The 44,022-nt window shown below is 52.1% G+C and carries 41 protein-coding genes, 1 tRNA gene, 1 other RNA gene and 1 pseudogene; 39 read left to right on the forward strand and 5 right to left on the reverse strand.

Features of this window, described 5'->3' with window-relative positions; genetic code table 11:
* The first annotated feature begins 170 nt into the window (after positions 1-170).
* From J2S20_RS09965 to J2S20_RS10015, 11 genes are all read left to right on the forward strand, one after another.
* Positions 171-254, forward strand: a tRNA-Leu gene (locus J2S20_RS09965).
* A gap of 565 nt (positions 255-819) precedes the next feature.
* Positions 820-1,830 (forward strand): deoxyguanosinetriphosphate triphosphohydrolase, encoded by a 1,011-nt coding sequence (locus J2S20_RS09970; protein WP_106611828.1) that lies wholly within the window; start codon positions 820-822, stop codon positions 1,828-1,830.
* 24 nt (positions 1,831-1,854) lie between these two features.
* The gene (gene dnaG, locus J2S20_RS09975) at positions 1,855-3,654 is read left to right on the forward strand and encodes a DNA primase (protein WP_106611829.1); all 1,800 of its coding nucleotides are present in this window, start codon (positions 1,855-1,857) and stop codon (positions 3,652-3,654) included.
* 5 nt (positions 3,655-3,659) lie between these two features.
* Positions 3,660-4,811, forward strand: a complete 1,152-nt coding sequence (rpoD, locus tag J2S20_RS09980; RefSeq protein WP_106611830.1) for an RNA polymerase sigma factor RpoD — start codon at positions 3,660-3,662, stop codon at positions 4,809-4,811.
* An 8-nt stretch (positions 4,812-4,819) separates the two neighbouring features.
* Positions 4,820-5,611, forward strand: coding sequence for a tRNA (adenine(22)-N(1))-methyltransferase (locus tag J2S20_RS09985; RefSeq protein ID WP_307255255.1), 792 nt, complete (start codon positions 4,820-4,822; stop codon positions 5,609-5,611).
* A 46-nt stretch (positions 5,612-5,657) separates the two neighbouring features.
* Positions 5,658-7,325, forward strand: coding sequence for a nucleoside kinase (locus tag J2S20_RS09990; protein WP_307255256.1), 1,668 nt, complete (start codon positions 5,658-5,660; stop codon positions 7,323-7,325).
* Positions 7,326-7,397: 72 nt separating this feature from the next.
* An RNA gene (gene rnpB / locus J2S20_RS09995) (RNase P RNA component class A) lies at positions 7,398-7,765 on the forward strand.
* A 510-nt stretch (positions 7,766-8,275) separates the two neighbouring features.
* A complete protein-coding gene (gene glpK / locus J2S20_RS10000; protein ID WP_307255257.1) occupies positions 8,276-9,766 on the forward strand; it encodes a glycerol kinase GlpK in 1,491 nt (496 codons plus the stop codon).
* Between the two features lie 12 nt (positions 9,767-9,778).
* A complete protein-coding gene (locus tag J2S20_RS10005; protein WP_307255282.1) occupies positions 9,779-10,510 on the forward strand; it encodes an MIP/aquaporin family protein in 732 nt (243 codons plus the stop codon).
* Positions 10,511-10,652: 142 nt separating this feature from the next.
* Positions 10,653-10,844 (forward strand): hypothetical protein, encoded by a 192-nt coding sequence (locus tag J2S20_RS10010; protein WP_307255258.1) that lies wholly within the window; start codon positions 10,653-10,655, stop codon positions 10,842-10,844.
* A gap of 345 nt (positions 10,845-11,189) precedes the next feature.
* The gene (locus J2S20_RS10015; protein ID WP_307255259.1) at positions 11,190-12,740 is read left to right on the forward strand and encodes an AbgT family transporter; all 1,551 of its coding nucleotides are present in this window, start codon (positions 11,190-11,192) and stop codon (positions 12,738-12,740) included.
* 136 nt (positions 12,741-12,876) lie between these two features.
* Here the strand turns inward: J2S20_RS10015 and J2S20_RS10020 are convergent, their stop codons facing one another.
* Both J2S20_RS10020 and pyrB read right to left on the reverse strand, forming a co-directional pair.
* Entirely contained in the window at positions 12,877-13,317 is a 441-nt protein-coding gene (locus J2S20_RS10020; protein ID WP_106611836.1) for an aspartate carbamoyltransferase regulatory subunit, read from the reverse strand.
* On the reverse strand, positions 13,311-14,234 hold the full coding sequence (pyrB, locus tag J2S20_RS10025; protein WP_106611837.1) for an aspartate carbamoyltransferase: 924 nt from the start codon (positions 14,232-14,234) through the stop codon (positions 13,311-13,313). Before pyrB ends, J2S20_RS10020 begins: the two co-directional genes overlap by 7 nt.
* Positions 14,235-14,493: 259 nt before the next feature.
* On the opposite strand from pyrB, the gene J2S20_RS10030 reads away from it, so the two are divergent.
* Genes J2S20_RS10030 through galE form a run of 3 tightly spaced genes read left to right on the forward strand, consistent with a single transcriptional unit; the run spans position 14,494 to position 17,508 of the window.
* Entirely contained in the window at positions 14,494-15,261 is a 768-nt protein-coding gene (locus J2S20_RS10030) for an IMP cyclohydrolase (RefSeq protein WP_307255260.1), read from the forward strand.
* Entirely contained in the window at positions 15,258-16,436 is a 1,179-nt protein-coding gene (locus tag J2S20_RS10035; protein WP_307255261.1) for a phosphoribosylaminoimidazolecarboxamide formyltransferase, read from the forward strand. Before J2S20_RS10030 ends, J2S20_RS10035 begins: the two co-directional genes overlap by 4 nt.
* A 13-nt stretch (positions 16,437-16,449) precedes the next feature.
* Complete coding sequence (gene galE, locus J2S20_RS10040; protein ID WP_307255263.1) at positions 16,450-17,508, forward strand: UDP-glucose 4-epimerase GalE; 1,059 nt, start codon at positions 16,450-16,452, stop codon at positions 17,506-17,508.
* A gap of 13 nt (positions 17,509-17,521) precedes the next feature.
* On the opposite strand, the gene dprA is transcribed toward galE, so the two are convergent.
* Positions 17,522-18,682, reverse strand: coding sequence for a DNA-processing protein DprA (gene dprA / locus J2S20_RS10045; protein ID WP_307255264.1), 1,161 nt, complete (start codon positions 18,680-18,682; stop codon positions 17,522-17,524).
* Positions 18,673-20,277 (reverse strand): YifB family Mg chelatase-like AAA ATPase, encoded by a 1,605-nt coding sequence (locus J2S20_RS10050; protein ID WP_307255265.1) that lies wholly within the window; start codon positions 20,275-20,277, stop codon positions 18,673-18,675. Before J2S20_RS10050 ends, dprA begins: the two co-directional genes overlap by 10 nt.
* Positions 20,278-20,498: 221 nt before the next feature.
* Between J2S20_RS10050 and J2S20_RS10055 the strand changes: the two genes are divergently transcribed.
* Genes J2S20_RS10055 through J2S20_RS10095 form a run of 9 tightly spaced genes read left to right on the forward strand, consistent with a single transcriptional unit; the run spans position 20,499 to position 26,363 of the window.
* Positions 20,499-21,377: a YicC/YloC family endoribonuclease gene (locus tag J2S20_RS10055; protein ID WP_307255266.1), complete on the forward strand. Its 879-nt coding sequence runs from the start codon at positions 20,499-20,501 to the stop codon at positions 21,375-21,377.
* 15 nt (positions 21,378-21,392) lie between these two features.
* A complete protein-coding gene (gmk, locus tag J2S20_RS10060; RefSeq protein ID WP_106611844.1) occupies positions 21,393-22,034 on the forward strand; it encodes a guanylate kinase in 642 nt (213 codons plus the stop codon).
* On the forward strand, positions 22,034-22,309 hold the full coding sequence (rpoZ, locus tag J2S20_RS10065; protein WP_307255267.1) for a DNA-directed RNA polymerase subunit omega: 276 nt from the start codon (positions 22,034-22,036) through the stop codon (positions 22,307-22,309). Before gmk ends, rpoZ begins: the two co-directional genes overlap by 1 nt.
* The gene (gene rimO, locus J2S20_RS10070) at positions 22,306-23,628 is read left to right on the forward strand and encodes a 30S ribosomal protein S12 methylthiotransferase RimO (protein ID WP_307255268.1); all 1,323 of its coding nucleotides are present in this window, start codon (positions 22,306-22,308) and stop codon (positions 23,626-23,628) included. Before rpoZ ends, rimO begins: the two co-directional genes overlap by 4 nt.
* A complete protein-coding gene (gene pgsA / locus J2S20_RS10075; protein ID WP_307255270.1) occupies positions 23,625-24,176 on the forward strand; it encodes a CDP-diacylglycerol--glycerol-3-phosphate 3-phosphatidyltransferase in 552 nt (183 codons plus the stop codon). The genes rimO and pgsA overlap by 4 nt, the downstream gene beginning before the upstream one ends.
* Positions 24,177-24,183: 7 nt before the next feature.
* On the forward strand, positions 24,184-24,702 hold the full coding sequence (locus tag J2S20_RS10080) for a CinA family protein (RefSeq protein ID WP_106611848.1): 519 nt from the start codon (positions 24,184-24,186) through the stop codon (positions 24,700-24,702).
* 36 nt (positions 24,703-24,738) lie between these two features.
* The gene (locus tag J2S20_RS10085; RefSeq protein ID WP_106611849.1) at positions 24,739-25,056 is read left to right on the forward strand and encodes a hypothetical protein; all 318 of its coding nucleotides are present in this window, start codon (positions 24,739-24,741) and stop codon (positions 25,054-25,056) included.
* Complete coding sequence (locus J2S20_RS10090) at positions 25,028-25,978, forward strand: hypothetical protein (RefSeq protein ID WP_307255271.1); 951 nt, start codon at positions 25,028-25,030, stop codon at positions 25,976-25,978. The genes J2S20_RS10085 and J2S20_RS10090 overlap by 29 nt, the downstream gene beginning before the upstream one ends.
* On the forward strand, positions 25,971-26,363 hold the full coding sequence (locus J2S20_RS10095) for a GerW family sporulation protein (RefSeq protein WP_106611851.1): 393 nt from the start codon (positions 25,971-25,973) through the stop codon (positions 26,361-26,363). The genes J2S20_RS10090 and J2S20_RS10095 overlap by 8 nt, the downstream gene beginning before the upstream one ends.
* 164 nt (positions 26,364-26,527) lie before the next feature.
* On the opposite strand, the gene rpmB is transcribed toward J2S20_RS10095, so the two are convergent.
* Complete coding sequence (gene rpmB, locus J2S20_RS10100; RefSeq protein ID WP_106611852.1) at positions 26,528-26,713, reverse strand: 50S ribosomal protein L28; 186 nt, start codon at positions 26,711-26,713, stop codon at positions 26,528-26,530.
* A 198-nt stretch (positions 26,714-26,911) separates the two neighbouring features.
* On the opposite strand from rpmB, the gene J2S20_RS10105 reads away from it, so the two are divergent.
* The 16 genes and pseudogenes from J2S20_RS10105 (at position 26,912) to J2S20_RS10180 (ending at position 43,834) form a co-directional block, all read left to right on the forward strand.
* Positions 26,912-27,274, forward strand: coding sequence for an Asp23/Gls24 family envelope stress response protein (locus tag J2S20_RS10105; protein ID WP_106611853.1), 363 nt, complete (start codon positions 26,912-26,914; stop codon positions 27,272-27,274).
* Between the two features lie 16 nt (positions 27,275-27,290).
* A complete protein-coding gene (locus tag J2S20_RS10110) occupies positions 27,291-28,982 on the forward strand; it encodes a DAK2 domain-containing protein (RefSeq protein WP_307255273.1) in 1,692 nt (563 codons plus the stop codon).
* Between the two features lie 204 nt (positions 28,983-29,186).
* Positions 29,187-31,226, forward strand: coding sequence for an ATP-dependent DNA helicase RecG (gene recG, locus J2S20_RS10115; protein ID WP_307255274.1), 2,040 nt, complete (start codon positions 29,187-29,189; stop codon positions 31,224-31,226).
* A gap of 23 nt (positions 31,227-31,249) precedes the next feature.
* Complete coding sequence (locus tag J2S20_RS10120) at positions 31,250-33,244, forward strand: L,D-transpeptidase family protein (RefSeq protein WP_307255275.1); 1,995 nt, start codon at positions 31,250-31,252, stop codon at positions 33,242-33,244.
* Between the two features lie 11 nt (positions 33,245-33,255).
* On the forward strand, positions 33,256-33,813 hold the full coding sequence (rsmD, locus tag J2S20_RS10125; protein ID WP_307255276.1) for a 16S rRNA (guanine(966)-N(2))-methyltransferase RsmD: 558 nt from the start codon (positions 33,256-33,258) through the stop codon (positions 33,811-33,813).
* Positions 33,814-33,818: 5 nt separating this feature from the next.
* Positions 33,819-34,316, forward strand: a complete 498-nt coding sequence (gene coaD, locus J2S20_RS10130) for a pantetheine-phosphate adenylyltransferase (RefSeq protein WP_307255277.1) — start codon at positions 33,819-33,821, stop codon at positions 34,314-34,316.
* The gene (locus J2S20_RS10135) at positions 34,309-34,887 is read left to right on the forward strand and encodes a vacuolar family H+-ATPase subunit H (RefSeq protein ID WP_307255278.1); all 579 of its coding nucleotides are present in this window, start codon (positions 34,309-34,311) and stop codon (positions 34,885-34,887) included. The genes coaD and J2S20_RS10135 overlap by 8 nt, the downstream gene beginning before the upstream one ends.
* Positions 34,888-34,992: 105 nt before the next feature.
* A complete protein-coding gene (locus J2S20_RS10140; protein WP_307255279.1) occupies positions 34,993-36,348 on the forward strand; it encodes an RsmB/NOP family class I SAM-dependent RNA methyltransferase in 1,356 nt (451 codons plus the stop codon).
* Positions 36,348-37,010 (forward strand): annotated as a pseudogene (locus J2S20_RS12240) (pseudouridine synthase); the annotation flags it as partial. The gene J2S20_RS10140 and the pseudogene J2S20_RS12240, both read left to right, overlap by 1 nt.
* Positions 37,011-37,085: 75 nt before the next feature.
* A complete protein-coding gene (locus J2S20_RS12245) occupies positions 37,086-37,757 on the forward strand; it encodes an HAD family hydrolase (RefSeq protein WP_307255283.1) in 672 nt (223 codons plus the stop codon).
* Positions 37,754-38,515, forward strand: a complete 762-nt coding sequence (locus tag J2S20_RS10155; protein ID WP_106611861.1) for an SDR family NAD(P)-dependent oxidoreductase — start codon at positions 37,754-37,756, stop codon at positions 38,513-38,515. Before J2S20_RS12245 ends, J2S20_RS10155 begins: the two co-directional genes overlap by 4 nt.
* 21 nt (positions 38,516-38,536) lie before the next feature.
* Positions 38,537-39,613 carry an RluA family pseudouridine synthase gene (locus J2S20_RS10160; RefSeq protein ID WP_106611862.1) on the forward strand — a complete coding sequence of 359 codons (1,077 nt, stop codon included), beginning with the start codon at positions 38,537-38,539 and terminating at the stop codon, positions 39,611-39,613.
* Complete coding sequence (locus J2S20_RS10165) at positions 39,546-40,112, forward strand: Holliday junction resolvase RecU (RefSeq protein ID WP_307255280.1); 567 nt, start codon at positions 39,546-39,548, stop codon at positions 40,110-40,112. The genes J2S20_RS10160 and J2S20_RS10165 overlap by 68 nt, the downstream gene beginning before the upstream one ends.
* A 42-nt stretch (positions 40,113-40,154) precedes the next feature.
* Entirely contained in the window at positions 40,155-42,023 is a 1,869-nt protein-coding gene (locus J2S20_RS10170) for a TIGR03960 family B12-binding radical SAM protein (RefSeq protein ID WP_106611864.1), read from the forward strand.
* A complete protein-coding gene (locus J2S20_RS10175) occupies positions 42,007-42,795 on the forward strand; it encodes a TIGR03936 family radical SAM-associated protein (RefSeq protein ID WP_307255281.1) in 789 nt (262 codons plus the stop codon). Before J2S20_RS10170 ends, J2S20_RS10175 begins: the two co-directional genes overlap by 17 nt.
* Positions 42,788-43,834: a ribonuclease E/G gene (locus tag J2S20_RS10180; protein ID WP_211292174.1), complete on the forward strand. Its 1,047-nt coding sequence runs from the start codon at positions 42,788-42,790 to the stop codon at positions 43,832-43,834. Before J2S20_RS10175 ends, J2S20_RS10180 begins: the two co-directional genes overlap by 8 nt.
* The last annotated feature ends 188 nt before the right edge of the window (positions 43,835-44,022 follow it).

Raw genomic sequence — 44,022 nt, forward strand, 5'->3', positions numbered from 1 at the left:
AACCTCCTGGTGTTGTGTTGTGTGGTAGCTTCATCATACCACGAGTTCGTCATCGGCTCTTTTTTATTGTCCTAGTTCATCTTACAATCATCCGCAAAAAAGATGTAAAGAACTGTAAAAAAGAATTGACAGTTTGGCAACCTTCTGATATAGTACCCTTTGTTCGGTTCGCAGAGATGGCGGAATTGGCAGACGCGCACGGTTCAGGTCCGTGTGACAGCAATGTCATGAGGGTTCAAGTCCCTTTCTCTGCACTAACATTTTGACACCGGTTATCCGGTGTCTTTTTTATGCTCCAAAGCCTTTATTTATGCGGGTTTGCGGTACTTTCAACTATGCCGTCCTGCGTTGTCCTTTTTTATTCTAAAAACATGCGTTTTAAGGCAAAATGTAGTCAGAGATGTAGTCAAAATGTAGTCAGATTTTCGGGTCGCAAAAGCGCTGAAATACAGGAGGTCAAGAGCAGGGAGGAGAACCGAAGTGTAGTCAGTTTTTTGTGTATAGCACAAAATCGATCGACATATTATCCTAGACTATAAGCCTCTGTTTTTAGACGGTAGCTATGGCTACGTCCGTGGCAGAGTGCTGTTATAGCTGTCACGCCATTTTTATGGTAAAATAACGAGGAAAGACTCCATGCGCTTGCGCAAATGGAGTTTTGACGAGAAAACCCATCGAGCGGCAGCGAGATGGTAAAATAACGAGGAAAGACTCCATGCGCTTGCGCAAATGGAGTTTTGGCGAGAAAACCCATTAGTCAGCAGCGAGAGGGTAAAACAGTCATCGCAGTATATTTCTGTAATTGAGGTGCAGGACGATATGAGCATACGAGAAGAACTGGAAGAAGCCGAGCGTACCTTTCTCTCTCCCGGTGCAGCTTTGAGCTGCAATTCCCGCGGGCGGGATCGTGAGGAGCCGCAGGATGATCTCCGTCCGGTTTACCAGCGAGATCGGGATCGCATTCTGCACTGCAAGGCTTTTCGGCGTCTGAAACATAAGACGCAGGTATTTCTGGCGCCGGAGGGCGATCACTACCGCACCCGGCTCACACATACGCTTGAGGTATCACAGATCGCCAGAACCATCTCGAAATCTCTGCGCCTAAATGAAGATCTCACTGAAGCTATTGCACTGGGACATGATCTGGGGCATACGCCGTTTGGGCACGCCGGAGAACGCGTGCTAAACCGTATCTGTCCGGAGGGTTTTAAGCACAATGTACAGAGTGTGCGCACTGTGGAATTTCTGGAAAAGAGCGGAAGAGGTCTGAATCTCACGAAAGAGGTGCGGGACGGCATACTAAATCACGGCACTGCCGGACATCCCTCCACGCAGGAGGGTTGTGTGGTGCGAATTTCAGATAAAATCGCCTACATTAACCACGATATCGACGACTCGATTCGGGCGGGCATCTTTACGGAACAGGATCTTCCCGCGGAGTATACGGAGTTGCTTGGACACAGCGTCCGGGATCGGCTGAACACAATGATACGAAATGTGATCTCTCACAGTTTGGGACAGCAGTCTGTGCAGATGTCGGAGGGCATGTTCGAGAGCATGATGGGGCTCAGAGCCTGGCTCTTCCGCAATGTCTACAGCGACAGCGCACCGAAGGCAGAGGAAGCGAAGGCTCAGGAGATGATACGCCAGCTCTATGAGTATTTCTGTGCCCACCCATCTGCAATGCCGAGGGAGTATCAATATTTTATGACAGAGCTCAGACAGCCACTCGAGCGCACCGTCTGTGATTACATCGCAGGAATGAGCGATCAGTACGCAATTCACTGCTTTGAGGAGCTCTTTGTTCCCAAGTCCTGGTCCGTTTTCTGAAGAATTTCCGGAGAGGAGGAAGCCTTGTTCTATTCAGATGAAATCATCGAGGAGGTACGTGCCAGAAATGATATTCTGGATGTGATTTCTCCTTATGTCAGCCTGAAGAGGAAGGGGAGCAGCTATTTTGGTCTTTGTCCCTTTCACAATGAGAAGAGCGGCTCCTTTTCCGTATCCCCGTCGAAGCAGATGTACTATTGCTTTGGCTGCGGCGCTGGTGGAAATGTTATTTCCTTTGTCATGCAGTACGAAAACTTAAGCTTTCCGGAGGCGGTGCGTTTTCTCGCAAAGCGCTGCGGCATGAGTCTTCCGGAGCAGGAATATTCGGATGCGGATCGTAAGACTCATCAGCTGCGGGAACAGTTGCTGGAGATGCATAAGCTTGCCGCAACGCATTATTATCAGCTGCTGCACACAAGGGAGGGAGAGAGAGCTTATCAGTATCTGACCGGCAGAGGACTTTCTGAGGAGACCCTGCGCCGCTTTGGTCTGGGGTACTCCAGCAAACGTCCGGGAGAGCTCTATCACTTCTTAAAGAGCCGGGGCTATACAGACCCGGTACTGAAGGAGAGCGGACTCGTCACGATCGAGGAACGCGGGGCGCGGGATAAGTTCTGGAATCGGGCGATGTTTCCGATTCTCGATATCAACAGCCGCGTCATCGGCTTTGGCGGCCGGGTAATGGGAGAGGGAGAGCCGAAATACCTGAATTCCCCGGAGACGAAGCTCTTTGACAAGAGCCGAAATCTATACGGACTGAATTACGCAAGAAGTTCAAGGAAGGATTTTTTCCTTCTGTGCGAAGGTTATATGGACGTGATTTCTCTCCATCAGGCCGGCTTCACCAATGCGGTCGCCTCACTCGGAACGGCTCTGACAGCGCAGCACTGTCTGCTCCTGAAGCGCTATGTGAAGCAGGTGATTCTGACCTATGACTCAGACGGCGCGGGGCAGAATGCCGCCAAGCGCGCACTTCCGCTGCTGAGAAATGCCGGTATCAATGCGCGCGTCCTCTCCATGAAGCCCTACAAGGACCCGGATGAATTTATAAAGGCACTGGGAGCGGATGCCTATCAGGAGAGAATTGACGCAGCAAAGAACGCGTTTCTCTGGGAGATAGATCAGCTTGCAAAGCAGTACAACAGCACGGACCCTGCAGAAAAAACAGCCTTTTATCGGGAGTGCGCCGGAAAGTTGGCAGAATTTTCCGAACCATTGGAGCGGGAAAACTACCTGCAAGCGGTATCAAGAGAGCATATGATACCGGAAAGAGAGTTGCGGGAGCTTGTGAATCGGACTGGTGCCAGAGTGCAGCTGAAACAGAACTACGACAGGGAGCGCTATGCAGTGCCGAATCCCGGGGAAAAGGATTCTGGTTCGCGCAGAAGAAAGACGGCGGAGCAGGAGGATCCGGTTCTGAAAAGTCAGCGTCTGTTTCTCACTCTGCTTGCTGAAGAGCCGGAGCTCTTGAAGAAAACAGATCAGTGGGTTTCTCCGGAACATTTTACAGATTCTCTCTACCGTGAACTTGCGGAAAAACTCTTTCTCAGTATACATAAGGGCAATGTCAATCCGGGAGCGATTCTGAATGGGTATGCGGAGGATGAAGAAAAAGCCGGAAGGGCTGCAGCGGTCTTTCATGCAAAGCTCAGTGCAGCGCTGGATCAGGAGGAAAAGGAAAAGGCTCTGATTGATTGTATTCGAAACATTCGTATGGAATACCTGAATCAGGCATCTCGCAGCGCCACGACTGTTGCCGAGCTGCAAAAGATACTGAAGGAAAAAGCGGAACTGAAAAACACAAGGATTGAACTCGGGGGGTAGACTATATGTCACAGACAAATCTGGATGCTTCAGGTCTCGCAGATAAGCTACAGCGCATTGCTGCAGAAGCAGCGAAGAAAAAAGGGGTTATCAGCAACGAAGAGCTGATGGAGTGGTTCAAAAATGATCAGCTCACGACAGAACAGCTGGATCAAGTCTATGAGTATCTGGACAGCCATAAAATTGATATTCTGAACACAGAGGAAAATGACGAGGATATGACACCGTCTTTTCTGGACGATGATGATGAAAGTGCAGAAGATGTAGCGGAGGAAGAACTGACCGAGCTCAAGGAATTGGAGGTTCCGGAAGGGGTGGGCCTCGAGGATCCGGTCAGAATGTATCTGAAGGAAATCGGAAAGATTCCTCTGCTCTCAGCGGAACAGGAGCAAACTTTGGCCAGGGCCATGGTTGAAGGGAGCGTCGAAAGCAGAAATGCGGCCAAGCAAAAGCTCGCCGAATCAAATCTTCGTCTTGTTGTCAGCATAGCCAAGCGCTATGTAGGAAGAGGAATGCAGTTTCTCGACCTGATTCAGGAAGGCAATCTCGGTCTTCTGAAGGCCGTGGATAAATTTGATTATACGAAGGGATTTAAGTTCTCGACCTATGCCACCTGGTGGATACGCCAGTCCATCACCCGCTCCATCGCGGATCAGGCCCGCACAATACGCATTCCGGTGCACATGGTAGAGACGATCAATCGCCTTGTCCGTACACAGCGACAGATGGTACAGGAGCTTGGCAGAGAACCCTCCGCAGATGAGCTCGCAAAGAGGCTTGATACACCGGTTGAAAAGGTGCGGGATATCATACAGATCTCTCAGGAACCGGTCTCCTTTGAGACGCCGATTGGCGAAGAGGAGGACTCCCATCTCGGTGATTTTATTCAGGACGATAACAGCCAGGTTCCGGTGGATGCCGCTGCCGGCGTGCTGCTGCATGAGCAGCTGATGGGAGTTATCAATCAGCTTTCAGAGCGTGAGCAGAAGGTATTAAAGCTTCGTTTTGGCCTGATGGACGGAAAACCGAGAACACTCGAGGAAGTGGGCAGGGAATTCAACGTGACCCGGGAGCGCATCCGGCAGATTGAGGCAAAGGCGCTCAGAAAGCTGCGCCATCCCAGCCGGTCAAAGCAGCTGAAAGACTATCTTGACTGAGGAGCTTTATGGCAGAAAAAGAAACGACAGCGCATCCCAGACTTTCTGCGCGACTTTCCGCTCTTGCGAACATGGTGACGCCGGGACACCGGCTTGCAGACATCGGCACCGATCACGCACTGATTCCGGTGAGTCTGCTGCTTAAACAGCGTATCCCCTTTGCATATGCCTGTGACATCGGAGCAGGCCCGCTTGCCAGGGCGGAGGCGCACATCCACGCCTATGGTCTTGAAGCCCGAACTGCGCTCCGTCTCTCGGACGGTCTGAAGGGACTGCGCCCGGGGGAGGCAGATACAGTGCTGATCTCCGGCATGGGCGGAGAGCTGATGATACGAATACTTGAAGAGGGCGCTTTTAAGAGGAGCGGTTTTCCAAAGCTGCAGTCCCTCTATGACAGTGCAAATGAATGGATCTTCTCTCCACACACAGCCTGGGCGCTGTTCCGGGTATATCTGAAGACACATGGTTTTTGCATTCAGAGAGAGCAGCTGCTGTGTGAGGAGGATAAATACTATCTTATTTTAAAGGCGGTGCGCGGAAACGGGGAGAAACCCTATCTTGCAACCAGAAAATATGGAATTCCGGATGCTGTTGCAGAACGCTTCGGCCCTGTGCTTCTCGCCGAACGAGATCCGGTGCTGCTTCGCTTTATCACGCATGAGATCAAAAAAGAAAACACAATACTTACGCAGCTGGGAACTGCGTTTGGTCCAGCGGTGAGCCATAAACAAAAAAAACTCGTGCAGAGTATCACTGCTATGGAACGGCTTTCCACCTTTTTACAGATGGCTGAAGCTTAGCCCTCTGGAAAATACGAAGCAGACAGTAAACAGAAAGGAAGTATTAATGACAGGAGAACTTTGTACCGTAACAGTTGGAAAAGAGCAGATCTGCTGCCCGGCGGGCACGAAGTTTCAGGAGATTGCCGAGCAGATGCAGAAAAATTATTCTCACCGCATTCTGCTGGTAAAGTGTGGCCCTGCGCTGCGGGAGCTGAGTAAAACCGTTGAAGAGAGCTGTACGGTTGAAATGATCACAGCTGCGGATAAGCCGGGCCACCAGTGCTATGAGCGAAGCGCTGTGCTCCTGATGTTGAAGGCCTTCTACGATGTGGTCGGGAGAGAGCATATCGACGGACTGACGATTGATTACTCTGTGGGGCGTGCACTGTTCTGTCAGGCCCGGGGAGCTTTTACCCTGGACCAGGAGCTGATCAATAAAGTGAGTACAGGGATGCAGCGCCTTGTAGAGCTGGCTTTGCCGATTAAAAAAATGAATGTGCCAAAGGCGGAGGCCATACGCCTATTTAAAAAGAACGGAATGCGGGACAAGGAACGGCTGTTCCGCTTCCGCAGAAGCTCACGGGTCAATATCTACAGCCTTGCAGGCTTCACGGATTACTTCTACGGCTATATGGTTCCGGATAGCTCGTACATCCATTGCTTTGCGCTGGAGCTCTTCGGAGATGGTTTTGTACTGCGTCTTCCCACAATGGAGAATCCGGATGAACTTCCGATCTTTACTCCATCCAGGAAGGTGTTTCAGGAGATGCATAAAACCACGGAAAAGCTTGAGAAAACAGGATTGAATACGGTGGCTTCACTCAACGAGGCCATCGCTTCCGGAAAGACCAGAGAGCTCCTGCTCTGCGAGGAGGCCCTGATGGAGAAGCGAATCGGGGATATTGCGCAGCAGATTGCGGAGCGCAGGAATCTGCGTTTTGTTATGATCGCAGGTCCCTCATCTTCCGGTAAAACAACGTTTTCAAAGCGTCTGTCTACCCAACTCATGGCTCTGGGCCTGCGTCCGCACCCCATTGAAGTGGATAATTACTTTAAAAACCGGGAGGATACTCCGCGGGATGCCAATGGAGAATATGACTTTGAGAGTCTTGGCGCAATGGATGTAAAAAAATTCAATGAGGATATGTCCCGTCTCATGCAAGGCGAGAGAGTGGAACTGCCCCGCTTCAACTTCACCAGGGGACAGCGGGAATACTGTGGAGATTTTTTACAGTGCGGTCCAGAAGATATACTGGTCATAGAAGGGATTCATTGTCTGAATGATCTTCTTTCTGAGGCTATTCCGGCGGAGCGCAAATTTCGCATTTATATCAGCTGCCTGACACAGATGAATATCGATGAGCACAATCGCATTCCAACCACCGATGCGCGCCTGCTCCGCAGAATGACGCGCGACGCCAGAATCAGAGGTACAAGTGCGCAGGAGACTTTGCACAGATGGCCCTCTGTGGTCCGGGGGGAGCATCTAAACATCTTTCCTTTCCAGGATGGAGCAGATCTGATTTTCAATTCCGCTCTGATTTATGAGACCGCAGTGATTAAGCCCTATGCGGAAGCTCTGCTCTACGGAATTCCGGAAAATTCGCCGGAATATCCGGAAGCCAAGCGTCTCCTGAAATTTCTCGAGTATTTTTTAACTATTCCTTCAGATCATATTCCGGCGACCTCAATTATTCGTGAATTTGTCGGCGGCAGTTGTTACGGGATGTAAGCTCTGAGGAACGACTCATATTGCAGAAGCTTTTCATTGCGAAAACCACGAGACTGTGTTACAGTACAGTCCGGAGACGGACAGACGGTCGCGGCTGCAGAGACGAAAGGCTGCAGGTGAGGAAAGTCCGGGCTTCACAGGGCAGGATGCCGGATAACATCCGGTGGAGGTGACTCCCAGGATAGTGCAACAGAGATATACCGCCGGCCTTGGCCGGTAAGGGTGCAAAGGCGGTGTAAGAGACCACCGACCGCACGGTGACGTGCGGGGCTATGTAAACCCCATCCGAAGCAAGACCGAACAGGACAGATCGGTTGCCCGCCGATTTTCAGAGCAATCTGAAAATACTGTCTGGGTAGGTCGCTTGAGCCTGTCGGTAACGACAGGACTAGATAGATGACCGTTTGATACATAACCCGGCTTACAGTTCGTCTCTATAAGAAACAGAGTGATGAGTTTCGCTGAGTCTGCAAGGGCTTGGCGGAGCTCATTTTCAGTTTTACATAGCTTTTCAATGTCTGAAATAAAAGTTGAATATTTGTTTTTCGTATGAAGAGAACAGAATATATGCATAGATGATAGGAATAATAGATAGATTGATGATGAAATATAATAAAACTATTGCTGAATGTATAAAAAATAATAATTTTATAAAAATACTGTTGAATATCATTGTGCAAAATGTTAATATAAAATTAATTTAATACAGTTGCAGGAGACGATGGAGAGCAAACTGATAACAGCAGAAATGCTGCGTTATTTGTTTACTCTCTTTTTGTTTGACAGTCTCCTGTACTCCTGGAAAAATGTAGCACTTCCAGGGATTATTGCGATAGCTATGCGCTCATTTTTACCGCTGTTTTTCTGCGTCGGAGCATATTAATTTTTCTGTGAAAGCAGAAAAATTTAAAATATGAGAGCTGTCAATCAACGAGAAGGAGGAAGTAATTATGAGTAAGTACGTGATGGCATTGGATTCCGGAACTACAAGCAATCGTTGTATTCTCTTCAACGAGAAGGGAGAGATGTGCAGTGTCGCGCAAAAGGAATTTACTCAGTATTTCCCAAAACCGGGCTGGGTAGAGCACGATGCCGACGAAATCTGGTCGACACAGCTGGAAGTGGCGCAGGCGGCAATGGCAAAAATCGGCGTCACCTCAGCAGATATCGCAGCGATCGGGATCACCAACCAGCGAGAAACCACCATTGTCTGGGACAAGAACACCGGCGAGCCCATCTATCACGCAATCGTCTGGCAGTGCCGCAGAACCTCCGAATACTGCGACTCTCTGAAGGGAAAAGGTCTTACAGACAGCTTCCGCGAGAAGACAGGGCTTGTGATTGATGCCTACTTCTCCGGCACCAAGCTTCGCTGGATCTTGGAAAATGTCCCGGGCGCAAGAGCCAGAGCTGAAAAGGGTGAGCTGCTCTTTGGTACTGTAGAGACCTGGCTCATCTGGAAGCTGACAAAAGGAAAAGTCCATGTGACAGATTACTCCAACGCATCCAGAACCATGCTCTTTAATATTAAGACCCTGCAATGGGACGACAGTATCCTTGCAGAACTGAATATCCCGAAGTCCATGCTTCCGGAGGCAAAGCCATCCAGCTGCATCTACGGAGAGGCAGATCCGGGCTTCTTCGGAGGACCGATCCCAATCGGCGGTGCGGCGGGCGATCAGCAGGCGGCGCTGTTCGGACAGACCTGCTTCACGGCAGGCGAAGCAAAGAATACCTATGGCACCGGCTGCTTCATGCTCATGAATACAGGGGAGACCCCGGTATACTCCAAGAATGGCCTGGTTACAACCATCGCATGGGGACTGGATGGCAAGGTCAATTACGCTCTGGAGGGCTCTATCTTCGTTGCAGGAGCTGCAATCCAATGGCTGCGCGATGAGATGAGGCTCATCGATTCCTCTCCGGATTCTGAGTACATGGCAAAGAAGGTACCGGACACCAACGGCTGTTACGTTGTACCCGCATTTACCGGTCTTGGAGCGCCGCACTGGGATCAGTACGCAAGAGGAACTATCGTTGGTCTGACCCGCGGTGTCAATAAATATCATATTATCCGTGCGACGCTAGATTCCCTCTGCTATCAGACAAATGACGTTCTGAAAGCGATGGAGGCAGATTCCGGCATCAGGCTGACTGCACTGAAGGTGGACGGCGGCGCAAGCGCAAACAACTACCTCATGCAGACGCAGGCAGATATCATTGATGCGCCCGTAAAACGCCCGAGATGCGTAGAGACAACAGCGATGGGAGCCGCCTATCTCGCAGGCCTTGCAGTCGGCTACTGGGCGAGCAAGGAGGATGTGAAGCAGAACTGGGCGATCGACAGAACCTTTGATCCGGCAATCGACGATGCGGCGCGCAAGGAGAGAATCACAGGCTGGAACAAGGCAGTCAAGAACTCTTACGGCTGGGCAAAATAAAAACGAAACCGAATTCGAAAGGAGAAAAATATGCTGCCATATGTAGCTGAGTTTGTAGGTACCATGCTGCTGATCTTATTGGGCGACGGTGTCGTGGCCAATGTTACGCTTAACAAATCCGGAATGAAAGGCGCCGGTTCTATTCAGATCACCCTCGCCTGGGGCCTTGCGGTCATGCTTCCCGCTTTTATCTTCGGAGAGGCCTCCGGTGCGTCCTTTAACCCGGCGCTTACCATAGCGCTTGCAGTCAACGGAAGCTTTGCCTGGAGTATGGTTCCGGGATATATCGTTGCACAGATTGCCGGAGCCTTTGTGGGCGCCTGCCTGGTCTACATTCTCTTTAAGGAACAATTTGACGCGACTGAAAATCCAGCTGCGAAGCTGGGGGTTTTCTCCACAGGGCCCTCTGTTCCGAATACCGGACTGAATATTCTGAGTGAGGCGATCGGAACCTTCGTACTGATATTCGCAATTCTGGGACTTGCTCAGGTTCCAAATCTGGATGCAGGGCTGGCAAAGCTTCTGGTCTTCGGTATCATTGTATCTATCGGTATGTCTCTCGGCGGTCTGACCGGCTACGCGATCAATCCGGCAAGAGACCTCGGCCCAAGGCTTGCCCACGCAGTGCTTCCGATTAAGGGCAAGGGCTCCTCAAACTTTGCTTATGGCCTGATCGTTCCGATCATCGGACCTGTCCTCGGAGGACTAGTGGCTGTCGTTGTTTATGGAATGATTCCGTGGTAATATAAGTTTTGACAAGATGGGACTCCAGATAGGGGAGCCCCATCTTGTCCTGCAGCAAAGAGCGCGGAATACTTCTCGCGACGCTTGTGCATGCAGGCGTTTGCCTGCATTTTGTGGAGTGCTATCACGAAAGGAGATGAAGATGGAAAAGAAAGAATATACTCTGAATAATATGAATGCCTCCACCAATCAAGATGGCAAAACCTGCGGTATCAATGATATGAACTGCCTTGAAGCTGAGAAAGAAAAGAGCTGTGATATCAATAATATGAATTGTTTAAAGGAAGATGAAAAGAAGAGCTGCGGCATCAATAATATGAACTGCGAGGAATAAAAGACCCTGTTTATTTCTGATACTGCAATCCCCTGTCAGGCACTGTCTGACAGGGGATTGTTTTACTTTATAAAGGAGTTTGAGAAGAAATCATTTTACAAATATTAAAAAATGATAAAGTCATCCAGGAAGAGAAAGTTTGTCATCTTTCACATAAGGATTTCATTATGTATTGTATTTTTCTGCAAAAGTAATAAAAATATTTCTTTTTGAAGCCTCAAAAAATACAATGGTATTATCACGTTTTTTTAACTATTGACTAAAAATAAACTATAATTTATACTATGAAAGGCGCTGATTTGTATATTTTTAAAATCAGTAAATAAAATCTAGGAGGTAGTAGGTGTGAGTAATGACAAGAATCTTAAAAAAGACGGTCAGGAGATAAGCGGCTTTTTTAAGACAGTAGAGCGCGTGGGAAACGCCCTTCCGCATCCGGCGATCATCTTTTTCATTATGTCGGTGGCACTGGTCTTTATTGCGGAAATTCTTGCCAGACAGGGAGTATCTGTAGAGTATTTTGATGCAAAGAAGCAGGAACAGGTTGCCCTGACTGCTGTTTCTCTTCTCAACAGAGATGGAATCAATTATATCTTCAATTCGGCGGTTAAGAATTTCACGGGCTTTGCGCCGCTTGGAACCGTCCTGGTTGCCATGCTCGGTGTTGCTATGGCTGAGCATACGGGTCTCTTTGAGATTGGCCTGAAGAAGATGCTGCTCGGCGTCAACAGCAGAATTCTGACTGTCGCAGTTGTGTTTGCCGGGATTATGAGTAATATTGCATCCGATGCCGGCTATGTTGTAGTCATTCCACTGGGGGCCATGATCTTTGCAAGCGTAGGCAGACATCCGATTGCAGGTCTTGCAGCAGCCTTCGCAGGTGTCTCCGGAGGCTTCAGTGCTAATATGCTGATCGGAACCACAGATCCTCTGCTCACCGGTATTACGAATCAGGCGCTCGAAGCTGCGCACATAGATATGAAGCTGGATGCAACCTGCAACTGGTATTTCCTCTTCGCATCCACTTTCATTCTGACAATGATCGGTACACTCGTTACTGAAAAGATTGTAGAACCGAACCTTGGGAAATATACCGGAGAATATGTCCATGAGGAGAAGCCGGTCACGGCGCTTGAGCAGAAGGGCCTCAGATACGCCGGCATCGCAACGATAATTTATATTATCATCATGGGCCTGCTCATGTTTGGTCCCTTTGCAGTATTCAATGATCCGGAGCAGACCGGTATCGCAGCAATCAAGGGCTTCCTGCATGACGGACTGATGCTCGCAATTCTTCTCCTGTTCTTCATCCCGGGATTTATCTTCGGTAAGATTACCGGTAAAATCAAGAATTCCAACGACGTTGTGCACTGCATGACGCTCGGCATGAAGGGCATGGGCGGTTATCTGGTGCTCGCATTCTTCGCATCACAGTTTATCGCCTACTTCTCCAAGACGAATATCGGTGTTATTATTTCTGTTAGCGGTGCGAACTTCCTGAAGAGCATTGGCCTGACGGGAATCCCGTTGATCCTCCTCTTCATCCTGCTGAGTGCCTTCCTGAATCTCTTTATGGGTTCGGCATCCGCAAAGTGGGGCATTATGGCTCCGATCTTTGTCCCAATGCTGATGGCAATGAACATTCATCCAGCCCTGACTCAGGTGGCATACAGAATTGGAGACTCCTCCACAAATATTATCACTCCGCTGATGAGTTACTTTGCAATGATTGTTGTCTTTATGCAGAAGTACGACAAGGATAAGGGTCTCGGCACACTGGTATCCACGATGATGCCTTACTCCATCGCATTCCTGATTTTCTGGACCATCTTCATCGTGATCTGGATGCTGATCGGACTTCCGGTTGGACCGGGCGCTCCGCTCTACATCGCATAATTCCAGAAGGATAAGTATATAAAAGATAATGAAGGAGCAGGTCTTGGCCTGCTCCTTCATTATCTTTTACCAAATTTTAAAATCGCCACATACAAATATTGCGAACAGAGTATTCCTTATCCGCAACTGTTTTGACTCAAATATGTGTGGTGGGAGAGTAAGCTTCATCGCAGTATTTGCAGCGGTAAATTTCATTTTTTTCGTCAGCGAGGTAGAAAATATGCGGAAGCTCCTGCTCAATCGAAGTGATGCAGCGCGGATTTCTGCACTTCAGTATATTTGTAATCTGGTCCGGGCGGTCAAGTACACGCTTCTCCACTATGCGCTGGTCACGTATGATGTTAACCGTAATTTTATGGTCGATATAGCCAAGCACATTCAGATCAATCTGATTGAGCACATCCCCCTCGATCTTAATGATGTCCTTCCGTCCCATCTTTTTGCTGTGTGCGTTCTTTATAATGGCAATCTGGCAATCCAACTTGTCAAGCTTAAGCTGATAGTAGATATCTAGACTCTTGCCCGCCTTAATATGATCCAGAACAATTCCTTCATTCAATCCACTGATATTCAGCATGGTTTTTTCACCCCCAGCAAAGTCATAATCAGTGCCATACGGACATAGACACCGTATTGTGCCTGACGGAAATATGCCGCACGCGGATCATTGTCCACCTCAACCGCTATTTCATTGACACGCGGCAGCGGATGAAGCACATACATATCCTTCTTGGCCTGCTCCAGCTTTTTTTCTGTCAGTATATAGCTGTCTTTTAAGCGTATATAGTCCTCCTCGTTGAAAAAACGTTCCTTCTGTACACGCGTCATGTATAAAATATCGAGCTGCGGAATTGCTTCGTCCAGACGATCCACTTCCTCAAAGGGAATGTGATTGCCCTTCAGAACATCCTCGCGGATGTAGCCCGGCACACGGAGCTCCTGCGGTGAAATGAGAATGAGACGTATGCCCGGATAGCGAATCAGCGCATTGATGAGAGAATGCACGGTTCTGCCGAATTTGAGATCGCCGCAGAGTCCCACAGTCATATCTCCCAGCCTTCCTGTGAGGCTTCGTATCGTCAAAAGATCTGTGAGTGTCTGCGTGGGGTGCTGATGCCCTCCGTCTCCGGCATTGATAATAGGAACTCCGGAAAACTGACTCGCCACGAGCGGTGCGCCTTCCTTTGGGTGACGCATGGCAATAATATCGGCGTAGCAGGAGACGACGCGCACGGTATCTGCGACGCTCTCTCCCTTGACCGCGGAGCTTGCGTCAGCTGACTGAAAGCCGAGCACAGAACCGCCGAGATTCAGCATGGCAGCCTCAAAAGACAGGCGGGTGCGGGTGCTCGGCTCATAGAAGAGTGTTGCGAGTTTCTTTCCATTGCACACATGGGCGTAGGCCTCTCTGTTCGCCTCGATATCCCGCGCGAGATCCAACAATGCATCGATCTCCAAGACAGACAGATCCAGCGGTTTCAACAGATGTCTCATAATATTTGGAAGTCCTCCCTCCGAAAATCAGATTAACGGACAGCTTTACTTTTCTATAAACTATATATGAGCGCGGAATAAAAGTCTATCCAAAATATTTCGAAAAACTGACATCGGGCAGGTTCCGAGCTTTTCTTGAAGGAATTTCACGCCAATGCTATACTGACAAGGACATAGATATCACGCCCCGCAGATGGAAGTTCGGAAATACTTCCTATCGAGACGACAGAAATAATCCACAACAAGAGCAGGAGGAGCGATGAAGCAGAATCTGGTTTCCTATCTCAGACAAAACAGCTATCCCGGCAGAGGTATTATACTTGGAAAGAGCGGGGACGGAGCATGTGCTGTTATGGCTTATTTTATTATGGGACGCAGTACAAATTCCAGAAATCGTATTTTCAGGAGAATGGATGGGGGAATACGGACTGAAGCCAATGACCCCTCACAGATGCAGGATCCCTCCCTGATTATCTATGCGCCTGTCCGTACGCTCGAACAGCAGACTATTGTGACAAACGGAGACCAGACCGACACAATTTATGAGGGACTCAAGGCGGGCAAAAGCTTTCAGGAGGCGCTTAGGACAAGAAAATTTGAACCGGATGCTCCAAACTTTACGCCCCGCATCTCAGGGCTGCTCACTCTTAGGGATGGAAATTTCGATTATACCCTCAGTATTTTAAAGAGCAATGCGGGCGATGCTTCCGAGTGCCTGCGCTTCTTCTATGAATATGATGCGCCGCAGCCGGGAGAGGGACATCTGATCCATACTTATGAGAGAGATGCCTCACCGCTCCCAAGCTTCTGCGGGGAGCCTGTCTCTGTGGCACTTACGGGAGAGATACACCAATTCTCCGGAGATCTCTGGAAAGCTCTGGATGAGCAAAACCGCATCTCACTCTTTGTGCGTTATCTTAACTTAAAGAGCGGCGCACATGAGACTGTCATCATCAACAAAAATCGCGGAGACGAGCAGCTACACTACAGCTCCGCTCTAACTTCCGGAGAGGAGAAGAGATCATGAGCAAAGAGCTGTTGCTAAAATATGGCTGCAACCCAAATCAAAAGCCCTCCCGCATTTACATGGAAGAGGGGGAGCTCCCCGTAACTGTTCTGAACGGACACCCCGGCTATATTAATTTTCTGGATGCGCTGAATGGATGGCAGCTTGTCAGGGAACTGAAGGAGGCCACCGGTCTTCCCTCTGCCACCTCGTTTAAGCATGTGTCCCCTGCAGGAGCCGCCTGCGGAAGACCGCTCACCGAGGTGCTGAGAAGGATCTACTGGATCGAGGAGGGAGAAGAGCTCTCTCCACTCGCCTCTGCCTATGCGCGTGCGCGGGGAGCGGACAGAATGTCTAGTTTCGGAGATTTCATTGCCCTCTCTGATCCCTGTGATCTGGCAACTGCACTGCTCATAAAGCGAGAGGTTTCAGACGGCGTCATTGCACCGGGCTTTGCGCCTGAAGCGATGGAGATTCTGAAGAAAAAAAAGAACGGAAGCTATAATGTCATACAGATTGATCCGGAGTACCGACCGGCTCCGATCGAGCGAAAGCAGGTCTTTGGCGTGAGCTTTGAGCAGGGGCGGAATGAGCTTCCGATTACAGAAGAACTTCTTTCAAATATTGTGACAAAAGAGAAGCATATTCCGAAAACAGCCAGGACGGATCTTCTTATAGCTCTGATCACCTTGAAGTATACCCAGTCGAACTCCGTCTGCTATGCACTGGATGGTCAGGCGATTGGCATCGGCGCTGGGCAGCAGTCCCGCGTCCACTGCACAAGACTTGCCGGAAGAAAAGCGGACAACTGGTATCTGCGTCAGGCTCCAAAGGTGCTCTCCCTGCCCTTTAGGAAAGATATGCGGCGCCCGGACAGGGACAATGCGATTGATGTCTACATAGGGGATGCACCGGAGGAGATTCTATCCTCAGGCAACTGGGAGCGCATATTCACGGAGCGCCCGGAGCCCTTTACTCCTGCGGAAAAGCACGCCTGGCTCTCCGGACTTCAGGGAGTGTCTCTCGGAAGCGATGCTTTCTTCCCCTTTGGAGACAATGTAGAGCGTGCCTGCAAGAGCGGAGTACACTATATCGCCCAGCCGGGCGGATCAGTCCGGGACGATCTAGTCATAGAGAGCTGCAATCAACACGGGATCGCGATGGCATTTACTGGAGCCCGCCTGTTTCACCACTGAAAGGAGTAGTTAAATGGCAATTTTAGTGACCGGCGGTGCCGGATTTATCGGAAGTCATACCTGCGTGGAGCTTTTAAATGCAGGCTATGAGGTTGTCGTCGCTGACAATCTCGTAAACTCCAGCAGAGAGTCTCTGAACCGTGTCATGGAGATCACCGGGAAACGGATCAAATTTTATGAGTTGAATCTCCTTGACCGAAAAAAACTGGATCAGCTGTTTGTAAACGAGAAAATCGAAGCGGTTATCCATTTTGCAGGTCTCAAGGCAGTGGGAGAGTCCGTATATAAACCGCTGGAATATTACCACAACAACATTACCGGGACACTGGTGCTCTGTGACTGCATGCGGAAGCACGGCGTAAAAAATATCGTTTTTTCCTCCAGCGCCACAGTCTACGGAAATCCCGCCTTTGTCCCCATCACAGAGGACTGCCCAAAGGGAGAGGTCACAAATCCCTACGGCCGCACCAAATCCATGCTGGAGCAGATCCTCACAGATCTTCACACCGCAGATCCGGAGTGGAATGTGATGCTGCTCCGCTACTTTAACCCCATCGGTGCGCACAAATCCGGTCGCATGGGCGAGAATCCGAAGGGGATACCAAACAATCTTCTTCCCTATATCACACAGGTCGCGATCGGGAAGCTGGTCTGCCTGGGAGTCTTCGGAAACGATTATGAAACCAAGGACGGAACCTGTATCCGCGACTATATTCATGTCGTGGATCTGGCTCTTGGACACCTGAAGGCTCTGGAAAAGATGGTGAAGGAACCGCCGATGGTGCGCATCTATAACCTCGGAACCGGTATTGGCTATTCCGTGCTTGATGTCATCAACGCCTTTGAAAAGGCCAATGAGCTGAAAATCAATTATGTGATCAAGGAGCGCCGCGCGGGCGATGTTCCCGCCTGCTATGCAGACCCCTCAAAGGCAGAGCGAGAACTGAACTGGAAAGCGGAGCGCGGTCTTGAAGAAATGTGCCGTGATTCCTGGCGCTGGCAAAAAAACAATCCAAACGGCTATGAGGACACAGAGATCACCATAAGAAAAAAGGGAGAGCTCACACAGTGATTCCCCGCTGTACTTAAGGATGAAAGCGGGCACAGTAAAAATTACCTGAGGGTTGTTCTATAAAACCTTCAAGCTCAAGCTTTAACAGTGTGCTCATGACGCTGCCTGCAGGGAGCCCTGTCTTCTGGATAATATTCTCCAGAAAGCAGGGCTCCTCGCCCAGCATGTGAAAAATTCGTTTTTCTTCAGGAGAAAGTCCCGCAGAGCTGTGCTTTTTGGGAGGAAGTCTGCGACTTCTCTGAAGACCGATATAATCAAGGATATCGTTCGGCCCGCTTAGTATGGTCGCTCCGCTTTGTATGAGCGCATTGCAGCCCCGGCTCATTGGATCAGTGATGCGCCCCGGCACTGCAAACACCTCCTTGCCCTGATCCAGTGCATAGCCCACAGTGATCATGGAGCCAGAGCGAAAACCCCGGGCCTCAATGACTGCGAGGACATCTCCCAGAGCCGAGATGATGCGGTTTCGATCCGGAAAATGCCAGGCCTTTGACGGGGAATCCGGTGGGAATTCACTGATCACTCCACCACATTGTCCCCCGCAGAGAGCAGTAAAAAGCTCATAATTCTCTCTGGGATAGCAGATATTGACACCACAGCCGAGCACGCCGTAGCTCCGCCCCCCGGCCTGCAGCGCCGCGCACTGAGCGGCCCCATCGATTCCATCTGCCAGACCACTGACGATACCCACACCCTTTTTGGCCAGTTCGCCGGAAATAAATTCCGCCATGCGTTTTCCGTAGTTTGTGGCATTCCTGCTGCCAATCACAGCGACTGCTGGGAGTGCAGCTTCCGGAAGAGTTCCACGAAAATAGAGCCAGCGCGGAGGATCCGGCATATGTGAGAGACGCTCCGGCCACAGTCTGTCCTCCGGCGTGAGAAAGCGTATTCCGGCAGCAGACAAACGCTCAAGCTGTGCATCGACAGCATGCTCCACAGAAGCCAGACTGCAGAAATGTCCTGCTGTGTCGAGCGCTTTCAAAAGCGCTGTAAGCGGTTCGTAATGAAACAAATCCTCGAGCATCAGTTTCCTTCCGGGAGCCGGAAAGTCTTTCAGTGCCCTGCGGTGACAATTCAGCGAGGCGGAGAGAAAGAGGATGAGTCGTTTTTCCATCCGTATGTATTCCGAACAAAAAGTTTCATTTTTTTCGTCAAGTGGATTCGTCAGCTCCATACCGGCCTCCTTCTCCTCCTGTTTTTTTCAAGCTGCAAAGGCAGCTGTATTTTATTGCTTTCGCCGGATCTGCCGCCCCAGTATTTCTCATCGAGAGAGCGGTAGGCGACAGCCTCACAGACATGACGGTGGCAGATATCGCTTTCACCGTCAAAATCCGCTGCCGTGCGCGCGACACGCAGTATCTTGTGCAGTCCGCGTACAGACATGGAACCGCGCTCATAGAGCTGCTGAAGCAGGCGATCATCCTCCTCTGAGAGAGGACAGAACTCCTGCAGCATGGCCGCAGACATCTCACTGTTGAAGCGAATTCCGCTGTGGACAAAGCGACGCTCCTGCAATTCGCGCACGCGCTCCACCTCCAGACGCAGCTCTGCACTGCTCTGTTCCTTTCTTGTTTTCCGAAGTGCAGCATAGTCCACAGGACTGATCTCTACCGAAAGGTCGATTCTGTCCAGCAGAGGCTTGCTGATCTTTCCGATGTAAGAGCGCACGCTCTGCTCCCCGCAGCGGCAGCGGCTGCGATCCGGCCAGAAGCCGCACTTGCAGGGATTCATCGCGCAGACCAGCTGAAAATTGGCGGGAAAGCTGAAGCTTCCGTACACTCTTGAGATATGAACACAGCGCTCCTCCAGAGGCTGCCGAAGTATCTCCAGCGCTTCCGTACGAAACTCCGGCAGCTCATCGAGAAACAGGACGCCGTTGGAGGCCAGCGATATCTCTCCGGGCCGTGGACGCGCGCCGCCTCCTGCGAGTGCCTGTGCGCTGATGCTGTGGTGTGGACTGCGAAAGGGACGTTTTCGTATGAGGGGCTCCTTTGGATCCAGAAGTCCCGAGATGCTGTAGATGCGGGATAGCTCCAGCCGCTCCTCCATGCTCATCTCAGGCATGATGGATGGGAGACGTGAGGCGACCATGCTCTTTCCGCTTCCGGCCGGACCGATGTAGAGAATATTATGCCTTCCTCCGGCGGCGAGAAGCGTGGCGCGCTTTACGAGCTCCTGACCGCAAAGCTCAGAAAAATCCGGCATTGTGTCAGCATGATCCGCGTTCTCTTCATAGACAGCCGGAGCTGGCAGCGGACTCTCCCCGCGAAGGAGTGATAGCAGTTCCCGGAGAGAGAAGACACCGTAGCAATCAATGCCGGCAATGATGCTGCCTTCTCTGAGATTCTCTTCCGGCAGAAAACAGCGCTTTAGGCATGCCTCCTTCGCTGCCGAGACCATGGAGATCACACCGCGCACCGGAAGCAGCTCTCCGCCGAGGGACAGCTCTCCGGCAAAGAGAGAGTCTCGGAGCAGCGTATCGGGAATCAGCTCATAGGCCCGGAGAAGAGCGACTGCGACCGGAAGATCATAGGCGCAGCCCTCCTTCCGGAAATCAGCCGGAGACAGATTGACAGTGACGTGTTTCGGTTCCAGATAGATGCCGGAATTTGCAATCGCAGTGCGCACGCGGCCAGCGGATTCTCTCACTGAGGCGGAGAGTGAGCCGATAAAGGTGATCTGTGGAAAGCCGCTCTCCACATCTGCCTCACAGCAGACCGGAAAGCCATCGGTTCCGCGAATGCCGGCGCCAAAAACTTTACTGAGCATCAGAAAAAAGCTCCTTTCAATTCAGAGAGGCGCGCAGGATCTTTTCTTCAATTCATTCTATTGGGATATGTTTCGGAAAAACAAGAAAAGCAGAACAGCAGATTTCTGTGATTTTCATTATAACTGCGCTGTGCGGGCTTTTCAAGTGTTTGACTTGCTATTATCTTAGTTTTATAATACATTAGATTTGTATATCAGCCGATACGGAAGGATATGTAAATATGATCAGAAGTATGACCGGCTACGGGCGGTCAGAGAGCTCCAGCGAGCAATACAGGCTGGTGGTGGAGCTGAAGTCCGTAAACCACAGATATTTTGATTTAAATGTTCGTATGCCGAAGCTCTTCAACCGCTTCGAGGCATCGATACGTTCCATTTTAAAGCGCTATATGGAGCGTGGTAAGGTGGATCTCTACATCAGCTATGAGAGCTACGCGGGAGAGCAGAGCGGCCTTCGCTACAACCGGGAGATTGCCGCTGCGTATTTAAAGCACTGCCGGGAGATTGCCGCAGATTTTTCTGTTCAGGACGATATCAAAGCTTCTACCATCGCTCACTTCCCCGATGTGCTTTCAGTGGGGGAGGAGACGATAGATGAGGAGCAGCTTTGGGCTGCCCTTGAGCGGGGACTGAATGAAGCATGCACTGCCTTTGTCAGAGCACGGGAGACAGAGGGGGAGAACCTGAAGACCGATATCCTCGGGAAGCTCTCGGAAATGCGGGAAGCTCTCGCTGTGATTGAGGCGCGGGCTCCAAAGGTGCTGGCTGAATACCGCGAGACGCTCAGAGCAAAGGTATCCGAAGTGCTGTGCGACAGCTCAGTCGATGAAAACCGCATCGCGACAGAAGTCACCATTTATGCGGACAAAATCTGTGTGGATGAGGAGATGGTTCGGCTGCACAGCCACATAGATGCCACAGATAAGGAGCTGAGACGCGGTGGCGCAGTGGGACGTAAGCTCGACTTTATTGCACAGGAGATGAACCGAGAGGCCAATACGACACTCAGCAAGTCCTCGGATCTCACAGTTTCGGACAGCGCCATCTATCTGAAGACGACAATAGAAAAGATACGTGAACAGGTTCAGAATATTGAGTAGAAACGAGATTGCACTATGACAAAGAGAAAAGGACTGCTTGTCGTCATCTCCGGTTTTTCCGGGGCCGGCAAGGGAACCCTGGTAAAAAAGCTTCTCTCAGAGCACGAGAACTATCGCTTGTCTGTCTCAGCCACCACGAGAGCGCCCAGGCCAGGAGAAGTCGATGGCAAAGATTATTTTTTTGTGAGCAAATCCCGATTTGAGGAGATGATTATCAAGCAGGAGCTGATCGAGTACGCCTCCTACGTCGGAAATTACTACGGAACACCCAAGGCCTTTGTGAAGGAGGCCCTCGCGGCAGGAAGTGACGTACTGCTGGAAATTGAAATTCAGGGGGCTCTGAAGGTTCGTGAGCGCTTCCCGGAGGCCATACTGATCTTTGTGGCTCCCCCGGATGCGGAAACTCTGCGCAGCCGCCTTCTGGGGCGGGGAACAGAGACACCCGAGCAGGTTACGGCACGCTTAAGACGCGCCGCAGAGGAGAGTCAGTGGATGCCGGACTACGATTATCTGCTGATCAATGACGATCTGGAGCACGCCGCAGAGGAGCTGCATTTTATGATAGACAGTCAGCACAGCAGGATGAGCCAGAATCGCCGCTTTGCGGAGCGCATCCGTGATGATCTGAACAAGCACTTTCTTAAGGAGGACTTATAATGTTACATCCGTCTTATACTGAAATTATTGATGCTGTCAACAGCGACGTCGAGCCCGGCGAGCAGCCGGTTGTTCAGAGCCGCTATTCTATCGTGATTGCCACCTCCAAGCGGGCGCGGCAGCTGATCGCAGGTGAGGAGGCAAGCGTTCCCTCTTATGGAAAAAAACCGCTCTCCGTTGCGGTGGAGGAGCTCTACAAGGGACGCGTAAAGATCATGAATGATGAAGAGATCTCCGATGACGCTGTCAATGAAGGAGACAGGGCGCCCGAATGAAGCTGTGTATGATTTCCCTCGGCTGTGATAAGAACCTGGTGGATTCAGAAATGATGCTGGGTTTTTTGAACCGGGGGACTGTTTCTATTACAGATGATGCGGAGAGCGCAGATATCATTATTGTCAATACCTGCTGCTTTATTCTGGATGCGAAGGATGAAAGCATTCAGACCATACTGGATGCCGCAAGGCTGAAACAGGAGGGGAAGCTTAAGCTTCTCATCATGTCCGGCTGCATGGCAGAGCGCTATAAGGATGAAATTATGCGGGAGATCCCGGAGATCGATGCTGTGGTCGGGACTTCCTCCTATGATAAGATCGGAGAGGTGATAGAGCAGGCGCTTGCGGGCGAGAGGGTAGAGGAGTTTCAGGATCTGAACCGGCTTCCGGCCGTCTCTGAAAAGCGGCTTTTCTCCACCTTGCACGCCTATGCCTATCTGAAGATCGCGGAGGGTTGTGATAAACACTGCTCCTATTGCATTATCCCCTCTCTCAGGGGACATTTCCGCAGCTATCCTATGGAGACTCTGGTAGCACAGGCGGAACAGATGGCTGCGGCAGGCGTGAAGGAGCTGATCCTTGTCGCCCAGGAGACCACGGTCTACGGACAGGATATTTATAAGAAAAAAAAGCTGCCCTCACTGCTTAGAAAGCTATGTCGCATCAAAGGCATACGCTGGATACGCATACTTTACTGTTATCCGGAGGAAATTACGGATGAGCTGATCGCCTGTATGGCGAAGGAGAAAAAAATCTGCCGCTATCTGGATCTGCCGATTCAGCACGCCAGTGATCCCATTCTCCGCAGAATGGGGCGCCGAACAAGTCGACAGGACCTCCTGAATATCATAGAAAAGCTTCGCACTGCGATGCCGGACATCACCCTCCGAACCACGCTGATCAGCGGCTTCCCCGGAGAGACAGAGGAGGATCACCAGACTCTGATGGATTTTGTGTCCGAAGTGCGCTTTGACCGCCTCGGCGTATTTCCCTATTCAAGAGAAGAGGGCACCGCTGCAGCGAAATTTCCCGCACAGGTTCCTGCCCGCACAAAGAAAAAACGCCGCAACCAGCTCATGGCCCTTCAGCAGAAGATCTCAGCGGAGAAGCTTCAGATGCGGGTCGGAGAGTGCATGACAGCTCTGGTCGAGGGCTATCTTCCTGATGAAGGAGTCTACATCGGCCGCAGCTATATGGATGCACCGGACGTCGACGGCTACCTCTTTTTCAGCTCCGAACGGGAGCTGATATCCGGAGAGTTTGTAAGAGTTCGCATCACAGAGGCCTCAGAATATGATCTCAAAGGAGTAATGGTATGATCTGGAATCTTCCCAATAAGCTGACGATGACCCGTATGATACTCGTTCCCTTTTTCGCCGCGGCACTTCTGTGGCAGAACGGAGAGAACCATGCGCTGCGCATGCTCGCTCTGGTGCTCTTCCTGGTCGCGAGCTACACGGATCATCTGGATGGGGCGATCGCAAGAAAGTATCAGCTCATCACCAATTTTGGAAAATTTATGGATCCGCTTGCGGATAAGCTTCTGGTATGTTCCGCACTGATCTGCATGGTACAGCTCCGGCAGCTCTCGGCTTGGGTGGTGATAATTGTCGTCGCGAGAGAATTTATCATCAGCGGCTTTCGCCTGGTAGCCGCAGAGCAGGGCACTGTGATCGCCGCCAGTATGTGGGGAAAGGCAAAAACGGTGAGTCAGATGGCCTGCATTGTGATGCTGATCATCGCTCCGCAGCAGCAGACACTTCAGCTTCTGACGCAGGCACTCATCGCCCTGATGACTGCGCTGACCCTTATCTCTCTGCTGGATTATCTTTTTAAAAATCGTCAGGTCTTAACAGAAAGGAACTGAAACCTCTATGGAAGAAAGCTTGCATCCCGTACCGGCATCTGATGTTCTGGAGCTCGCAGAAGCCTGCGTGAATCTTCTGCGCCAACAGGAGCTCACTGTCACAACTGCAGAATCCTGTACCGGTGGTCTGCTGTCCTCTCATCTGGTAGATGTTCCCGGCGTCTCGGAGGTGTTTCAGGAGGGCTACATCACCTACTCCAACAAGGCAAAGCGCCGTCTGATCAATGTCAGCAAGGCCACTCTTAAAAAATACGGAGCTGTCAGCCGCCAGACCGCACGGGAGATGGCAATCGGAGCTGTCTTCGCGGCGAACGCAGATATTTCTGTTTCTGTGACCGGCATTGCCGGACCGGACGGCGGAAGCGAGGAGAAGCCGGTGGGACTTGTGTTCATAGGCTGCTATATGAACGATCAGGTCACGGTGGAGGAGCATCGCTTCAGCGGAAAGAGGGCTGAAATACGCATGCAGGCCGTTTATGCCGCACTGCGTCTCCTGTATGCAACTCTTCGGGAGAATCTGGAATAGATCTGTCAATGTAAGTACATGGAGAGTGAATAGAAAATGCGCTGGTACCCACATCTCTACGCAGGAAGCTACGCCGCGCTGCATCGCGCCTCGATACTGAAGGGGATACGTGAGGGCAGAGCCATGCCTTCCGTCTATGTCATCACCAGATCGCTGAGCGGAGACGGGCTTCTGGATATTTATAAAAACAGTGAGCTTCAGAAGGCAGCTGTGCGTGGGCGTGATCCCATGGTTATTGGGATCGCGCTCAGCAGAAGCGAAGCCTTTGAGCTCGCGCGCTGCATCGTTCACGATCTGTACCGGGAAAAGGGAGGCTTTGATATAGATGCTTTCTGTGATCCTGACAATCATTAAAATCATCGTCCTGCTTCTGCTCCTGCTCATCGCCCTGCTGCTTGTTCTTTTGCTGTTGGTGCTCTTCGTCCCGCTGCGTTACCGCGGCTCTGGACGGTACCTTGATACGGCGGAGGGTAAGCTGGAGTTGAGCTGGCTGCTGCGGATGCTGCGCGTGCAGCTGGAATATCAGGAAGGGCTGAATGGGAAGTTTTGTCTGCTTGGCCTCACACTGTGGCACACAGAAGCAGAACAGGAGAATACAACTCCGGAAGAGAGCGAAGCATCAGCTGTAAATGCAGAGACAGCTCTCACAGAGGGAGAGTCTGACAGAGAGACGGAATCATCTGCCCACGAAATTACAGACAGCATACCGGAAAAGACTGCGGAGGGAGAAGAAAAATTAAAATTTTCCCAGGCGGAATCCTTACAGTCAGACTACATCCAAAATGAGAAGAAAGAAAAGCGCCGCAAAAAGCGAAAAAAAGAGGGCGAAAGGACTGCGCTGAAAACTCGGCTCAGTCAGCTTGCAGCAAAAAAGGATGCGATTTTCAATAAAGCGGACGCATACCGGAAACTGCTCCTGGATCCACACACCGGAAGGCTGCTTGCGCTGCTGAAGAAAAAAGGTATGAGACTCTTAAAGGAGTTCCTTCCGCGGCATCTGGAGGGAGATCTCAGCTTTGGCTTTGAAGATCCCTTCGTCACAGGACAGTGCTGCGCTGCAGCGGCGCTCCTTTATCCGCTTTATCAGGACAATCTTTGCATAACAGCTCTCTTTGACAGAAAGGAGCTGTCCGGAGCGCTCCGCTTTCGGGGACGCGTGCGGCTCATCGTGCCGCTACTCGCTGCGCTGCAGCTCTGGTTCAACCGGGATTTTAAATTTGTTTACCGCTGGTTCAGAAGAAAAGAAAGAATAGCTACGGAGGACAATCATGGCTGATAACAGATTTTCCGCACAGGCAGAGGCATTATTTAAGGGGATGGAAAATTTTATCTCAACAAAAACTGTGGTGGGAGAGCCAAGGCAGGTCGGGGACGCGATCATCATCCCCCTTGTGGATGTATCCTGCGGCATGGCTGCGGGCTCCTTCGCCGGAAATAACAAGGACAATGGTGCGGGCGGAATGAATACGAAGATGTCCCCCGCAGCTGTACTGATCATACAAAATGGAGCGACAAAGCTTGTCACAGTCAAGAATCAGGATGCGCTCTCCCGCGTGATTGACATGGTCCCGGGCGTCATCAACCGCTTCAGCGCAGACAGTAGAATTTCTCCGGAGGCCCGGAAAGCGGCAGAAGAGCTTGCAAAAACAGAGCAGGAGTGAAGACAGAGAGCCTCATTGATTTCAAGCGAAGCTCTGAATATCAATGGGGCTCTTAAATAACAGACTTGATTTTTTGACTGTTTCCCGACAGGGTTCACAGATGAAAGAAGAGGCCGCTCTGCGCTCTGCGCAAAACCGCCTCCTCACAGGACTCTGTGCACGAATTAAGCTCTCTCAACCTTGCCGCTGCGAAGGCAGGAAGTGCAAACATACATCTTATGTACGCCGCTCTCCGTTTTGACCTTGACAGACTTAACGTTGGCCTTCCAAATGTGATTGCTTCTTCTATGAGAATGGCTCACATTATTGCCGAAGTGAGCAGCCTTTTCACAAATAGCACACTTTGCCATGATTAACACCTCCTATCTCATCGCTGGATTCTGCTTTCTCAAAATCCATAACATCGGTATTCTATCAGAAGCAGAATGCTTTTGCAAGTGTTTATTATTCAAGCTTTTATTTTTTCCTGAAATAAGGTATACTTTTTTCAGTAAAGTCTATGGTTCCACATATACTTACTCAGCTGTGCGAGCCAGGAAAGGACAGTTATGGTCAAAGGACGATTGGACAATGAAATGGGACAGATCGAGGTGAAGCCTGAGGTCATCGCCTCCTACGCCGGATCTGTAGCAGTAGAGTGCTTTGGAATTGTCGGTATGGCTTCCGTCAATATGAAAGATGGTCTGGTACGCCTTCTGAAGCGTGAAAATTTCAGCAAAGGCATTCAGGTGGCTGTCACTCCCGACAATGAGCTGCGCATCGCGTTCCACCTCATCGTTGCCTACGGCGTGAATATCAATGCGGTCGCAGACAACCTCGTGGAGCACGTCAAGTACAAGGTCGAAGCTTTTTCCGGCATGAAAATCGAAAAAATTAAAATCTACGTAGAAGGTGTCAGATCGATAGACTGACACGGGAGGAGTTGTTTTGGAAATTCACCATCTGAATGCTGCTCTGATTCAAAAGAGCTTCCTCGCCGGGGCCGCAGAACTGGACTCAAAGAAGGAATGGATCAATGAGCTGAATGTTTTTCCGGTTCCGGACGGCGATACCGGCACAAACATGACACTGACAATTATGACCGCAGCAAAGGAGGTTGCTGCCATGGAGGAGCCGGATCTTCCGGCACTCTGCAAGGCGATTTCCTCCGGCACTCTGCGTGGCGCCCGCGGAAATTCAGGCGTTATTCTGTCACAGCTGCTGCGCGGCTTTACAAAGGAGATCGAGTCTGCCCCCAACGGCGAAATCAGTATACCGCTGTTTGCGGCAGCACTGGTACGCGCATCAGAAACAGCCTATAAAGCTGTCATGAAGCCGAAGGAGGGAACCATACTCACAGTGGCTCGCGCCATGAGCGAGAAGGGCAGTGAGCTCGCAGCAGAGAGCACAGAACTGCTTCCCTTTATAGAAGCTGTCATCTCTGCCGGGGACGAGGCTCTCGAAAAAACTCCTGAGCTGCTTCCGGTCTTAAAGCAGGCCGGGGTTGTGGACTCCGGCGGGCAGGGCCTTATGACAGTTGTAAAGGGCGCGTTTCAGGGACTCATCGGCAAGAAGCCAGAATTCGACTTCCACGCGCCTCAACAGAGTTCCTCCGGTACTGCTCCCCGCAGCATCGACACTTCTGAGCTGGATACGGCAGATATCAGGTTTGGTTACTGCACAGAATTCATCGTGAATCTTGAAAAGGCTATTTCTCCCGATCAGGAACAGGAATTCAAGAGCTTTCTTGAGTCCATCGGAGATTCCATCGTCTGTGTTTCCTCTGACGAACTGATTAAAGTTCATGTGCACACAAACGATCCCGGCCTCGCAATTCAAAAGGGACTGAGCTATGGCCCGCTCTCGCGCATGAAGATAGACAACATGAGGGAGGAACACAATGAGCGGCTCATAAAAAATGCGTCTCAGATTGCTGCTGCGGAACAAGCGAAGGCAGAAGCTCCACAAAACACAGAGAAGAAAAAATATGGCTTTATCAGTGTCTCTGTCGGAGATGGGCTTGACAGCATTTTTTCGGATATCGGTGTGGATCTGATCATTTCCGGCGGTCAGACTATGAATCCCAGCACGGAGGATATCCTGAACGCGCTGGAGAAGGTGAATGCGGAGACGGTCTTTGTGCTTCCAAACAATAAAAACATTATTCTTGCGGCGGAGCAGGCGCGCGATCTGACAGAAGATAAGCAGGTGATCGTCGTCCCCACAAAGAATATCCCGCAGGGAATCACCGCTCTCATCAGCTTCATGCCGGATAACAGCGCGGAGGAGAATCTGAGCGCCATGACAGAAGCCTGTGCCCAGCTGAAGAGTGCGGAGATCACCTATGCTGTGCGCAATACCATGATCGACGGCTTTGAAATCCACGAGGGGGATTTCATGGCGATCGGTGACAGCGGAATGCTTGAGGTCAACAAAGAACTGCGCAGCACGGTATTCTCCGCGATAGAAAAAATGGCGGAGGACGATGCTGAGCTGATTACGCTGTACTATGGCTCCGAAGTACAGCGTGAGGATGCAGAGGAACTCGCGGAGGCAGTTGCTGCGCGCTTCCCGGATGCTGAGCTTGAGCTGAATTACGGCGGTCAGCCGGTATATTACTACTTCGTTTCCGTGGAATAAGACTTTTAAAATTTGCAGCCAGTGGGCGGAGAGCAGCATCTCCGCCCACTGCTTCGTTCTCATACAGGAAATTGCTCCGGATTCCCATATGAGAAGGTTTGTGGCAGATGCACTTTCTTAAAGCTTCATAGCAGAGAAGCCGAGCTCTGCTTGCGGATTTTTTACGGAGTTCATCATTATATATCAGAGAGAGAGGAGCTGTGTATGCAGCATCACAGTACAGGGACAGAAGAGAAGAGCTGCGCTGCATGCAGCGTGACTGTCTTAAAGGGCGTCGGCCCAAAGACTGAGGCCGCCATGGCGCGTCTCGGAATACGCACGCTCTCCCAGCTGATACGGCATTACCCTTTTCGCTTTGATTTTTATCCGGCAGTACAGGAGATTGCCGCCCTGGAGGAGGGACAGGCGGCTGTGCTTGCGACACCTGTATCACAGCTCTCCGTGATACGAAAAGGGCGCTTTGTCATGACTCAGGGAAAACTTGCGGATGAGAGCGGAAGCGTTTCCGTGCGCTGGTTTAATATGCCTTACTTAAAAAAGACCATACTGCCCGGCAGACAGCGCGTATTCTGCGGGAAACTCGTGCAGAAAGGAAAGAATCTTTTCATGGAGCAGCCCTCTGTCTTTTCTCCGGAGGAATATGAACAGCTGAAGGAGCGTCCGCTGCCGGTTTACTCTCTCACGGAGGGGCTCACAAACCGTGCGCTGACGCAGGCAATTGCCTCTGCTCTCGCTCTCGTACCGCCGCAGAGCGACTGGCTTCCGGATGCTGTTCGCGAGAAATATGCGCTGATGGAGGAGGACAGGGCCATACGTGAGATCCATGCCCCCCGCGATATGGAGCAGTTCGAGCATGCCCGGAAACGGATCGCCTTCAATGAGTTCTACTCATTTTTGCATATGGTACGGGAGATGAAGCTCCGCTCCGCCGGGATACGCTCTGTGTTTTGCATGCAGACAGAGGCGCCGCTGAAAGAGTACGCCGCCTTTCTGCCCTTTGATCTCACAGAGGCTCAGCAGCGCGTCGTGAGTGAATGTGCGAAGGACCTTGCTTCCGGCTGCGTCATGAACCGCCTGATCCAGGGGGACGTCGGCTCAGGCAAGACAGCCGTCGCCGCAGCGATGCTGTACACTGCATTTCGAAATGGCTGGCAGAGTGCGATCATGGTCCCCACAGAGGTTCTGGCAAGACAGCATGTGAAAACACTTCACACTCTCTTTGCAGCCGCGGGAAAAAAGCCCTCCATTCTGCTTCTCACCGGTTCTCTCAGTGCGGGAGAGAAGCATGCAGCGCAGGAGGCCATACGGACACATCAGGCAGATATCATCATTGGTACACATGCCCTCATACAGGAAAGCGTAGATTTTCACAGTCTCTCCCTGGTCATCACAGACGAGCAGCACCGCTTCGGTGTGCGGCAGAGAGAGCAGCTTGCAGCCAAGGGATCACATCCACACATGCTTGTTATGAGTGCAACGCCAATCCCGCGCACTCTGGCCGTGATACTCTACGGGGATCTGGACATCTCCACAATCGACACGCGCCCTGCCGGAAGACTACCGGTCAAAAATGCGCTCATCACAAGACGTGAACGCCCGAAGGCCTTCCTGCACATCAAAAGAGAGCTTGCAGAGGGACATCAGGCCTATATCATCTGTCCGCTTGTGGAGGAGAGTGAGCTCTGTGACGCGGAAAATGTTCTGGACTACAGCAGGAAGCTCTCTGTGCTCTTTCAAGGAATCGGCAGAGTCGGGTGCCTTCACGGGCGCATGAAGGAGAGCGAAAAGACTGCGATCATGGAGGCCTTCGCGGAGCGCAAGATACAGATACTGGTCGCCACTACGGTCGTGGAGGTCGGGGTTGATGTCCCAAATGCCACTGTAATGATGATCGAAAATGCGGAGCGCTTCGGCCTCGCATCTCTCCATCAGCTTCGCGGACGCGTGGGGCGCGGAGAGAGTCAGTCCTACTGTATTTTTGTGCAGGGCAGGCAGTCTGCGCGCGCAAAAAAGCGTCTGGAAATTCTGGGTCAGTCGAACGATGGCTTCGAAATCGCCGCAGCAGATCTGAAGCTGCGTGGCCCGGGAGAGCTCTTCGGAGCAGAGCAGAGCGGAGAGTTGACATTCAGTCTCGGCGACATTTATAATGACTACTTGATACTTCAGACTGCACAGGAAGTGCTGGAGCAATATGCGCTTCCCTTCGGAGTGAACAAAGCATTTCAGCGAGAAGTGATTCTTTAAATGAAACAGGAAAACAGACAGGCATGGAAAATAAATTAAATCAGGAGGACTCCGAAAAAGAGTTCTTTATAGAGGAGCTCGACGATCTGGGGGAGGAAGAAAGCGTTTCTCCTGCGGATGAGAGCGAGTGTTCAGAGTCATACACAGCTGCAGAAGCAGCCTCGTCTCCGGATGCTGACGTGAGGGATGACAGGAAAGAAGCTGTGACAGAAAGCACAGCTTTAGAGACGGCTGTCGTCGCAGATTCAGAGACGCTCACAGAGGAGGAACTCACAGACGGAGACCGCTCGCAGGAGCATCGACATCATCCGCTTCGCCGCATTGCGGCAGTATCAGCGGCAGCGGCAGTGCTCGCTGTCGCAGTGTATACGCTGAAGGCGCAGTCCTATCACAGTGTCTTCTTTCCCCGGAGCAGCATCAATGGAATTGATGTCTCCGGCCGGAGCGCGCGGGAGGCGGAGCAGCTTCTGAATGAGCAGGTGAAAAACTATGAGCTGCGTATTCTTGCGAGAGAGACGGAGCCCGTCGCAATTCACGGCGAAGAGATAGGGCTTCGCTGTATTTTTGATGACAGTTTTGACAGACTGATTGCGGCGCAGTCGCCGATGCAGTGGGGGCTGAAGCTGGCACAGGCAACGGACTATCAGATAGATACTATCACAGCGATCGATGAGACACTGTTCGATGAGACCCTGCGTGCACTTCCCTTTCTTGACAGTTCACGCTTTCTGTACCCGATTGACGCCGGGGTATCCTACAGCGCGGGCGGCTATAGCATAAGCCCGGAGCAGAAAGGGACCGCGCTGGACATACCAACGACAAAAAAGGCCATAGGGAATGCGGTTGCATCCCTGTCCCCGGAACTAAAGCTGGAGGACGCCGGGGTCTATGAGGAACCAAGGCTTCATGCCGGAGATGCCTCCGTCATTGCTGCCTGTGAGAATATGAACCGCTACGCCGGCGCGGAGATCAATTACAGCGACAAGGGAATAAGCCTAAGTGGCAGCACCATCAAAAACTGGCTCTCTCTGGATGCAGATGGAAATGCCGTCATCGATGAGACCGCGCTCACAGCCTTTGTGCACAGCCTGGCAGAGCAATACGACAGCTACAATAAGCCCCGACCCTTTAAGACCAGCTGGGGAGCAACCATCACCATTCAGAACGGGAGTTATGGCTGGCAGATGGATCAGGCCGCAGAAAGCGCATGGCTTAAATCCGCAATAGAGAACGGAGAGAGAGTCCAGCGGACTCCGGAATTTTCAAAAAAAGCCGCCTCTCACGGAGCTGCAGACTTCGGAGACAGCTATATTGAGGTGAATCTCACCGCACAGCATCTCTATTATTATAAAAATGGAAAACAGCTGCTCTCGACAGATTTGGTTTCCGGTAATGTCTCAAGAGGGACGGTCACACATACTGGCATCTATCAAATCAACTACAAACAGCGAAATGCAACGCTCCGCGGAGCAAATTATGCGACTCCCGTCAGTTACTGGATGCCCTTTCACAACGGGGAGGGACTTCATGACGCAGGCTGGAGAAGCAGCTTTGGCGGTTCTATTTACAAAACCGGAGGTTCCCACGGCTGTCTGAATCTCCCGCCGGGCGCAGCAAAGCAGCTTTTTGAGACGGTCAGCACCGGTACCCCTGTCATTATCTACACACTTGCCGGCACGGAGAGCAAGGGCAGCGGTACACAGCCTGCTGCGACAAAAGAGAGCAGTGCGGCGGAGAGCAGTGCAGCTCCGACAGAAACCGCTCCCCAGGCCACACAGCCCACCGAGCAGCGCGGTCCCGGAGATGTAATCCGGGAATCCCAGGAGGCGGAGAGAAGAAATGAATCCAATCAGACGCCGGACAGCAGCCGCGCAACCGTTGCACCCATTCCCGCGGCGGAAGAGGACAGAGGGCCCGGCACAGTCACTGAAAACAGTTATACTGCGGGTCCGGGAACTGTTCAGCCGGCTCCCGCCAGGCCGGAAGCCTCCGCAGCTGAAGCCGGCCCCGGTCTCTGAAAGGAGCACTTATGAGAGTAATAGCAGGAAGCGCCAGAAGGCTGCTGCTTAAGACCTTACCTGGAGAGGATACGCGCCCCACAACAGACCGCATCAAGGAGACGCTCTTCAATATCCTGCAGAGCTGCATTCCGGGCTGTCGTTTTCTGGATCTCTTTGCAGGCAGCGGCGGCATAGCAATTGAAGCTCTGTCCCGCGGTGCCTCTCACGCCACCATCGTTGAGAAGAACCCGAAGGCCGCAAAAATCATACAGGAAAATTTGGAGCACACGCGGCTCAAAGACGCGGCAGAGCTCATCACGGGAGACGCAGTTGCAGCAGTGCAGCGACTCTCTGTGGGGACTGCTGCAGCTTATGACATCATTTTCCTTGATCCCCCCTATGGACTGGGGCTTGAGGACCGCGTGCTTGAGGCTCTGATCCGCAGTCCGCTGATCAATGCGGGCAGTCTCATCATCATTGAGATGAAGGCAGAGGCCGATATTGCGCATTTTGAAGAAATTGGATATAAAATTATCAGGAGCAAGGAATATAAGACCAACAAACACATATTCCTCGGAAAGGCGTAAATCCAATGACAACGGCAGTTTACCCCGGCAGCTTTGATCCCGTGACGAATGGACATCTGGACATCATCTGTCGCGCATCCAAAATGTTTGACCGTCTTATTATTGCAGTGCTGAATAACAACGCAAAAACTCCGTTGTTCAGTACCAAGGAACGTGTTACAATGTTACGTGAGATCACAGCGCACATCTCCAATATTGAGGTGGAGAGCTTCGATGGGCTGTCAATCAAGTACTGTCATGAGAGAAATGCACAGTTTATGGTGCGCGGGCTGCGTGCAGTCACGGATTTTGAGTACGAGCTCCAGATTGCCCAGACCAACCGTGTGATTGCACCGGATATTGACACGATATTTCTGACCACCAACCTGAAATATTCCTACTTAAGCTCCAGTATTGTAAAAGAAATAGCAACCTACAACGGCGATATCTCCGCGTTTGTCGATCAGCGGGTCGCCGAGAGAATCCAGCAAAAAATCGGGGAGAAGCACAGACGCAATGAATAGAATAGAACAGATCATCGGAGAGATTGAAGAATACATCGAGGACTGCAAGCCCTCCACCTTTTCAAGCACCAAGATCATTGTGCAGAAGGAGGAGCTCAGCGAAAAGCTTGTGGAGCTCCGGATGTCCATTCCGGATGAGGTGCGCCAGTGCCAGAAGATCATCAGCAACCAGACTGCGATTATGACAGATGCGAAGACAAAGGCAGACGCCATGATTGCAGAGGCGAATAAAATGACTTCCCAGCTTGTCGATGAGCATGAGATCATGCAGCGCGCTTATGCGACTGCAAACAAGCTTGTGGAGGACGCCAGAGCGCAGGCGCAGAGCATTGTTGAGAATGCAACCTACGAGGCAAATGGCATAAAGCTTGGCTCCATCCGCTACACAGACGATATGCTGAAGAGTCTGCAGACCATCATCAGCCACACGGTCACGGAGTCCCAGTCAAGATTTGAGAACCTTCAGGCCTCCCTGAAATCCAGCTATGATATCGTCTCCTCCAACCGGCAGGAGCTCGCTCAGGGCATGGCGGCACAGGATAACGGTCCGGAGCTTCCCTCTCAGAATTAAAGCTGTGCTCATAAAGTCAGAGCTGAAAGAAGAGTTTGCCGATGTGCAAACTCTTTTTATCTCATATTACGAAAATGATTATTTCAGGGTTTGTTAGGAGGAAAGGTGCAGATATCCAGATTACCCGAGGAATTTTTAGAGGAGATGCAGGCGCTTCTTGGCGAGGAATACAGCACATATCTTGCTTCCCTTGAGGAACGTCCCATGTCCGGTCTCCGCATGAACAGCCTGAAGGCAGATGCCGGCTTCGCACGCTCCCGCCTTAAGCTTTCCGATCCGGTTCCATGGACAGAGAACGGGTTTTACCTGACGGAGGAGAGCCGTTTCACAAAGCATCCCTACTACTACGCAGGACTCTACTATATTCAGGAACCCTCTGCCATGTCCAGCGCTGCACTGCTCGGTACAAGAGAGGGGGAGCGCGTTTTGGATCTCTGCGCGGCGCCCGGAGGTAAGACCACACAGATCGGTGCGGATCTGAACGGCCGTGGGGTGCTGGTGTCCAATGATCTGAGTGCGTCCCGGGCAAAGGCACTGCTGAAAAATGTCGAGCTCGCGGGAATCGGAAATGTCCTGATTTGCTGTGAGGATTCTGCAAAGCTGGCAGCGGAGTATCCGCTCTACTTTGACCGCATACTTGTGGATGCCCCGTGCTCCGGAGAGGGAATGTTCCGAAAGCATCCTGCAGTCATACGCGCCTGGGTGGAGCATGGAAAGGATTTTTATTGTCCGACTCAGAAGCTTCTTCTGAATGACGCTGCCAGGATGCTGAAACCGGGAGGAACGCTTCTGTACTCCACCTGCACCTATAATCGCAGAGAAGACGAGGATCAGATCGAGATGTTTCTCTCCACTCATCCGGACTTTACGCTGGATCCAATTCCGCTGCGGCCCGGCTTCACAAACTCCTGGATCCTTCCCGGCTGTGTGCGTCTGTTTCCGCATCACGCGAGGGCGGAGGGGCACTTCGTCGCAAGACTGAAGAAACAGCCAGCTGTCTCCGGAGATGACGGACGCTATAGCACAAAATGGCAGCGTCCTCTGAAAAAAGGAGAGCTCGGTGATGCTGCGCTTTTCTTTCAGAAGCTCAGGCGGGAGATTGATCTGTCCCGTATCCTCGTGCAGGGAGAGTATGTGCTTCTGATTCCGGAAACTGCACAGCTCCATGCCGGCCTTCGTTACTTAAGAACGGGTCTTCTTCTGGGACAGCTGAAAAACGGACGCTTCCGTCCCTCGCAGGCCCTGGCCATGAATCTCAGAAAAGAGGAGTGGACAGATCCCATTGATCTCTCTGCGGACAGCCCGGAGGTCATACGATATCTGAAGGGAGAGACCATTGAGGCATCTGAGGCGGGGCAGGGCTACCGCCTGCTGTGTGCGGACGGCTTTCCGCTCGGTTTTGTGAAGCAGGACCGCATGCGCCTCAAAAACATGTATCTGCCTGGATGGAGAATGCAGTGATGAAGGAGCTTCGTGCAGACAGACTGCTCACCGCAGCCGGATACGGGAGCAGGACAGAAGTCAAAAAACTGATAAGAGCAGGGCGTCTTCTGAAGAACGGAACTGCTGTGCAGCGTCCGGAGGAGAAGCTTGACCCGGAGCGGGACGTCCTGACTCTGGACGGACTCCCCTTTCAATATAAGAGCCATGAGTACTGGGTTCTGAACAAACCTGCCGGTATTCTGAGCGCCACAGAGGACAGACACCGGGAGACAGTCATCTCTTATATGGGTCTCACCCGAAAGAATATGGCTCCCTGCGGGCGACTGGATCTCGACACGGAAGGACTGCTGCTTGTGACGGATGACGGCGCTCTGGTGCACCGCCTTCTCGCGCCGGGAAAGCAGGTCGATAAAGAGTATGAGGTATATTACAGCGGCACGCTTCCCGCAGATGCCACAGAGCATTTTGCATCCGGCATAGAGCTGGAGGACGGAACGCTCTGCAGGCCCGCTCTGCTGTCAGGAACAGAAAATCCGACGAGGCTCACCATCCAGGAAGGAAAGTTCCATCAGGTGAAGCGTATGTTTCAGGCGCTCGGATGTACCGTGACAAAGCTCAAGCGCCTTCGTATGGGCCCGCTAAGTCTCAGCGACCTGAAGCTTGACCCCGGTACTTACCGGCAGCTCACGGAGAAGGAGCTTCGGCTCCTGAAGGATTTTGAAGCAGGTAGAACAGCAAAAGCACCCGCAGAGAAGATGTCCGGTCCTGGAACGGAGCTGCCGCGCCCGGAGGATTATGCCGCCTGCATTTTCGATCTCGATGGCACCCTCGTTGACTCCATGTGGATGTGGCATGAGCTTGATCAGAACTACCTCGCGCGCTTCGGCATCGAATATCCCGAGGATCTGCAGTTAAAGATAGCCGGAATGAGCTTTCCCGAGGTCGCAGACTACTTCAAGGAGCGCTTTCAGCTTCCGGACGATGTTCAGACGATGATGCGAGACTGGGAGGAAATGGCGGTTTTATTCTATCGCAGCAAGGTTCCGCCAAAGCCCGGCGCTGTAGAATTTCTGCGTGCGCTTCGCACACAGAAAAAGCGCATTGCCATTGCCACCAGCAACGCGATGCGCATGGTGAATGCAGTGCTGGAAAGCCTTGAAATACGGGATTATTTTGAAATTATTGTGACTGCTTCCGAGGTAAATGCCGGCAAGCCAAAGCCGGACATTTATCTTGAGGCTGCACGCCGCCTTAACCTGAGCCCGGCGCACTGTCTGGTCTTTGAGGATATACCGGAGGGCATACTTGCCGGAAAGCGGGCGGGCATGACGGTCTGTGCGGTACGCGACAGCTTCTCCGAGGCTATGGAGGAGGAGAAGCGGACACTTTCTGATTACATGATTACAGACTACAGGGAGCTGCTATGAAGATTGCACTGATCAGCGGAGCCTCCTCCGGCATGGGACGCGAGCTCGCAATACAGATTGCGTACCGCTTTCCCTCCATTGAGGAGATATGGATAAATGCCAGAAGAGAAGAGCGTCTCAGGAGTCTTGAGAGAGAATTTCCCGGGCGCATCCGTGTCTTTCCGGGAGATCTCTTAGATCCGGAGACCATACCGAAACTGACAAAAGCGCTCATAAAAGCACAGGCGACGGTGTGCATACTCGGAAACGCCGCCGGCTTCGGCAAGCTGGGCCGCGCAGGAGAGATAAGCCCTGCCGACCTCCAGGGCATGATCACATTGAACTGCACTGCACTCACACAGCTGACAGAAGCTGTGCTGCCCTTTATGAAAAAAAAGAGCCGCATCATTCACTTTGCCTCTGCCGCTGCCTTTCTTCCTCAACCGGGCTTTGCAGTCTACGCGGCGACAAAATCCTATGTGCTGTCCTATAGCCTCGCCCTGAGAAGAGAGCTCGCTGACCGCGGAATCGCAGTGACTGCAGTCTGTCCCGGACCCGTGGACACGGAATTTTTCTCTATTGCGGAGGAACATGCCCCTGCTCCTGCCTACAAGCGCTTTTTCATGACAAAAACGGAGCGCGTTGTCTCAAAAGCGCTCTTTGATGCATTCTCCTCCCCCTCAGGCAAAGCAGTATCCGTTCCCGGTGCGGCGATGAAGGCCGTGCGGATTTTTACAAAGCTGCTCCCCTGGGAGCTCTGTCTTCACTTTTACGACTGATATATAAGAGAGGAAAAAGCAGTGAAGGAATTTCGAATTGGCCCGAATGAAGCGGGGCAGCGACTGGATAAATTTCTGGGGAAATATCTGCGCAGCGCTTCAACGGGCTTTCTCTATAAAATGCTGCGGAAAAAGAATATCACGGTCAATGACAGAAAACAGAGTGGTGCGGAGAAGCTTTCAGAGGGAGATATTGTTCGCTTCTGGTTCTCCGATGAGAGCTTTGCGAAGCTCCAGGGCAGCGTAGAAGCGAGGCGTGCGTGCGTGCTGCCCCCTGTTTCCTCTGACTTCCGCCGGAACATACTCTATGAGGACGAAGGAATACTGATTCTTGACAAGCCCGCAGGCATGCTCTCACAGAAAGCTGCTGCCGGAGACATCTCCGCAAATGAGCTGCTGCTCGCCTACCTGATGGAGCAGGGAAGCGTCACGGAAGAGAGTCTCAGGAGCTTTCGCCCCGCGATTGCAAACCGGCTGGACAGAAATACCAGTGGCCTGCTCCTCGCCGGGAAGACGCTGCCGGCCCTGCAGACTCTCTCCGCCTGTCTGAGAGAGAGAAGCGTAGAGAAATATTACCTGGCCTGTGTCAAAGGACGGATGAGGAAGGCACAGGAAGTCCGTGCTTTTCTGAGTAAGAACAGCGCGACAAATCAGGTCACAGTGCGTAGCGTTCCGGAAGGCCCGGAGGACAGAGCCATACGCACTGCCTTCGTTCCGCTTGCAGAAGCAGAGGACTGCACCCTGCTTCTCATACATCTCATTACGGGGCGCACCCATCAGATCCGCGCGCAGCTCTCTGCCCTCGGACACCCGCTGCTGGGAGACCCGAAGTACGGAGACACTGCCCTGAACCGCCGCATTGCCGCAGAGCACGGCATACGAAGACAGCTGCTGCACGCCTACATCCTCCGCTTTCCGCGCTGCGCGGGCGTGCTCGCTGGACTCAGCGGGAAGACGCTGCGAAGCCCCTGGCCTGAGGATTTTAAGTCCGTCTTTCCAGAGACAGAGTTTCATCTGAAGGAGGTAACGCTTGGGAACCTGGAAAACAAGAGGGCTCCGGGGCTCCGGTCTCGAGGAGCTTCTGAATCTCTCAAATGAAATATACCGGAACAGCCAGATTGCTCTGATTCAGAAGATTCCGACTCCGATCACGCCCATGGAGATCGACCGGAGCTCGAGACACATCACCCTCGCCTACTTTGATAAACAGAGTACTGTCGACTACATCGGCGTCGTGCAGAGCATTCCGGTCTGCTTTGATGCGAAGGAGTGCGCATCGGACTGCTTTCCGCTCGCCAACATTCACGCACATCAGATGCAGTTCATGAAGGAGTTCGAGGAGCAGCGCGGCATTGCCTTTCTGATCATCAGCTTCACAAAGCGGGACGAGCTCTACTTTCTGCCGTATCGCTCCCTCATGCGCTACTGGAGACGCATGGAGGCGGGAGGAAGGAAGAGCTTTACCTACGATGAAATGGACAGGCGCTTCCCGATCCGGCGAAGCAGAGAGGTCCCCGCACACTATCTTGAGCAGCTGGAGGCCTATCTTGAGCTTTCAGAGGAGCTGGAGCAGCCGGACGAGCTTCCCGCTGATTGACAGAGAAATACATACAGGAGTCACAGAGAAGAAAGCAGGACTATGCAGAAATTAGCTTTGGATGATGAACTGCTCCTACAAATTGAGCAGCCCGCCCGCTACATCGGCGGTGAGATCAATATGGTAAAAAAAGACCCGGATCAGGTCGCAGTGCGCTTCGCCATGTGTTTTCCGGATGTCTACGAGATCGGCATGAGCCATCTCGGCATACAGATACTTTACAGCATGTTCAACCGGCGGGAGGATGTCTACTGTGAGCGTGTCTTTTCTCCGTGGACAGATCTGGACCGTCTCATGCGGGAGAGACATATCCCTCTCTTCACGCTGGAGAGTCAGCGTCCTGTGCGGGAGTGTGACTTTCTGGGAATCACACTTCAGTACGAGATGTGCTACACGAACATTCTTCAGGTACTGGAGCTCTCCGGCATTCCCCTGCACGCAGAGGAGAGAACAGAAGCGGATCCTGTCGTCATCGGCGGCGGCCCCTGCACCTACAATCCGGAACCAATTGCAGATTTCTTTGACCTTTTCTATATGGGAGAGGGCGAGGTATCCTATTTTCAGCTGATTGATCTCTACATCCGCTTCAAAAATGAGGGCAGAAGCCGCATGGAATTTCTGAGAGCGGCCGCCTCCGTTCCGGGCATCTATGTGCCCCGTTTCTATCAGCCGGAGTATCACGAGGACGGAACCCTCCGCGCCTTTACGCCGCTCTGTCCCGAGGCTCCCGCTACAGTCGCGAGGCAGGTGGTCTCTCAGATGGACGAGGCGGCCTTTATTGATGACCCTCTGGTTCCGTTCATCCGCGTGACGCAGGACCGCACGGTCGTCGAGCTGATGCGCGGCTGCATCCGCGGCTGCCGCTTCTGTCAGGCGGGCAATGTCTACCGCCCGCAGCGGGAACACTCTGTCGAATATCTGAAGCGTTATGCCGAAAAGCTCCTGAAAATCACGGGAAATGCTGAAATATCCCTGAGCTCCCTGAGCTCCAGCGACTACTCCGGCCTTCAGGAATTTCTCGAATACCTCATTCAATACACAAAGGAGCGGAAGATCAACATTTCCCTCCCCTCCCTGCGCATTGACGCCTTTTCTCTGGATGTCATGAGCAAGATTCAGGATGTGAAGAAGAGCTCTCTGACCTTTGCGCCGGAGGCCGGAACCCAGCGGCTTCGCGATGTGATCAACAAGGGGCTCTCGGAGGAGGATATCATGCTGGGAGCGCTCAGCGCCTTCCGCGGGGGCTGGACCAAGGTGAAATTTTACTTTATGCTAGGTCTTCCGACCGAGACAGAGGCGGACAGGAAGGGGATTCCCGAGCTCTGCGAGCGCGTCGCAGATATGTTTTATGAAGAGATTCCAAAGTCTGAGCGCGGTGGAAGAGTACAGATCTCCGCAAGCTCCTCCTTCTTTGTTCCGAAGCCCTTCACCCCTTTTCAGTGGGCCTCCATGTGCAGAAAGGAAGAATATCTCGACCGGGCGCGCGTTGTGAAGGAGCACTTCCGGGAACAGAAGAACTGGAAGAGTCTCCGCTATCAGTATCACGACGCGAGCACGACCATACTGGAGGGCGTCTTTGCCCGCGGCGACAGAAGAGTTGCAAGGGTCATAGAGCTCGCCTACAGAAGAGGGGCCCTTTACGACTCCTGGACGGAGTATTTTGACAGTGAGCTCTGGATGGACTGCTTCCGCGCGTGCGGTGTGGATCCCGAATTTTATACGCTGCGCGAGCGGAAGCTGACCGAGCTTTTCCCCTGGGACTTCATCGACTGTGGTGTGAGCAAGGCCTTCCTCACGCGGGAGTGGCTCACGGCGCTCGAGGGAAAAGTAACGCCCAACTGCCGCGAGCACTGCGCGGGCTGCGGCGCTATGCGCTATCACGGAGGTGTATGCTATGAAGGTAAGGATTAAATTCTCAAAGCAGGGAAATCTGCGCTTTGTAGGTCATCTCGATATCATGCGCTACTTTCAGAAGGCAAACCGCAGAGCGGAGCTTCCGATTGCCTATTCCGAGGGCTACTCGCCGCATCAGATCATGTCCTTTGCTGCTCCGCTCGGCATGGGGCTGGAAGGACTCGCTGAGTATTTTGATATCCGTCTCACGGATGAGGCGGAGGGGCAGCTGAGCTCGGACGAGGCGGTGCGGCGCCTGAATGCACAGATGGCGGAGGGCATGGAAATTCTGAGTTTTCTCCGCATCCCGGATGACACCAAAAACTGCATGTCAACAGTTCATGCGGCAGATTACCGCGTGCATTTTCTGCCCGACAAGGGAGCACCGGATCCTCTCTTTCAGGGAGCTCTCCCGACTTCAGAGACTGAGGAGACGGCGGCGCTCCACTGGCCCCTGCTCTCTGCCGGAGCAGAGCAGAGCCTCTCCCGTGCCTGCGCAAGTCTCCTGCAGCAGGAAACAATTCCGATTGTGAAAAAGGGAAAGAACGGCAGAGAGCGGGAGCTCGACATCCGTCCCATGATCTTTCAGCTCCATGCAGAGGCGGACGGTCTTTTTATGCGCATCGCACAGGGAAGCGAAGCCAATCTGAAGCCGGAGTTTCTCCTGAATGCGCTGTTTCAGACCGCGGAAGGCAGCATCTTCGCAGCGCACAGGAATCGCGTGGTGCGCACTGAGCTCTATGATGCCGATATGAACACATTGGAGTCCTATGGAGAACGCATTGAATAAACTGATCATCTGCGCCTTTCGGGGCGGAATTCTGAGCAGCCTCTCAGCAGAGGGAAAGATCATCCTCCTGAATTACGAGCGGGAAGGAAGCTCCCTCGTCGGGAATATCTACCTCGCCCGGGTTCAGAATATTTTGAAAAACCTGGATGCGGCTTTTCTGGATATCGGAGAGAAGCAGCCGGCGTACCTGAGCTTTGGCCGGGAGAAGACTCTGCACCACGCGGACGGCACAGTGCAGAACAGCCTGAAGGCGGGAGATGAGATTCTGGTCAAGATAAAGAAGGATGCGCACAAGACAAAGGGCCCGCTGGCGGGCTCCGAGTTCCCGGAGCTTAAGGAAGAGGAGCTGCTGCAAAAGGCTGTTTTCTCAAAGGCGCCCGCACTGTTGAGGCGCACATTGCCCTTCTTTGCACAGCTGGCAGAGACCACTCCGCTCCCCGACGAGATCATCACAGACATCCCTGCGGTCTATGCCGCACTGACAGGAGAGGAACCCCGGCTCCCGGAGCTCTATCAGGAGAGGCTTCCGGCGCGCTTCCGGCGCGAAAGCCCTCCCGTACTAAGCCTCAGCTCCTCTGTCCCGGTCCGATTTTATGCGGACGAAGCACTTCCGCTGACAGCCCTCTGGTCTCTTGAGACTGCGCTGAAGGAGGCGACGGAGCGCAGAGTATGGCTGAAGAGCGGCGGAACACTCATCATTGACCCTGTCGAAGCTATGACCGTAATCGACGTCAACACCGGAAAGAATATACAGGGAAATGACCGGCAGGAGACCATACGAAAGACCGATCTCGAGGCGGCAGACGAGGTGATGCGTCAGCTCAGGCTGCGCAATCTCTCCGGTATCATACTGGTGGACTTCATCGATCTCAGACGCCGGGAGGACCGGGCGGCTCTGATGGACAGACTGCATGCCCTGGCGTTGCTGGATCCGGTCAAAACGCAGATCGTCGACATCACCCGCCTTCACCTGGTCGAGATCACGAGACAGAAGAGCGGGCAAACTCTCGCGGAGCAGCTGAGAGCAGCGGACAGATGACAGCAGCAGGCGCATCTTCCCACCCACATTAATTTTTCATGTGGACGGGATTTGCTTTTGGGGTAAAACTGTGACCTCAGCTGTAATTCTGCAGTCTAGATTGCAAGATCAAGTAGGACAGTCTGAAATAATTCCTCCGGCGAACTGTAGTGAAAGGACTTTCGGGGGAGTTGATTGATCCAGTTCTG

The sequence above is a fragment of the Moryella indoligenes genome (assembly GCF_030812885.1).
GTDB classification, from domain to species: Bacteria; Bacillota; Clostridia; order Lachnospirales; family Lachnospiraceae; genus Moryella; species Moryella indoligenes.

Bases quoted from the DNA above. Each gene is read 5' to 3' on its own strand.
- J2S20_RS09990 (WP_307255256.1), top strand. From the start codon at position 5,658: ATGACAGGAGAACTTTGTACCGTAACAGTTGGAAAAGAGCAGATCTGC.
- rimO (WP_307255268.1), top strand. From the start codon at position 22,306: ATGAAGCTGTGTATGATTTCCCTCGGCTGTGATAAGAACCTGGTGGAT.
- J2S20_RS10105 (WP_106611853.1), top strand. From the start codon at position 26,912: ATGGTCAAAGGACGATTGGACAATGAAATGGGACAGATCGAGGTGAAG.
- recG (WP_307255274.1), top strand. From the start codon at position 29,187: ATGCAGCATCACAGTACAGGGACAGAAGAGAAGAGCTGCGCTGCATGC.
- J2S20_RS10050 (WP_307255265.1), bottom strand. From the start codon at position 20,277: ATGCTCAGTAAAGTTTTTGGCGCCGGCATTCGCGGAACCGATGGCTTT.
- dprA (WP_307255264.1), bottom strand. From the start codon at position 18,682: ATGGAGCTGACGAATCCACTTGACGAAAAAAATGAAACTTTTTGTTCG.
- pyrB (WP_106611837.1), bottom strand. From the start codon at position 14,234: ATGAGACATCTGTTGAAACCGCTGGATCTGTCTGTCTTGGAGATCGAT.
- J2S20_RS10055 (WP_307255266.1), top strand. From the start codon at position 20,499: ATGATCAGAAGTATGACCGGCTACGGGCGGTCAGAGAGCTCCAGCGAG.
- rpoZ (WP_307255267.1), top strand. From the start codon at position 22,034: ATGTTACATCCGTCTTATACTGAAATTATTGATGCTGTCAACAGCGAC.
- J2S20_RS10035 (WP_307255261.1), top strand. From the start codon at position 15,258: ATGAGCAAAGAGCTGTTGCTAAAATATGGCTGCAACCCAAATCAAAAG.
- J2S20_RS10155 (WP_106611861.1), top strand. From the start codon at position 37,754: ATGAAGATTGCACTGATCAGCGGAGCCTCCTCCGGCATGGGACGCGAG.
- gmk (WP_106611844.1), top strand. From the start codon at position 21,393: ATGACAAAGAGAAAAGGACTGCTTGTCGTCATCTCCGGTTTTTCCGGG.
- J2S20_RS10090 (WP_307255271.1), top strand. From the start codon at position 25,028: ATGCTTTCTGTGATCCTGACAATCATTAAAATCATCGTCCTGCTTCTG.
- pgsA (WP_307255270.1), top strand. From the start codon at position 23,625: ATGATCTGGAATCTTCCCAATAAGCTGACGATGACCCGTATGATACTC.
- J2S20_RS10175 (WP_307255281.1), top strand. From the start codon at position 42,007: ATGAAGGTAAGGATTAAATTCTCAAAGCAGGGAAATCTGCGCTTTGTA.
- coaD (WP_307255277.1), top strand. From the start codon at position 33,819: ATGACAACGGCAGTTTACCCCGGCAGCTTTGATCCCGTGACGAATGGA.
- J2S20_RS09985 (WP_307255255.1), top strand. From the start codon at position 4,820: ATGGCAGAAAAAGAAACGACAGCGCATCCCAGACTTTCTGCGCGACTT.
- J2S20_RS10085 (WP_106611849.1), top strand. From the start codon at position 24,739: ATGCGCTGGTACCCACATCTCTACGCAGGAAGCTACGCCGCGCTGCAT.
- rsmD (WP_307255276.1), top strand. From the start codon at position 33,256: ATGAGAGTAATAGCAGGAAGCGCCAGAAGGCTGCTGCTTAAGACCTTA.
- J2S20_RS10010 (WP_307255258.1), top strand. From the start codon at position 10,653: ATGGAAAAGAAAGAATATACTCTGAATAATATGAATGCCTCCACCAAT.
- galE (WP_307255263.1), top strand. From the start codon at position 16,450: ATGGCAATTTTAGTGACCGGCGGTGCCGGATTTATCGGAAGTCATACC.
- rpoD (WP_106611830.1), top strand. From the start codon at position 3,660: ATGTCACAGACAAATCTGGATGCTTCAGGTCTCGCAGATAAGCTACAG.
- J2S20_RS10030 (WP_307255260.1), top strand. From the start codon at position 14,494: ATGAAGCAGAATCTGGTTTCCTATCTCAGACAAAACAGCTATCCCGGC.
- J2S20_RS10170 (WP_106611864.1), top strand. From the start codon at position 40,155: ATGCAGAAATTAGCTTTGGATGATGAACTGCTCCTACAAATTGAGCAG.
- J2S20_RS10135 (WP_307255278.1), top strand. From the start codon at position 34,309: ATGAATAGAATAGAACAGATCATCGGAGAGATTGAAGAATACATCGAG.
- J2S20_RS10020 (WP_106611836.1), bottom strand. From the start codon at position 13,317: ATGCTGAATATCAGTGGATTGAATGAAGGAATTGTTCTGGATCATATT.
- J2S20_RS09970 (WP_106611828.1), top strand. From the start codon at position 820: ATGAGCATACGAGAAGAACTGGAAGAAGCCGAGCGTACCTTTCTCTCT.
- rpmB (WP_106611852.1), bottom strand. From the start codon at position 26,713: ATGGCAAAGTGTGCTATTTGTGAAAAGGCTGCTCACTTCGGCAATAAT.
- J2S20_RS10120 (WP_307255275.1), top strand. From the start codon at position 31,250: ATGGAAAATAAATTAAATCAGGAGGACTCCGAAAAAGAGTTCTTTATA.
- J2S20_RS10080 (WP_106611848.1), top strand. From the start codon at position 24,184: ATGGAAGAAAGCTTGCATCCCGTACCGGCATCTGATGTTCTGGAGCTC.
- glpK (WP_307255257.1), top strand. From the start codon at position 8,276: ATGAGTAAGTACGTGATGGCATTGGATTCCGGAACTACAAGCAATCGT.
- J2S20_RS10095 (WP_106611851.1), top strand. From the start codon at position 25,971: ATGGCTGATAACAGATTTTCCGCACAGGCAGAGGCATTATTTAAGGGG.
- J2S20_RS12245 (WP_307255283.1), top strand. From the start codon at position 37,086: ATGTCCGGTCCTGGAACGGAGCTGCCGCGCCCGGAGGATTATGCCGCC.